Genomic DNA, 57,671 nt, shown 5'->3' with positions numbered 1-57,671 from the left:
TTGGTTTTCCAGTAACTGCAATTTGAAGCATAATAATCATTTTTATTATTTGTATTTAAAATTATAAATAGTTTCAGAAATCATATTATATTTAATGAAAGATGATGAAATTGAAAAACCTCAAGCAATGAAAATCAGGCAGGGAATTCAAGATGCAATGACCTTTTCACTTCCGGACAAAAAATTCAGTGAAGAAAATATTGAACTTGTTGAAATTGACATTGAATTAGATAATTTAGGAGAGAATTTTCAAAATTACAGAATTTTAAATCTGTGTGATATCCATTTAGGCCAATGGATTAATCCTGAATATTTAGATGATCTTGTAGACTATGTCAATACTTTAAACTTTGATTTGATTACACTAACAGGAGATTATGTCTCATATGTTATTGAGGATTACGATGTTTCACTAAAAGAATCTTTTAGTAAATTAAATAAAAAAGATGGAAAATTTGGTGTTTTAGGAAATCATGACCATTGGATGGGTTCAGATAAAATCAGAAAAATATTTAAAGAATCAGACATTGTTGATTTAAGTAATGATGTGGTTAAATTGGTAAAAGGCAATGATAAAGTTAATTTGGCAGGTGTCGATTCATGTACTGTTTGTGCTGATAGACTGGATGAAGTTTTAGCAAAATTAGATGACAATTATCCAACAATTTTACTTGTCCATGAACCTGATTTTGCAAAAGAATCGTCTCAAACTGGAAAAATCGATTTACAACTTTCAGGCCATTCACATGGAGGGCAATTTATCATTCCCAAGTTTGAAACAACACCATTTAGAGGCCCGAATTCAACTAAATATCCTGTTGGCCTTTATAAAGTAAGGAATATGATTCAATACACCAGTAAAGGATTAGGCACAAATTCATTTAGAATTAGGATTAATTGTAAACCGGAAATTACAATTATAACTCTTAAAAGAAAAAATAAAAAAAGAATTGATATAGGATGAGTTTTAAAAACCAGATAATCTCCTCGCTAAATACAATAATTACCACAATATTGATTATTATATCCAATATTGTAGCCGTATTTTTTGTCGAGTGCATTTGTACTGATTTTATAATTGGACCTAGTTATAATGCTTTAATTATTGTAATTGCCTTTTACATAGCCAATTCACTTTTATGGCCAGTTTTTAGACATTTTTTAATGAAATTTATTATTGTTACATTAGGTATTGGAGGATTATTAATAAATTCATTGATATTTTATATAACAACATACTTCATTCCAGGAGTTTCTGTTGGTTTTTATGGGTTTTTAGAAGCTCCCCTTGTTATTGCAATAGTTACAACATTTATCATGAATATAACAAACACAAATTATCATGACAGCTATATAAAAAATATCTTAAAAAATGCATTAAAACAAAAAACTCCTTATAAAAAACAATATCCTGGAGTTATAATGCTTGAAATTGATGGTTTATCAATTAATACTTTAAAAAAAGCAATTGATAAAGGAGTTATGCCGACCCTTAAAAGTTGGATAGACATCAACTCCCATGATTTAAAAGAATGGGAAACTGATTTATCCTCACAAACTGGAGCCAGCCAGGCAGGAATCCTTCACGGAAATAACAAAGACATTATTGCCTACAGATGGGTTGAAAAAGAAGACGATAATAGAATTGTCGTATCGGGAAAATTAAGTCACGCACCTGAAATTGAAAAAAGAATAAGCAATGGAGAAGGTTTGCTTGTAAATGGAATTAGTATCTCCAACATGTTTTCAGGAGACAGTAAACTTTTCACATTAACCTCTTCAAAATTAAAATCAATGAAAAGAATCTACAACAAAACACTACATACCATCTTTTTAGACCCTTATAATTTCCAAAGAATCTTTGTTTTATTCTTATGGGACATTTTGGTTGAATTAAAATCACAAATAACCCATAAAATAAAAAATATACAACCCCGACTTAGAAGAACTATTGTTTATGCCGCAGTTAGATCTGGAGCCAATGTTATTTTAAGAGAGGCTTCAACAGACGTGTTGTCAAGTGAAATATTAATTGGTGAGATTGACACAGCATACACTACATTTATGGGATATGATGAAGTAGCACATCACTCTGGAGTGGAAGATAATGATGTATGGGGTGTTTTAAAGCAAATAGATAACCAATTTCAAAGATTACTGACCACCATTGAAATGGCCGATAGAGATTATAAAATAGTTGTTCTATCAGACCATGGACAAAGCAAGGGAGCCACATTTAAACAAAGATATGGAATTACACTTGGAAATTACGTGAGAAGACTTCTGCCAGATGATCTAAAAATGTATAGGGCCGAATATGGCATTGACCACTTTAGAGATGCAATGATACCTGAAAATAAGAAATTAAAAAACATTAAAAAACATGTGGAAAGCATTCGTGACGATTTATTTGATGAAGAGGGATCACTTCAAAACATCCTTGAAGAAATTCAAAACAGAAAACCTGAAATTATTTTTGAAAATGAACAATACTTAAATCTGAGAAAAAAGTATTCCAACAGTCTGGAATATATTGCCGGATATGAAAGTGTAGAACACAGCACTAAAAAAGCTGAAAAGTCAGAATTGATAGTTTTAGGTTCCGGAAATATGGGTTTGATTTATCTAACCCAATGGAGACAGCGCCTTAATTATGAAGAAATCGTAATGTTATTCCCTGATTTAATTCCGGGACTTGTAAATCATCCAGGAATCGGATTTGTTCTTGTAGATTCAATAAGTAACGGCGGAATGGTTATTGGTCAAAATGGTATTTATTACTTAGAAAATGACAAAATAGTTGGGGAAAATCCACTTGAAAACTTTGGACCGAATGCCCCCCGTCACTTAAAAAGACAAAATTCTTTTAAAAACATGCCCGACATAATGGTTAATAGCTTCTACGATAGTGAAAATGATGAAGTTTGTGCATTTGAAGAGTTAATTGGAAGTCATGGAGGTCTTGGTGGAAATCAGACAAAACCATTTATTTTATATCCTTCCGATTGGAAAGATCCTGGAGACTTAATCGGTGCTGAATCAATTTATAAATTCTTAAAAAAAGAAATAGAAAATTTAAACTCTTGAAAGCCAATAATCTAAGATTTCTTCAATATTCTCATCAAAACTTATAGTTTTATCTTCATTTTCATGTGTAGCTTGAGGATAATCTAGATTTAATCTAATAAGTATTGCATTGGAGTTTGACAATGCCATTCTCTCAAATGGGAAGCGAATAATAGATGGAGTATTAAAACCAACACCGCATTCTAAAAATACTACTTTTTCATTGTCGATTTTTTCTAAAAATCCCGCATAGTTATTATACATCCCCCTCCATTTTTCATCTTCAACAAAGAAATTATCTTTTCTTAGATTAACATCCATTTCTTCTCCACAAACTGGACAATATGGAACCAAATCTGAAGGAACCCTGCAATCATCTGTTTTTTCTAAAAGTTCTGTTACTAATTTCTCATTAGGATATAATTTATCATGACATGCTTTACTACATTGTAATAAACCGTAATCTCCCTGTGTTGCAAATATCCTTTTATTTTCAAAGCCATTTATCCAAAATTGATGTTCAACATTGGTTGTTATTACAAAATACTCTTTATTTTCAACTAATTTTAACAACTTCTGATAAACATTGGTTTTGCCCATATCATAGCGATTTGCAAAAATATGTCTTGCCCAATAAGCCCAACGCTCTTCGGGAGTGTCGAAATTATAAAATGATGAAGAATACATGTCTTTAAACCCGTATTTATCTATGAAATCTTTAAAGTATCTTTCATGCCTTTTTCCACCATAATCAACTCCAGCAGCCGTTGAAAGGCCAGCACCAGCACCAATTAATATATAATCCGCTTCATCAATAACTTTACTAGCTTCATCTAGTCTTAAAATAAATTTATCCATTTAATAATTCCTTATAAATTAAATAATTCTTATCTGTAAAAACATTAAAAATAATATGTTTTAAAGTTGTTTCATTTGATTTTAAATAATCACTAACCGTTTCGATTGCAATTTTTGCTGCAAGATCTTGTGGAAAATTAAAAACCCCTGTTGAAACACAACAAAATGCAATGGATTCAAGTTGATTATACTTAGCAATATCTAAACAAGACACATAACAACTTTTTAAATCTTCATACTTGTCCATAGAAGGCTCTTGACCTTCTAGAATTTTAGGACCAACTGTGTGAATCACATATTTTGAAGGCAAGTTATAAGCACTTGTAATTTTTGCTTTACCCACTTCCTCATCATGATTTTGAATTTCCATAATTTTATTGCATTCCTCCCTTAGCTGAACTCCGGCAGCAGAATGGATTACATTATCAATGCAATTATGTTGAGGTATAAAACAACCAAGTAATTTAGAGTTAGCCGCATTGACAATTCCATCAACTTTTAGAGTTGTAATATCCCCCTGCCACAACATGAGCTTTCCTTTAACTTCTTTAATATCATCTGGAGAGATTAGAGTCTTATTTAATGTTTCAGCGCTTAAAAATTCATCTTGAACCTCTAAAAATTCCCCCGATATTTCTGAAGGTGGCCTTATATTCATTAGTAAGCGAAGCAATCTTCTCTTTAATTGATAATCTTTTGGAATAGGAATATATTCTCCTTTTTCATTAAGTAAATAATTAATTAAAAAATCTAATTGTTCTTCTGAGTTAATTTTAATCCTTCCATAAATGGTCAATTATAAATTTAATGAAAGTATTTAAATAATTTTTGTAACTTTTAAGAAACTGAGTTACGAAAAAGTAACTACAAATTAATAATAAAAAAAATAACCTTTTATATAATAATTTAATATATTTTTAAATATGCAAAAAACAATTTGCCCAGTTGATAGAACTTTAAGCTTAATTAGTAAAAAATGGAGCATACAAATTATTCGTGACATGTTTTTTGGTAAAAAACATTTTAAAGAATTTAAAGAGGACAAACCTAACTTAAGCAATAAAGTTTTATCAAATTGTCTAAAAGAGTTAGAAGAAAATGGATTAATTGAGAAAAAAGTATTGAACACAAGCCCTGTTACTACAGAGTATTATTTAACTGATTACGGTCAATCCATGAATAAAATTATCTATGAATTAGCCATGTTTACATTAAATAGTGAAAAAGATAAAAACTATTCAAATGAAACTCTTAACGGATTAAAAGAAACTTTTAGAGAAACTTTGAAAATTGATGATTAAAATGACTGGTAAAATTTATATTGTTGGCATTGGTCCTGGATCTAGCGAATATTTAACAAAAAAGGCCATAGATACTGTTAAAATGAGTGATTATACTGTTGGAAGCACACGTGCTATTGATTTATTTGATGATGCACCGGGAAAACTTGCATTTAATGTTAAAGAATTATTAGATACATTAGAAAAAGGTGTTGAACTTGCAGTTGAAGGAAATATCGTATCCATATTATCAACTGGAGATCCTGGTTTTTCAGGAGTTTTAAATACCGTTTTAAGAATTTCGGGTGAAAAAAATTTCCCAAAAAACAGTATTGAAGTAATTCCCGGAATTAGTTCTCTTCAGCTTGCAGCTGCAAAATGCCACATTCAATGGGACGACGCTAATGTAATGACTTTCCATGGCAGGGAAAATATAGAAGACATCTTGCCTGTGATTAATAATGGTAAAAAAACTATTGCACTGCCTTCCCGTAAAGTTAAAGACATGGCACAATTCTTACTTGACAATGGTGTTGAAAAAGACCGTGAAGTTGTAGTTTGTGAACGTTTAAGTTATCCTGATGAAAAAATTGTTTCAGCAACATTAGAAGATATTGCTCAAAGTGAATTTACCTATATGTGCATTATGCTAATTAATGAATAAAATTAACCTTAAAAATTCATTTTAAAAGTTCTTTCCTATTTGATTTTAAAATCAAAGCTTATATGTTCGATTATATCATACATTAATTGTCAGTCGGGTTAAAAAAAAGACAAAAGGTAGATATGATGAACATTAAACTAAACACCATATGTTTCATTTTATTACTGTTTTTACTAATCGGAGTTGCTTCGGCAGCAAATATTGATAATGAAACATTGCACAAAACAATTGAAGATGAAGAACTTAACCAAATTAGTTCTCAAGAAAAACAACTTGAACCAAGCAATAAGATGTTAACCTCAAAAAGTAAACAAAAAGTAAACATTAAAGCTCCTGATGTGAAAATGCATTACAAAGATGGGAGTGCATTTACTGTAACACTTAAAGATGCTAAAAAAAAGGTAATTAAAAAGGTCAAAGTAAAGATTACAATAGATGGTAAAACTTATACTAAAAAAACTAATTCAAAAGGCAAAGCATCTATAAATCTTAATTTGAAAAGTGGAAAATATAGCGCCATAACTAAATTTGACGAAACGCCATTATATAAAAAAGCAAACGCTAAAAGTACTATAACCATCAAAAGCACAGTAAAATGTAGTGATTTGTCAAAATACTATAAAAACAAGTCAAAATACTGCTCAAAGTTTTATGACAAAAAAGGAAAAGTTCTTAAACAGACATCTGTGAAATTCAAATTAAATAACAATGATTACACCGTTAAAACTGATAACAAAGGTGTTGGAAAACTAGATATTGATTTGAAACCTGGAAAATATAGCATTTCTGCCATTAATTCCAAAACATCAGAAACAATTAAAAAAGCCATCACGATTAAAACAATTCTAGAAACATCAGACTTGACAATGAATGAAAGTGATGGAAGCAAATTTTGTGTTAAAGTCTTAAATTCTAACGGGAAAGGCTCTCCAAATAAAAAAGTAACATTAAAAATAAATGGCAAAACTTACACTCCAAGAAGCAATTCCAAAGGCATTGCAACACAGATAATTGACTTGAAAGAAGGAAAATACTCAATAACTACAGAATATGAAGGATTGAAAAACACTAACCAAATTACTGTTAATAAAGGAATTAAACATGATTTATTTAGCCATATCACATCAATTCCAAATTATGTTAATGTTACCAATCCCTATGTCTTTCACAATTCTGTTTATGCAATAAAAACAGGCCTAGATGGAATTATAAGAATGCCTAAAAATGAACTTTTCACGATACGGGTTAATGAAACAAAGGAATATCTATTCTCAAAATCAGCAATTCCTGGTGTTGATTCTGTAGTGATAGGTTATAAAGCTCATTTAGTTCCTTTTGATGGAAGTGCCACTAAAAGCGATTTTAATAAAAATAATTTAAAGGGCAACGGCATTTTAATTTATTCAACAGCTAACCACACCAATATCGAATATAGGAACAATGCAGAAACCAATGATGATTTATTTGGAATTTATATTGATAAAGGACTGGGCTATAGTGAAACCATAACATATCTCCAGAATAACCATATAAAAGCCAAAGTTAACTTTTATACTGTTCAATATGATGAATTAGGTCTAAAATACAATTTAGCTAAATTTTATGGAAAAAGCATATATGACTTCAACTATAAAAGTTATGATGAAATAACCAACCACAATACTGATTTAATTAAATTTGCAAACACTAATGAAAATGCAACCTTCAGCTATTTTGGAAAGTCAATTGTTGGTTATCCTTCAAAAGAAGAGATCATAACCAAATTCATAATTAACGGCGAAGAAAATCTTGAAAAAATAGAAGCAATTAGTTATGGACTCAATCAAAAGTATAGACAAAGCTTAGGTTTTGAAGTACTTCAAAGTTATGCGATAATTAATGAAAAGATTACAAAAAATATTTTAAAAAAATGGACAGACAGAAATTCAGAATATTTATCAAAATTCGGAGCTATGAATATTTATGGAATGTTTTTAGCATCCCTTGAAACCGTGTGGCTTGCAGATGAAATAGCTGACAACTATGCAAAGGAATTTAATGTAAACTGGAAACGGGACAATGCAGTTACAATTCTTGGAGGCATTAACTTAGATAATACCTATTTACATATTTTGAATGCCAATATGGGCATGACTGTTAATGGAGATGGTCAAAATACAAAAATGTTTAGGTTAATGAATTCTGTTTACTTGCCAAATATTGAAAATTATGTTTTAGCACCAGTTGGTGAGAGATACATTGACAATATTACAAATTCAATAGACAACATTTTAGAATCCATTGAAGCTAATAATTTCAGCATTGTTCAAATGAGAGAGATCTTTCATATTATATGTGAAGATGGTAAAAATTCAACCATGATAATTAATTCAACAAGCGGAGTAGCTAATGTTATTTTAAGCGATGGCGATTTCGCATATAAAGGAGCGGCAGTTCCAACAACAAACGATTGTTGTAGTGTTGGAATAATACCTAAAGACATTGTTAAAGGAATTAGAAATACTATGGACAAAGTAAATAGTGGAGGCAATAATATTATTAAGAATATTTTAAATAAAATCCATCCCTTAATTGTTACCGCATCTATGATTGGTACTGTAACTGCAAGTATCGCTTCAACACTTGTAACTACTAGTGCCGTTTTAACTCTATCCACTACCGTTGGATTGATGATGGGAATACATAGTGCAGGAAATTATGTTAAAAATAATTTTGTTGATAAAAAAGATTGGCATTATGCATATGAGCATATTACATTCACCAGAGATGGATATATGCAAAATAAAAAGTTTTATAATATTCCAAAAAACGATGGTACTTATGAGTATGTAGAAGTTGGAATCAATTCTGACGGCAGCTTAAACAGAAATGATGCATTATATATAAGTAAAGGAAATGTTAAAAAATTAACCAAGGAAGAAACTTATCAATATTTTAGTGAAGAATATTGGACACCATTCAATGTTCCAACAAAATATTGGGATAAAAGTTGGAAACAATAATAATAAAGTTAATTGAAGCGTTTAAACCTGACACATTTATAATATTGGATGTTGCATAAGCAATCCCTTTATTTATAAAGTTAGTGTTGATAATAGTTTGAATATTAATAACTATTACGATACTTGCAAAATTTTGTAAATGGATATTAAAAAAGAAATGAAACAATAGGATAAAATAAAATGGATTTGAAACCTGAAACATTGATTACCGGACTTTTCATAGTATTTGTAATATTAATATTTGGACAGGGAGTCATTGGTGATGAAAAGATATTCACATGGTTATTTCTGATAATTGCAGCAATATTGATAATCTATACAATTATTCAGCTTATAAAAACTCCTAACCGTGAATTAATTGAGAATTTCAAAAAAAATCATATAATCACACAAATACTGATTGTGATAACCATAGTCGCAGTAATATGTGATTTAATTCTCAATCCTATGAAATGGACTTTCTCATCAATACCTATTTTATTATTAATACTTGCAATATTTTGTGAATGGTTTTTTAAAAAAGAAGATTGAATTAAAGTTAAAATAATTTAATTATTTTAACTTATTTTTATTTTTACAATTGAATAGGTTCTTGAACTACTTCATCATTGTCCTGATCATCGTATAGAATATGAGCAAGATTTAGTAATTTCTCCTGACCTTTAACTTCATCTTTAAATAATGGAATTTCAGCAATGTATTGGTCTGGGAATTTTTGGTCAATTAGAGCTAATCTTTTTTGTTGTAATTTATGTCTAGAGTGACAGAAATCACAGTCACAAATATCAGGCATTACTTGATTTACAATAACGCTATCAACAGTGATATCATGTTTGTTAAGCGCTTCCAAAGCTCTTTCAGACTCATAAATTGACATTTCTTCTGGAATTACAACCATTTTGAATGTTGTCCTATCAGGGTCAGATAATATTCCTTTTGCTTTGTCAATTTGTTCTTTAGTTCTTTTTAAATCTTCAGAAGTTTGAGGATCATCTACTGCATCCATGAATGGCATGATTTTTTTAAGTGAATTAGTTGCAGTGCCCAATTTTGCTTTAAGTAACATCATTTTTCCTACCCATGAGTCCATAACTTCAGGGAAGGACAATAATCTTAATGTATGTCCTGTTGGTGCCGTATCAAATACAACAACATCATATTCATCTGAATTCATTACACTCATAAACATTTCAAATGCAGCGGCTTCATCTGCACCTGGAGATGAAGACACCATATCTAATTGATCAGTTAAGAAATCCATACCTAACAAACCGCCAGCATCATCAGGATTTGCTTGCTTTTGAGCATCTAATTGTGCTTGCTTTTGAGCCATTGCCACGTCAGGGTCAATTTCAACAGCAAACAAATTGGTTTTGATTTCACGTGGATAATTTCCAATTGGAACTTCAAGGGAATCGGATAATGAATGGGCAGGGTCTGTTGATACAATCAATGTTTTTTTGCCTTGTTCTGCTAACCATAATGCAGTAGCAGATGATACTGAAGTTTTTCCAACTCCTCCTTTTCCACCTACGAAAATAAAAGTTGTTTTATCTTTATTGAATTTGAAATAATCTTTAAAAGCCAATTAAATTACCTCCTTAAATAAACTTACTTTTGGTATGTACACGGATTTTCGTGTACTTACCACTCTTTTTTCATGAAATTTTTTTCATAAAATTGTTCCGCTTATGAGTATGAAAAGCATATGATTTAAATTAATCTAACTTTTGGTAACTATATTTATTTTCATAAGGTAACATATACTTTTCGGTCAAAAATCCGAATAGATACGAAATTATGACTCTTTCAAAAACTTTGTTAATTTGAAATTTTTTGATGAAAATTAGTTTTGAATTTATAATTCTGTTTAAAAATCATTCCTAGAAACTTAAGGTTTTTCCTGATGAAATTTTTTAATTATTATCATTATTAATACGCGTGTTATATCACGTTTAGATGGAATTTGAATTTTCAATCTCTTTCAAAAACTAGTGAAAATTCAAATCACACAAGTTTTTGAAAGAAGCACAGCCCATTATATACTAACCATTATTAATTAAAAAGTACATATTATTTAGTGTATAAATGATTGGAAGGTGGGTGATAATATTAGTAAAATTCCAGAATTAAATGTAGAACAAACAAAAACCGACATTATCAAATTCATTAAAGGCAAAGTCGATGAATCTAAAACTGATGGAATAGTAATAGGTTTAAGTGGTGGAATTGATTCAACACTTGTTGCATACCTTGCTTGTGAAGCATTAGGAAAAGATAAAGTATTTGGAATTTTAATGCCATCTACAACAACCCCAACAGAAGATAAGCTTCATGGTGTAGAAATAACACAAATTTTAGGTATAGAACATGAAGAAATAGATATTGATAGCATTTTAAATGAATATCTATCCATGACACAGCTTGAAGAAAATAAACTAGCAATCGGAAACCTTAAGGCTAGAATCAGAATGTCAATCATTTATTATTATGCAAATGCTAAAAATTATCTTGTAAGTGGAACAGGCAATAAAAGCGAAATTCTTATTGGTTACTTTACAAAACATGGAGATGGTGCATGTGACATTGAGCCAATTGGAGAGCTATATAAAAGCGATGTCTACAAATTAAGTGAATATCTGGATGTTCCACAAGACATTATTAATAAGCCTCCACGTGCAGGATTGTTGAATAATCAAACTGATGAAGAGGAAATTGGAATGAGTTATGAGTTACTTGATCAAATTCTTCATTTATACACCGAAAAATTTGTTATAAATACCAAAATAGCTCAATATTTAGATATTCCGGTTGATGACGTTGATATGATAATTGATAAAGTTATAAGGAACCAGCACAAAAGCAAAGTTCCTGAAAGCCCTAAAAAAACAATAAATTAATGGTGATTTAGTGAGTGAAAATATAGAAAAGAAATGGCAGAAAAAATGGGCCGATGCAAAACTATTTGAATCAAACCCAGATGAAAGAAAAAAGTTATTCTTAACTGTTGCTTTCCCATACCCAAGTGGAGCAATGCATATTGGACACGGCCGTACATATACTGTACCTGATGTTTATGCCAGATTTAAAAGAATGGAAGATTATAATGTATTATTCCCAATGGCATGGCATGTGACTGGTGCACCAGTTATCGGAATTGCAGACAGGATTAAAAGAAAAGACCCTTGGACACTCGATTTATACGAAAGAGTACATGGTGTGCCAAAAGATACCTTGCCCCAATTAGAAGACCCAGAATTCATTGTAAAATACTTCTCTACAGAATATCATGAAGTAATGGAAGAAATGGGATATTCAATTGATTGGAGAAGAGAATTTAGAACAATTGATCCAACATATAGAAAATTCATAGAATGGCAAATCACCACATTGCATGAAAAAGGATTGGTTGCAAAAGGAGAACACCCTGTCAAATACTGTCCAAATTGTGATAACCCTGTAGGAGACCACGATTTGCTTGAAGGAGAAGGAGTAGGTGTTAATGAATTAACCCTTTTAAAATTCCAAATTGACGATAGAGTTCTTGTAACAGCAACTTTAAGACCTGAAACAATCGTTGGAGCAACAAATATCTGGTTAAATCCTGATGTTGAATATGTTTTAGTAAATGCTGAAGGAGAAAATTGGATAATTACAAAAGAAGCTCACTATAACCTATCTAATCAAATTAAAGATTTAGACATCGTGTCTGAAATTAACCCTAATGACTTAATTGGTAAAATGGCAACTAACCCATTTACTGGAGATGAAATACCTATTTTCCCAGCTAGTTTTGTCAGTGCATCTTACGGAAGCGGAGTGGTATTTTCAGAACCTGCCGATGCACCTGCAGACTACATTGCACTTCAAGATTTAAAAAACAATGATGAATTAATCTCCAAATATAAGTTATCAGGAATTATTGAAAATGTGGAACCAATTCCAGTCTGTACCCTTAAAGGATATGGTGAGATTCCAGCAGCAGACATTATTGAACGCTTGGAAATTACAGACCAAAACGATGAAAAATTGCATGAAGCTACTAATGAATTATACAAAGCACAGCACAGCAAAGGTAAAATCATTGATTCCATACCTGATTTTGGCGACATGAAAGTCCGTTTTGCTCGTGAAGAGTTAAAAGAAAAATTAATCAATGAGAATATGGCTACAATCATGTATGATTTTGCTGAAAGACCCGTTGTTTGCAGATGCGGCAATAATTGTGTGGTTAAAATCATGGATGACCAATGGTTCATGAAATATGGTAGCGAAGAATGGAGTGAAAAAACCTTAGAAGTTCTTGAAGGCGAAACCATTATTCCAAAAGAAATTAAAAACAATTTCGAATATTACATTAACTGGTTAGATGACTGGGCATGTTCTAGAAAAGTAGGGCTTGGAACAAGACTTCCTTGGGACAATCAATGGTTAATTGAACCACTAACTGACTCTACAATTTATATGTCTTACTATTCAATAGCCAAATATTTAAAAGACATGAATCCTGATGATTTAAACTTGGCATTCTTTGACAAAGTCCTTTTAAATAAGGATTCAGGCGAAATTACCGTGCCTGATGAAAAAATCAAAGAAATTCAAGATGAGTTTAACTATTGGTATCCTCTTGATTGGAGATTGTCTGCAAAAGACCTTGTAGGAAACCATTTAAGCTTTTTAATGTTCCACCACAGTGCAATTTATCCTAAAGACAAATGGCCAAGAGGAACCGTTGTATTTGGAATGGGACTTTTAGAAGGAAATAAAATGTCTTCATCAAAGGGCAATGTTATTTTACTTAAAGATGCCATTGGCGATTACACAGCTGATGTTGTAAGATTATTCCTGATGGCTTCTGCTGAACCATGGCAAGACTTCGATTGGAGAGAAAAAGAAGTGCTCGGAACTAAAAGAAGACTGGAATGGTTTAGAGAATTTTCAGCAAGAGTTGAAGAAATTAAAGGTTCCCCTTTAGATTTAAGCAACATTGAAAAGGTTGAATTGACACGTACAATTGATTTATGGATGTTAAACCAGCTCAATCAACATATTAAAAATGCAACTGAAGCTCTAGAAGTTTTCCAAACAAGACAAGCACTTCAGGATTCCCTATTCCTACTCAAAAAAGATGTTGATCATTACCTCTATCGTGTAAAACATTTGCTTGACTCACAAGATCCGGCTATAACCTATGTTTTATCCACAGTTTTGGAAGCTTGGATTAGGCTTTTGGCACCATTTACCCCTCATACTTCTGAAGAGCTATGGGCAAAATATGGTGGAAAGGGATTTGTAAGCGAATCCAACTGGCCTAAAGCTGATGAATCCCTAATAAATCCTGTAATTGAAAAATCAGAACAGCTAGTGGAAAATATCATCAAAGATATTGCACACATCAAACAAATGGTTGGAGATGGGGTTGAAAATATCCACATTTATCTTGCTCCTGATTGGAAATGGGATTTATACAAAATAGCCGATGAAGTTGGAAAACCAGATATTGGTCAAATAATGGGCAGAGCCGTTGGCGCTGATATCTATGATGACAAAAAAGAAATAGCTATGGTAGCTAAAAAAATCGGTAAAGAAATTACAAAAACCAGATACATTGGCAAAATTAACGAAGATGAAATTTTAACCGATGCTCTTGACTACATCAAAGAAGAATGTGGAAATGAAGTAACAATCCACAGAGATGATTCATACGATCCGCAAAATAAGGCTAAAAATGCAATGCCTTACAAGCCAGCTATTTTTATGGAATAATTAACTTATTCCAATTATTTTATTTTTATATCCATCGCATCATATGCATTAAAGTCATCGCTAAAATTAAAAAAAAATAGTAAAAATGATTATAGCTAAAATCAATTAAAGTATAATCTATAATTTTCTTGCAAATACAATGTACCCGCTATGACCAACCATGCGGGTCTTTGGCCTTACACCTTGAGGTCTAACTTCCAAACCACGCTCTAATGTTTCAATAATGTCAATATCATAGAAACCTAATTTTTTAGCAACACGATATGCGGTTTCGGCTTGATCGATATAAGGTGCATAAACCGCCAGCCATCCTCCGACATTTAAAGACTCCATTACATCCTCAAATATTTCAAACGGTTTTGGAAGGTCTAAAAAGATCAAATCTATATTGTCTTCGTCAATTCCATCTTTAATGTTTTGATTTTTAACATGAATGTTGGCAATTCCAAATTTCTCAATATTCTTGCCTGCAACTTCAGCAAAATCCTCTCTGATTTCATAAGTAAATACTTCCCCATCCGGCCCTACAACATTGCCAAAGTTAAGTGCAATGGCTCCTGCACCGGTTCCTGCATCGACAACACGTGCCCCAGCACCTAAACCAGTATGGGCGAGGACCTGACCAATATCTTTTTTAATAAGAATTGAACATCTCCTATCCATCAAATCTATAAAATCATTAATAGTTGGTTTTACAATCTTAAATGTGTGGTCCAAATGACTTTTAACTTCATCACCAATTTCGGCTTTATCCAATACATCGGCTTTGACGATTCCCAAATCGCTTTGAAATTCCTCCCCATGTTTTAAAATATGCTTTTTACCACGTTCATCTAAAATCATCTTCATTATTCTAACTCCGCTAACCTTTTAACCCGTTTAAGTGAATCCGGATGTGTAGAGAACAGTTCCATGACTCCATTAGTTTTTGAAATTTTAATATCTGAGTTTGCAAGTCTCCTTAACTCTTCATCAGATACTGTTCCATCATTATCAAAGTCAATTTGTTGGAAATCAGTAATATCATGTTGTGCATTATTTACATCAGTTACAAAGAAAGCACGATTAGTATTTACTTCAGCTATGGTGTCCTTATCACATCCTGCCGCGCCATAGGATAATTTATATAATGCTGATACCAATGCTGCCGGTCTGTTTCCAAACTCAACGCTTGCTTCATCAGCATAGTATTCACGAGTTCTGGAGATGAACAATACTAGCAATTGGCCAATTAAATAGAAAACATAACCTAAAACTCCAATAATAACTCCTCCATTGTTATTGTTATCTCCTGAAAACAAAAAGGAAAGTGCAATATAATAGCAAATCATTGGAATAACACTTACTGCTGCAGTTATTGCCATGTCATTATGTTTGATATGGCCCATTTCATGGCCAAGTACGGCTTTTAGCTCATCACGGTCAAGCAATCCTAAAATTGGACGTGTGATTGCAATATGGCCGCTTCTACTTGTTCTACCATAAGCAAATGCATTAGGGATGTTGATTTCTGATAACCCAATTTCGGGTTTTGGAATGCCTGCTGCATCAGCTAACTCCTGAACCATTTGGTGAATATGAGGTGCTTCAGCTTCAGATAATGGTCTCACATTCATAGAACGTTTAACAAGAGATGGTCCAAACCAATACTGTAAAAATACAATTATTAAGCTCGCACCCATATATAATTTCCAACTACTTATTCCCAAATACCAACCTACAAGAGATATTAGAATATATACAATTGTAAACATGAATACTGAGGTCAATAACATTCTTAATTTAAGTTTCCATGTACCTTTCATTTTTAACACCATATTGAGATTGAAAAATACTTTTCAAATACTCACTTTAATTATATATTAATTAGATTTTATATAATAAAAAAGTTAAGCAAAAAATAATTTAACTACATAATACATAAATGTTACTATAGTAAAAGGTGATTAAATGAGCGGACCATGGGTAGAAAAATATAGACCACAAAAATTACAAGACATAGTAGGACAAAAACAAATCGTAGCAAGACTTGAAAAATATGTAGGTGAAGAAAGTATGCCCAACCTAATGTTTACAGGTCCTGCAGGCGTTGGTAAAACAACCACCGCTTTAGCCTTAGTCAAATCAATTCTTGGAGAATACTGGAGGCAAAACTTTTTGGAATTAAATGCATCTGATGCAAGAGGAATCGAAACAGTCAGAAACCATATTAAAAATTTCTGTAGATTGAAACCTGTTGGTGCTCCATTCAGAATAATCTTTCTAGACGAAGTCGACAACATGACTAAAGATGCGCAACACGCACTTAGACGTGAAATGGAAATGTATACAAAAACCGCCTCATTTATACTATCATGTAACTACTCATCAAAAATCATAGATCCAATTCAATCAAGATGTGCAATATTCAGATTCGCTCCAATTAAAGGAGAAGAAATCAAGAAACGTTTAAAATTCATTTGCGAAAGTGAAGGATTTAAAGCAGATGATAAAGGACTTGAATCCATTGTTTACTTTGCTGAAGGAGATATGAGGAAAGCCGTTAACGTTTTGCAAGCTGCAGCATCTGATGAAGGGATTATAGATGAAGATGCAGTTTATGAAGTTGTATCCAAAGCAAAACCACAAGATATTGGAAATATGATTAATAAAGCATTAATGGGCGACTTTATGAGTGCCCGCAATATACTAAGAGAGACCATGGTTTTACAGGGAACCAGTGGCGAGGATATGGTTACTCAAATTTATCAAGACGTTTCCAAAAGAGTTGTTGAGGGCAAAATGGATGCCAGTATTTACATGGATTTAATTGAAGCAATAGCCGAGTGTGACTTTAGAATAAGAGAAGGAGCAAATCCAAGAATACAACTTGAAGCGTTATTAACTCAATTCTTATAAGGTATAGAAATGTTATGGACGGACAAATACCGGCCACAAGAATTAGGCCAAGTGGTTGGTAATAAAAAAGAGATTAAAATAATCACTGATTGGGTTAGCAGTTGGAAAAATAACGACCCTCAAATACCCTTGCTTTTAGTTGGACCACCAGGCATTGGAAAAACAACACTATCCCAGATTATTGCAAAAGAATTTTCAGAATATATTGAGTTAAATGCTAGTGACAAACGTTCACAAGACGTTATTAAAAACACGATCGGCGAATCATCAGCAGCAAGATCATTATTCGGCGACGATTATAAATTAATTATTCTTGATGAGGTGGATGGAATTCATGGAAGTAATGACCGTGGAGGAGTAAGAGCCATTGGTGAGATAATTAAAACTTCACACCATCCGATGATTTTAATAGCTAATGATTTTTATTCTAAACGTTTGCAATCCATTAAACCTAAATGTCAAGTTATTAAAATGAAAAAGGCCAGATGGAATTCTATATCTGCACTTTTAAGAAAAATAGCTATAGCAGAAGGGGTTGATGTTGAACCTGGTGCATTAAAAGAAATAGCCACCAAATCACAAGGAGATGTAAGGTCAGCCATTAATACATTACAAGCGCTTTCAGATAAAGACAATACTCTGAAATCAAGTGACATTGACAATATAATTACAAAAGATACACGTTCAGATATATTCAATGCAATAACCGGTGTTTTAAAAAGTAAAACTCCCGCTCATGTAAAAGAAGCAATGTGGATTGAAGAAGACCCTACACTAGTAATGGAATATATTGCTGAAAATATCCCAAGAGAATACCAGAAAAAAGATGAAATTAAAAAAGCATACGATTATATCTCAAAAGCTGATGTTTTCTTTGGAAGAACACTTGCAAGCAGGAACTACGGTTATTGGAAATATGCAAGCGATTTTATGGGAATTGGCGTAAGTAACTCCAAACATGAAACCTATAAAAAATTCACAAAAATCCAAACCCCAACTATCTTTGGATTAATGGGACGCAACCGTGGGAAAAGAAACTTAAGAGATGGAATTGCTGAGAAAATGTCAGTTAAACTCCATGTGTCACATTCCATTGCCATTTCAATGTTTCCCTATCTTGAAATAATGTTTAAAAATAATGAGCTTGCCTGGGAAATCAGCGACTTTTTAGAACTTGATGATGCGGAAATCAAGAGATTTAGATCAAGAAAGATACCTAAAAAGACTGTTGAGAAAATGGAGAAAAGAAAAGCTCAAATGCGTGTTGAAGAACGTGACAGGCATGCAGAAGAGCTTAAAAATCAAATGATAGATGCTGTTGAAGAAACTCCTGAAGATACATTGCCATTTGAAATTTCAGACAGCACTACAGCAGAAGATACTGTTCGCGAAGTTGAAGAAGAAAAAGCTGAAGAGAAGAAAGACAAAAAGAAAACCGATAAGCAAGTTTCACTTTTCAGCTTTTAATTTTTTATTTTTTAAATCTACAAACTCGGCAGCGGTTAATACATTTTCCCTATACTGCGGAGCAACATCCTGTAAAAATTCACTGAATGAAATAGCTAATTCATCCTTATTTTCACAATCCAATAATTCTTGATTATCCATTTCTAAAAAGGAATTTATCCAATCTATTGAAACATTAATTAATGGATAAATTTCATTATCCCCTTTAGTTAAATTCAAACCTTCACCTTTAAAAATGCCCTCGAAAATATTGTTAACCTCATCATCCAAAATCAAAGGATTGACTTTTAAATCATGAACCCCGCCATATACCAGTTTAACGCCATATTTTCTGGTGTACGGTTCTAGCAATAGCTCAACCATGAAATTATCTTTAGGCATTAAAATTACAGATTCGGGCTTTATTTCATCAGACAGCACTTTTGACGATTTATAACATATTTTTTGGAATAGTTTATTTCTAACCACATCAATTTCAGGGTATTTTTTTTTAAATGTTTTTTCACGTGTTCTTGAGAACTTTGAAAATCTCAAATTATTGATGTAGATTTTCTGAGGAGTATAAGATATGAAACGAGTATCTACCCCTATCATCTTTAAATATTTTAGTACATCTTTTTTAGATGATGAAAATTCCTCTTCATCACTTGTCAAACCTGAAATATCAAACATCAAATCCATATTATCATTCTAAATTAATTTTTTTTCTTAAAGCTTCCTCCATCACGTCAACTGGAGCATCACATCCTGTCCAAATTTTGAAACTTTCCGCTCCCTGATAAAGCAACATTTTAATTCCACATACCGGTTTTGCACCGGCCCTAATAGCTTCTTTAATCAATACCGTTTCATTTGGATTATAAACCGCATCAAATACAACCAAATCCTCATGCATATCCTCTGCAGTGACAATCGGATTATCCCCAACATGAGGATGCATCCCAATTGGAGTTGTGTCTATTAAGATATCTGCATGTTTTATATAATAATTAATTCGATTTATTGAATCTGCACAAACATTATCCGTCAATTTTGAATTTAAAACATCCCTAGCTAACCTTTGAGCGTATTCAACATTTCTATTTACTATGGTTAACTTGCTAGCCCCATATTTTGCAATGTAAAATGATATGGCTCTTGAAGCGCCTCCTGCACCTGCAACAACAACATTTTTATCTTTAATTGATGTTACTTCTCCAATTGCTTTAATAGCTCCAATTCCATCAGTATTATATCCCTTCATCTCTTCAAAATCAATTGTATTAACCGCGCCGATTAAACTAGCTATTTCATCAATTTCCTCCAAATACCTGACAACATCGATTTTATGAGGAATTGTAACATTTAATCCTTTAATATTTAATGACCTTGCTCCCACAATAGCTGATTTCAAATCATTAGGATTGACATCAAATGCAACATATGCATAATCCATATTCAAATCACTAAAAGCAGCATTGTGCATAGGTGGAGAGAAACTATGTTCCACAGGATGACCTATCAAACCTACAATATTTGTACTACCTTTAATATTCATATAATTATAGTTTAGATTGAAAATATAAATAATTTCTCAAAAATTATATTAAAAACAAAGAATAGCTCCTAAAGGTTCAATTAGCCCATTCTTCACCTAACCATATATGTTGATAATGAAAAGCGGCAAAGAAAATATTTTTGAGATAAAAATAACTATTAATTCAAAATATTTAAGCTTACCCATCATGGACATAAGAGCTATTTCCTAGATAACCCTATACTTACACATTGTTTAAAGCTTTTTAAATCAATATGATAAATTTACAGATGCAAATCACCACGTGAAAAGTTTTTCACCCATCCAGAAAAATAAATCCAAACAAAGATTATATAACTTTGTATACACAAACTTTAATTATAATTTATTATTCACAAGGAGAGCGAACATGGAATTTACAAGACCAAGAGGTACAAGAGATTTTTTATTTGATGAAATGAGACAAAGAAAACAAGCTGAAAGTACCTTAAGAACAATATTCGAAAATTATGGTTATCAAGAAATTAAAACACCATTATTTGAAGAATTAAAGTTATTTACCACCAAATCTGGAGAAGAAATTGTAGACCAGTTATATAATTTTAAAGACAAATCCGACAGGGAACTGACATTAAGACCAGAAATTACAGCTCCTGTTGCAAGATTATACCTTAATGAACTTGAAAAAGCTTCCACCAAACCTATAAAACTTTATTACTATGGAAGTTGTTTTAGATACGAAAGACCGCAAAAAGGAAGATTCAGACAATTCTGGCAATTTGGTTGTGAATTAATCGGTGCTAAAACACCACAAGGCGAAGCTGAAGTTATTGCATTATGTTCGGATGCAATCAAATCCCTTAGAATCACCACCGCTGATGTTAACATTAACCACCTTGGAATCATTAGAGGATTATTTAAACACTTTGAAATTTCAACTGAAACCCAAAGGGAAATCATGGTCATTATTGATAAAGGAGACAAGGATCTCCTAATTGCATCTTTAAGTGGAGACAAAAGAGTCATTGATAATGATGAATTAAATCAAATATTGTTAAAACTCATTGACCTTGTTGGGGACAGATACATTATTGACTATGTTGAAGAGTTAATAGCGCCATATGAAGAGTCACAAGATGCATTGAATGAGTTAAAAGAATTAATTGACCTTTTAGAAGCTTTCCAAGTTGAAAATTATACTTTGAACCTGGGGGTTGCAAGAGGACTTGATTACTATACCGGAATTGTATTTGAGATTTATGTTCCAGAACTTGGTGCACAAAAGCAAATCTGTGGCGGAGGATCATACAGCCTTGTAAAGGTCTTTGGAGGTCAGGAAGTAGAATCAACCGGTTTTGCACTTGGTTTTGATAGGCTGATGAATGCCATTGAAGAGTTGGCTGAAGTTGAAGAACTTCCTTCACACTTGGATGTTTTCGTTGCCCCCATTGCCAAAGACGTTAGCGTTAAAGCGTTTGAAATCACACAACTCCTGAGGAAAAATGGCCTCAAAACAGATGTTGATTTGAATGCCAAGAAATTTAAGAAGTTAATGAATTATGCAGATAAAATTAAAGTTCCGAAAATAATTATTGTTGGTGCAAATGACCTTTCAAAAGGCAAGGTAACCGTTAAGGATATGGTTACTGGCCAACAGGAATTGGTCGATATTGAAAATATTGTAACTTACTTGAAAGAGGATTAAAATGAATATAAACTTCAGACATGAAATTAATGGCGTTAAAGTCATTACTGCAATTGCACAGGATGTCAAAACCAATCAGATATTGATGGTTGCCAATATGAATAAAGAAGCTTTAGCAAAAACCATTGAAACCGGCCGTGCACACTACTGGAGTGGCTCAAGGAATCAATTGTGGATTAAAGGAGAAAGATCTGGACACTTCCAAAAGGTACATGAAATCCTTGTTGACTGCGATATGGACGCAGTTGTTTTAAAGATAACACAAACCGGTGCAGCATGCCATGAAGGTTATAGATCCTGCTTTTTTAGAAAATTAAATACAGAAAATACAATCAATACCGATGACATGCAGGAAGAGGATGTTGAAATAATTTTAGAAAGACTTGTTAACCCAGAAGACGTGTATTAAAATGAAATGCATAATACCAGACACCAGTGCGGTCATTATAGGTGCAATAAGTAAAATAATAGAAGAAAATGACTTAGATTATCCTGAAATTATTGTACCTGAAGCAGTAGTTTGTGAACTTGAACATCAGGCAAATAACAATAGATCTGAAGGCAGAAAAGGATTGGCAGAACTTCAGAAATTGCAATCCTTGCAGGATGAAGGGGAAATAGCCATTAGCTTTAAAGGAAAAAGGCCAAGCAATTACGATATTAGATATGCTAAAAGTGGTGAAATTGATAGCATTATCCGGGATATTGCAAGAAGTGAAATGGGAACACTTGTCACTAACGACAAAGTACAGGCTGAAGTTGCAAAATCTCAAGGAATTCCAGTTTATTTCTATGAACAAAAATACATTGAAAGACCGCTTTCAATTGAAAAATACTTTGATGAAAATACAATGTCCATTCACCTGAAGGAAAATGTAGTTCCAATGGCTAAAAAGGGAACCCCCGGACATGTTGACTTTGAAATACTTAATGAAAAACGCTACAGTTACAGGGAACTTAAAGAAATTGCTGATGAAATTCTGGATAAAGCAAAAATGGATCCTAAAACCTATCTTGAAAGTGATAAAGAAGGTTCCTATGTTGTCCAGTCACGTGAATATAGAATTTCAATAGCTTATCCTTCCTTTTCTGAAGCATTGGAAATTACAATTGTAAGGCCTGTAGCAAATATTGATTTAAATGAATATCATCTATCCGATAAACTTTTAGAGAGAATTAGAACAAATGCTGAGGGAATACTTATTTCAGGTTCTCCCGGAGCAGGCAAATCAACATTTGTACAGGCCATTGGTAAATATTACTCATCAAAATTAAATAAAGTTGTAAAAACAATGGAATCACCAAGAGATTTGCAATTACCTGATGAAATAACCCAATATGCTCCTCTAGAAGGAAATATGGAAAATACTGCTGATGTATTATTACTTGTAAGGCCAGATTATACTATTTATGACGAGCTGAGGAAAAATAGTGATTTTAACATTTTTGCAGATATGAGGCTTGCAGGTGTTGGAATGATTGGAGTTGTACATGCAACTCGCCCAATAGACGCGATACAGCGAATAGCTTCAAGAGTTGAGCTTGGCGTAATCCCATCAATTGTAGATACAAGCATTTATATTGAAGATGGGGAGATTAGGAGTGTTTATGAAACCAAAATGACCGTTAAAGTTCCAACAGGTATGAAAGAAGCTGATCTTGCAAGACCGGTTATTGAAGTGAGAGATTTTGAAACAGGCAAGCTTAAAAATGAAATTTATACCTATGGTGAGCAAACCATTGTTATGGACATGGATTTAGTAAATGGCAGTTCCCCGGAAGAGAATCACAAATCCTCTGTTGATAAAATAGCAGAACAGGAAATCTTAAGAAAAGTTAAAAAACTCATACCTAAAAGAGCCAAAGTAGATGTTGAAGTAATATCTCCCGAAAGGGCGAACATTTACATTCCAGAAGAGTTCATTCCAAAAATCATTGGCAAAAGTGGTAAAAGGATTGCCGAAATCGAAGAAAATATTGGAATAAGTTTAGGAGTTGAAGTTATTGAATCCAAACCAATCAATAAAGCTCCATTCGAAGTGGACATTATCCATACCAAAAAACAATTAATTTTAGAACTTGGACGAGATAATGGAAGAAAAAATTTTGATATCCAAGTTAACGGAGAGTACCTATTAACTGCAACCACATCTAAAAAGGGAGAAATTAAAATTAAAAGAGGAATAGAATTGTCTGATTTCATCATCAATGCAATTGAAATGGGATTGGAAATTACAGCTATTCAAAAGGGATAATATGAAAATCGGAGCGTCAACATTAGCAGGAATAAAATATAGTTTAGAAGATACTTTGGAATTTATCGAAAATCTAGGACTCGATTATGCTGAATTAGTTCATCAATTCCCAGAAGAAACAATAGATAGGGAAGTGCTTGAAAGTTTTAATCTTAAATATACAATTCATGCACCATTTATGGATGTTAATATTGCTAGCTTGCAAAATCAAAGTAGATTAAATTCGGTCAGACAAATCAAAGACTCTATAGATTTGGCAAATAGAATTAATGCAGAAGCGGTTGTTGTCCACCCTGGAGTTACATCATATTTACCAAATAAATACTTTAAAAATAAAGTGGACAGTTATGCTAAAGAGTCAATGGTTGAACTTGGAGCATATGGTGAGGATTTAGGAATTTTAACAACATTTGAGAACATGCCGGCATTTGAAAGTATGCTTTTTGAAAATGTTAATGAATTGGCCGATTTTCTTGAAAGCAATGACCTGTATATGACATTAGACATTGGTCATGCAGTCCATGCAGGACATTCCCCAGACGAGATGATTTTTGATTCGATTAAACACATACATATCCATGATAATTTTGGTGATGATGACTCTCACCTTGCATTAGGTGAAGGCTCAATTGATTTAAATCATATTGTCAGTGCATTGGAGGATAAAAATTATAATGGCATCTACATCATTGAAGTAAATGATTACGATTCCATTGAAAATAGTTATGAATATATGAAAGAGAACTTCTAGAGAAGTTTCTTTTCTTTAATTTCATTTTCAAAATAGAGATATTTTGAATCAATGACTTTTCTAATATCCCTAGCTGTTTTTTTACCTATACCTTCCACTTCCTGCAGGTCACTTTCAGAAGCATTCATAATATTTGATACAGTTCCAAAATGTTTTAATAAGTTTTTAGCATTAACCGGACCAATATTAGGCAGGGATTCAATAATAAACAATTGTTGCTCCATTAAACTAACTGGTTTTCTATCTGTCCTAATTTGAATTGGAGTTCTCTCCCCATTTTGTTCACGAACAGCTATTCTTTTTATCATGGCTGCAGTATCCTGAGAGTTTCTTGTAGGAATAATGCTAATTCCAAAATCAATTGCAATTGATGCCATTGATCCCCTAATAGCATTTGGATTGATCATACCATTATACAAATCATCACCTTCAAGGATTAATATTGGATGTTTAAACTCTTCAGCCAATTCTTTAGCTTGTTTAAACAATCTTTTATCAATAATTGAGTCGACAAAATCCTTTGCAGTTTTTCTCTCAATAGCTACCTCATCACTTACCTGATAATCAGCAACAGACATAGAACGAACCTTAACATTAAGTTCCATTTCAGTCAAATGCCTAATCACTTTGGAATTCCCTTCACGAGAATCAGCATAAACAACGGGAAAATCATTTTCTTTTTTAGGCCTGTCAATTACCTTTATACTAGTTTGGTTTTCCATTCTCTCAATTGCTGATGCATTTAATTCCTCCAATACCTCAGGATCAATTAATTGGTTTTTCATGTTGTCTTCTTTTCTAATGCTTGACCAATAATAAGCTTCATCACGAGTTCCTTCTGTAATCAAGATTTTTACACGACCGGTTCTTTTACGGCCGGTTCTGCCACGACGTTGTATCATACGCACTTCAGAAGGTACTGGTTCATACAGCACTACTAAATCAACGGCAGGAATATCAATACCCTCTTCAGCTACACTTGTTGAAAGCAATACATCATATTCCCCCATTCTAAATGATTTAATAATTGCTTTTTGTTGTTTTTGAGTAAGACCTTTTTCACCGTCCTTTGATGCTTGACCAAAGAATTTAACCGATTTAATCCCTTCTTTTTCAAGTTTCTGATGTATCATCTCAAGTGTATCGCGGTACTGTGTAAATACAATAATTTTAGAAGCGTGTTCATCATTTTTATCTTCAAAACGAGAGGTTTTGAGTTTAGTTTGGCCATCATCACCTAATTCCTGTTTAAGGATTTTAGTTATTTCACGTAGTTTTGGATGTTCCCAACCATGTTTTTCAGCTTCCCTTGCAAGTTTGACAGCATGTGAAAAGTTATCATCCCACATTAAAGATTTAGCCGCTTTTGTTTTTTTCTTACGCAAACGGTCAACATATTTATTAAATGTTTGAATTCCCTGAGTTTCTATTAGTTCCTGAGCATGCTGAACATTGATTACAGCACTTAAAATAGATATTGCCCTAAATAATTCCTTATCAGGATTTGTTGAGCGAGCTATTTCACTTTGAACTTTCCCTCTTGTCTTTAAGATATCAACTTTACCAACAGAAACCGTTTTAATAATGCCCATATTTTTTAGAGCCTTGAGTCTTACTTTTAATGATTTATCAACATTTTCTTTAATTTTTAATAGCTCAGAGCTCATCTTAATTTTAACCCAATCAATATCCACTGGATTAAAGTAAGGTTTTACATCAGGGTCATCTTCAGTTTTAACAACAATATTCTGAATATACAGATTTTCACATACCTCTTTGATTTTGTATTTATCCGAACCTGGAGAAGCAGTCAATCCCAAAATGAGGTTAAATTTAGATTCTTGAATATATCTTGATGCCAAGTATACGTAAGAATAAGATCCAATTCCATGATGGCATTCATCAAATACAATTAATGAAACATTACTTAAATCATACCTGCCGTTTAATAAATCTGATTCAACGGTTTGTGGAGTTGCACAGATGATTCTTGACTCTTCCCATTTTTTAACACGCTCATCTGTTGTAACAGCTCCGGTTATTGAGCTACATGGAAGAGCTATGAAATCTTTAAAACTTTCCTCATGCTGAATTGCCAAAGGTTTTGAAGGGGCTAGAACTAGTACTTTTGAATTTTTGACCTTGTTTAGTCTGTCAGCGGCGACCAAAATAGCCACAATTGTTTTACCTAATGCTGTAGGTGCAACAACCATAGTATTTCCTTTTTTTAATACATCCCCTGCCAAAATTTGTTGATACAGACGTGATTCAATTGCATCTTTTCTCAATAATGGATGATTAATATAACTAGCCATAATAAAACCTAAACCCTTTTCTATTAACATATTGTTTTAAGTATTATTAATATATTAACAGAGAGCATTTGAACAGTATTGATGCTTACTAAAAATTGCTGGTAAAGTAGAATTAACAGACCCAATTGATTTGAAACAAAAATTAATATATGCAAATGAATTAGATAATATATCAAACAGCCGATAACTCCACTTTTGAAGTGTTCACCATTCCAGAAAAGCTGCAATAGTGATCAGATTTCCTCCTAAAACTTGTGAATCATAATTCAAAAACAATAGATTTGAATTTGGTGGCAGCCTCACCAATAGCTATTACCATTTCACAATCCAAATTCAATGCTTTTCTTAAACCATCCTTAACCTCCTGTTTGGAAGCTCCCAATGTTCCTGTTTTTTCAAACTCATCAACATGATTTAAAAAGATTCTGTCATTTAATTTTGGATTATCCTTTAATTTTTCAAGCGCAATTTTTTGTGAAGCTACAGAAGCCGGAACAATGAATTTTGAGAATTTTAAAACACTATTGAATATATCCAAATCTCCAGCATAACCTGACTCAGAAGATACGGTAATGACAGTGGTAAAGTCACCGAATAACTTTTTAAATTCTTTTAAAACTGTTTCTACCCCTGCAGGATTATGTGCATAGTCAACGAAAATATCTTTTCCTTTAACTTTACCGACCTCTTCCATTCTTCCACTTACACCATTGAAACCAGCAATACTCGGTAATATTTTATCATATGGAAGATTTAAAAATTCATGGGCAGCAATTATGACTCCAGTTAAGTTATAAACATTATGAAGACCGTCAACACCCATTTTAACTGTTAACTTTTCAGTTGGAGTATGCAAATCGAATGTCCTGTTAGTTAAATCAACATTGGTCGCAATGTAGTCCACCTGAGGAGTTGTTATGCCACATTGACAGAAGTAATATCCACAACCGGAAATGATTTCCTTAACAGCGATCTCCCGTCCGCAAACGCATTCCTTCATACCAATTGAATCTGGAAGTTCATCAACTCCAAAGGTTATAATCTCCCCTTTAAAATCAAGTTTTTTCAAAAGGCCGACAATGGTTGGATCCTGACCATTGACAATTAACTTGCCAATTCCAAGCTCCTTAATGAATTCCCCTTTAACGTTAGCATAATCCATGAAGCTTCCAAGGTCATTTAAATGGTCTGGAGTAATGTTTGTAATAATGCCTCCAGACATTTGAGTATTATTAACTATTCTTCCAACAGTTCCAGGAACCCCAAATGTTCCAACTTCAATAATAGCCACATCTCCATTTAATCTTGACTGTAGAATTGGGATATATTCTGCATTACCCTGCATCCCTTCAAGATCATGTTCACATGGCTTTATCCCATTATCATAAGCAATTTTTTTAAGCAGTGATGTTGAGGTTGTTTTCCCATTAGTTCCGGTAACTCCGAATACTGGCTTTTCAGGTTGTATCATCTCAATGACATCAGTTAATTCCAAAATTGGTTTTTCACAATTTTTAATTATTTCAGAATCCTTTGATAAGCTTGCAGGAGGAATAATGACATCTGCCTTTTTAAAAAATGATTCAGGAGCTTTACCATAAAAGACTTCAATATCATAACCTTCCAGGGATTTTGCAAACAGGCAATCCTTTTTGAATGATAAATCAGTTCCTATAACATCATATCCTCTTTGTTTTAGGATTCTTGCAATCAGATTACCGTTTGCACCGCAAACACCTATTATTCCGAAGGTTTTATTTTTATTCATATTTTTTACTTCCCATTTCAAGTCCTTTCATGATTTTATCAACAGTAGTTAGTCTATCATATGCTATAAGTGGTCCCATATGCAGAATAATATCTCCAGATTCGGAATATTTTAATGTTTCCTGAGCAGCAACTTGAATATCGTCAACAGCTATCTTTTTAATATTAGGATTTGTTATTGCATCTAAAATCTCATGAGCCGCTTGTATTTCAACCTTCTGAGTTACTTCATTAAATCCACTAGCTATTACAACCTTAATGTTATAATTACTTATTAATTGACCAACTTCCGCCTTGTCCCTTACAGATAATGTATCAAAATGATCCAAGAACAACACTACATTTTCATCTTCAAAGTAATCAAGAGTGATTTTCATCCCATCATATAAAAATGCGGAATCCAAAATTACTTTTCTCCCATTGTAGATGCCAACATCTTCCATATGTGCCGGCAGACCTTTAAACACAGTTAAAGCATCAATTATGTCTTCTTTTTTAATGCCATATGTTAGTGCTACAGCACTTGCTCCGACAGAATTTTCAAAAAAGTAGCTCATCATGTGGAATGGCGTAGTAAAAGAACCATCTTTATAATGCACAGTTAAGGATTCATCCCCAACACTACCTTTAAAATCAACATCTTCATCCAATGCATAATATAATGCATCCTTTCTTTGAGGACTAATGATATCAAAACATGAGTTGTTTGCTATAAATGTTTCGCTCATGGACTCCAAAACTAATTTGCGTTGCCTGTATAATTCAAGTGAACCTCCAAACTCGGACAAGTGATCCTCAGCGATATTTGTTAAAAGACCTATCTTAATATCCAAAGAATTTAAAAGACCGATGGTTCCATGAGGAAGTTCAAAAATTGCAACATCACATTCCTGAGCTTTACCTTTGACAATGCCATCAACAATGGCTTCTGAAACTAAATTATTAACAAGTGATGAGCAAGCCCATACTTTATATCCCGCTTGTTTAAATAGGCTTGTTGTGATAAATGTAGTGGTGGTTTTACCCATTGTTCCTGTTATTCCAACAATGTCTGCTGGAATTAAATCATTGACAATTCTAGAGAATTTTTCATTGGTTAAAACTTTTAAATCTGAACTCTTAATTTTTTGAGCTATTGGAGCAGAATCCGGCAAAGTGGGAGGCATATAAACAGCTTCAAAACCTTCAATGGACGGGCCTTTATTGGCCATGTCTAACTTAACACCTTCTTTTTCCATTTCAAGTAAGCTTCTTTGAAATTCAATTTTAAATTCTGAAATATCCTTTAAATCAGTTACTGTAACATCATAGCCTAAAAAATTAAGTAATCTTGCAACAGGCCGACTAGCATTTCCAGCGCCAACAACTAAATAATTCATAAATAGTATCCTCACAATTTCTAGTTATAATGTATAGATTTCATTAAATTTAAAGTTTAAATTTTTAAAAAAATAGAATTGGGAAAACCTATTCGAATTGAATAAGGTTTTCTACATCATTATAAACAACATCAAGTCCGCACATTGATGGAACATAGTTTGCTGCTTTTGCCGAATTTACACCGATTACTTCAAAGCCCATTTCTTCGATAGGAGCTACAACCATACAAGTGTCACATACAACATTTCCACCTGCATCTTCAATTATTTTAGTGTAACCCATCCTATCAGCAGTTGCTTTTACACTAACCGAGGTGCAAATCCACAATTTATTTTTAATGGTTTTGCCTTGGACAATAGTTGCTACTTGTTTAATTTCTTCAAGTGATGCATGAGGACAACCAAGACAAATTAAATCAGGCTGGCGATCAGTTGTTGTTAATTTCTGACGAGTTTCAGCAATTTCCTTATCAGAAATAAACATTATATCCTCAACATCTTCTTCGCCTGCAAGATTATATTCCGGAGTCACATCATCCACATGATAAAGTGCAACTGAACCTGAAGATGCAAGTGCTGCACCTAAAGTTTTTAAGTCATTGTTGTTTGGAGTGTTTTGTAGTTTAAAATAAGGAACACCCCCTCCGACAAATTTACCAATAACATATCCCAATGCACCAAAATCAGCGCCACTTAATTCAGCGGACACATTAACAACCAAGTTTGCTTTCCGATTTTGTTCCAAATGGAATCCGTAAAGTGGAGTTTTACCCACAATAGCTGCTGCAAGAGCCGCTGGACCACCTTCACGATTAGTACGAGCTCCAATAACTGAATTTACATATGCAACAGCTGAAGATTCGGACCATGAAACATGGTCTCTGAATCTTGGAACATTGCCAACCAAATATGGAGTACAAGTACAAGTTTTAGAAATTCCCAATTCAGCATAAGCATCTACAATTTCATTTTGTTTAACTGCAAAGTACTCTGGAAAACCTAATTCTTTCCAATTATCTAAATCAGTTCCAGGAGGATTTAAAGAAGCATTTATAACTGCTTTTCCAGATCCATCACTAGCCAAATCCTGCAAATACTCTAAACCTGCATCTCCGATTGTTTTATAAGAAACGCCTGATACTTGAGCAGAAGTAATGTCAACTAACTTAGAAGCACCATAAATATCCCCCAATGCAACAAGAATATCCATACTTTTTCTAATAGTTTCTCCATACTCCCCATCACACATTTCTTGCTCTTTTTTTGTTAAAAACATATTAATCATTACTTAATTGATATTCAACCATCTCATCAACTAAGTGTAGGAAATTATCTTTAGCCTCATATGGTATCATGGCACCAGCCGCAATATCATGTCCTCCGCCAGTTCCATTGAAATTAGCAGAAGAATCTCTTAATGCCTGACCTAAATCAACACCCCTTGCAACCATGTCACGAGTTGTTCTGCCGGATATTTTAATATCATTATGAAGGTGTGACAATCCTATAACTGGTTTTGAATTATCCAATAGTTGAACAGAAAGACCAATACTTGCAATAGTACCCATTACAGATTTTAATACTTTATCTTCCGAGTACAAGTATTGAATAGATTCCAATTGTTGAGCCCCTTCACGTTTAACCCATTCAAGGCCTTTAACAACTTGATCACGATATTGACATTGGAGTTTTAAAGCTGCATCAAGAGCTTGTTCACGTTCCCCAAGTGCAATACTTAAACCAAGACCTTGTTTTTTATTCTTGCCACATGCATCAAGAATATAAGAGTATTCTTCTAAATCCTTAAGCATTGGTGTTTCTTTTGGAAGAGTGTAACAATCTCCAAAAATTTCAGGATTAACACTGATTAAAGCTTCTTTCAATAAATCTTTTTCCTCATCTTCCAAGTCTGTGAATTTGATACCATAAGACAAATTCATTTTTTCTAAAAATTCCTGAGAACCTTCCAAATCACCACTTATTCCTGGAAGAGGTGGTGAGAAGGTGTAAGCTAAAGATTTATAAATAGGTTCTGTTGCTTTTGATACGATTTTCAAACCTTCATGAATTTCGACATTTCCACTTGCAATAGCATCATCCAGTATTAATCTGTTAATACCTGTAAAACCGTTTTGACCTTGCATATCACCAAATGCTCCAACAAGAGCAAAATATGCCAAGTGTTTTTTGTCCAAATCACGAACCACAAGATAAGCAGAACCCGCACCACACAAATCTCTACTGCCATCAATTTCAAATAAATGAGGGTTGATGTGGACAACATTACTGTCAGATTCAGTATCATCCACTTGATGGTGGTCAGCAACTATAACATCATGTTTATAAGTGTTGAATTCCTTAATAAATGAACTTCCCATGTCAGAGAAAATAAATAAATCATATTTTTCACTTCTAAGTTGATTTACAATATCCTCTTTTAAACGTGAAACAAGAGTAGTGTGGAATTGAACATCCTCCTCCTTTAAAGCATTAGCTATAATTGCCGCAGCTGATATGCCATCAGCATCGTTGTGAGAAATTAATCTAACAACACTATCATTGTCAATATGCTCCTTAAGCATATTGGTTGCTTCACTAGATTTATTTAACAAGGAGTGCTGCTTCTTTTGGATTATATCTCCAACCTTCTGGTAAAGCACCTTCATTTACATAATAAGATGCTAATTTTCTAATCCTAGCTTCAATAATGGTCAATCCTCTTTTAGAATGTAAATCTTTAGGATTTTCTTCCAAGTGGTCTCTGATGTTAACCGCCCTTCTGATTAAGTTTAATAAATCTTCCGGGTATTCGCCAGCTTGACCATTTCTTTTTAAAATTTGAGTGATTCTCTCACCAGTTACATCACTAACTGATGGAATTCCATATTGATCTCTTAAGATAATACCTATTTCAGAAGTGCTTTTACCTTCTCTGTTAAACTTTAAAATCATTTCTTCAATTTCTTCATCACTATAAGTTACCCATTCTGGTCTTGACATAATATAACCTCTATATATTCTTTTAGATAAGCCCAATAAATATAAAATTCACTCTTTAGTAGAATACCATTTGATAAATTTCTCTAAAGAATTTTTTCTATGTGAAAATTGGTTTTTTTCATCAGTTGTAAGTTCTCCAAATGTTTTACCCTCACCAGGGACATAAAAAATTGGATCAAAAGCAAATCCTAAATCTCCTTTTTCTTCAACTGCGATTTCTCCTTTGACTTTGCCTAAAAAGATCTTGGGCTCAGAATTGGGGGCACAGTACCCAATAACTGACCTGAATTCGGCATACCGGTCAGAGGAATCTGCTAATAACTTTAAAATTCCTTGATTGCCTAGAGTATCCTGAACATAATGGGAATAAGTTCCAGGAAATCCATTTAAAGCTTTAATGAATAAACCAGCATCTTCAACAATCACAGGTTTTCTTAATTTATGACAAGCATATTTTGCACCTGATATAGCCACTTCCTCAAGACTTCCCTGAGGTTCCGTGTAACCTAAATCAATATGCTCTAAAGTAATGTCATAATCTTTGAAAATATTCTCTGCTTCTTTTACTTTATGTTCGTTACCAGTTATAAATGTTATCATATTTTTAATTATTAATAGTAATTTTTATTATATCTTTGCTTAATTAATGTGTATATCTTCCACGAAACTCGATGTCATTAATTGTTTTAAAGATAAATTCATCCCCATAACCTTTTAAAACACAATTAAAGAATTTGACCGCCAATTTATAGTCAATACTTTGCAAAGATTTTTTTAAGACAAGCAAATCAACAGCCTTATCTTCCTTTAGTTGGGAGTATCTTCCAAGGCCAAAATCAATGAAAACCAGTTTATCATCCTGCAGCATAATATTTGAAGTGGTAATGTCCCCATGAATAATATCGAATGCATGAAGTTTAGCTATCTCACCACCTATCTTAAATGCCAAATCCTCATCAATTACATCTTTAACCATTACTCCCTCAATCTCTTCCATGACAATGGCCTTTCTTGCTAAATCAACATCGTACAACACAGGAGTTTTAACACCTGCACGTTTAGCATCAGACAATAACTTAGCTTCTTCCCTGCATCTTGCTTTTCTAATTTTGCCATCAATTTCAGAAATCCTATAACCTTTTACAATACGGTCTTTAATAACAGCTTTTTGGCCTAAATATTGACTTTTGACAATATTTGATTCTGCACCTTTAGCTATTAAGTCATCAGACAATTTTAAATAACTTTTGCTATTATCGATCCATGGAATATCCACTTCATCAGTTCTAAATTTCTGAATAATTCCAGTTTGGGATAAATCCATCGGTCCAAACTCATTACACATTAAAAGACCTAGCCATGCAATCATTACACCATTATCCCCACAAAGTTTCATTTCAGGCATGTAAAATTTAGCACCATGCTCTTCCGACATTGTTTTAAGCATTTCACGTAATCTTGAGTTAGCTGACACTCCACCGCACAACATCACTTCATCTTTTTGAGTGTGAGACAGTGCACGCTCTGTTACCTCAACAAGCATTGAAAAAGCAGTTTCCTGAAGTGAAAAACAAACATCCTCCATAGGAGTTCCTTTTTGAGCTTCCCTAAGTGCTGCAGACAGCAATCCTGAAAATGAAAAGTCCATACCTTTTACAATATAAGGCAAATCAATATATGAACCTTTTTTAGCCAGTTTTTCAATAACAGGCCCTCCGGGATGTCCAAGACCGATTTCACGACCAAAGTGATCAAGGCAATTTCCAACGGCAATATCTAAGGTTTCACCAAATATCCTATATCTTCCACTTTCATGAGCAATTACCTGACTGTTTCCACCACTTACATATAATGAAACAGGATTAATTGCACCAGTGTCAAGTTTTCCAACTTCAACATGACCAATGCAATGGTTAACTCCAATGATTGGTTTTTTAAGTGATAATGATAAGCTACGGGCAGAAGTTGCAACGATTCTTAAAGCCGGGCCAAGACCAGGCCCCTGTGAAAATGAAATTAAATCAATATCAGAATAGTCTAAGTCCGCTTCTTCAATAGCCTGCGGTATTAATTTAGGAATCCATTCTGCATGATGTTCAGCAGCAACTCTTGGATGGATGCCTCCTTCTTCTGGGAATAGCTGCTTTCCAGCCATAGCTAAAATATTACCATCACTATCAACGATGCCTATACCAGTTTTTTCTGCAGTTCCTTCAATGCCTAAACTTATCAAAACAATCAACTAAAAAATTTAATTAATTAATTATTATAATTCCAAAATATAAAAATATTTTTTAAATTCAAAATACAAAAGTTAAAATATGGGATTTTATAGTGCTAATACATTAGAACAGAAAAGAGTCAAACAATTGACTGGTGATATTAACATAAATGACATGTTTAAAAACGAATGTGCAACAAGAGGAATACCTATTTACAATGCATACAATATTCAAAAAAGGTTAATACACGAAATAGAACAGGAAGAGTTGATTGGCATTGATAAAGTTGATGAAAGATTGATGGAACTTTTAGAGGAGAGAGGGAAGAATAAAGTAACTCACAGATATGTGGATTATGTATCAAAAGAAGATAGTGCTTCAAGAGGATCAATACCTTTAAAACAATCCCCAAGTAGTTCGTTTCCTCCAAAAGATAAAATAAAAATCCCTCCAAGAGCAAGAGATGGGCAAACATTTAAAACTGATGATGAATTATCACAAGAAGAGATGTTAAAGAAAATCATGCTCCAAAACAAAAAAATTATTAATCAAAATAAGATAATTATTGATTTGTTGAAAAAACAAGGTGAAAACAATGATTGATGGAATAACCACATATGGTTCAACTGAATTGATCGAAAAATTACAAGAAGTAGAAGAGGATACCGTATTTTTACTCAACATAGGGACAACAGAAACCTCTAAAATTGAAGGAATTTCTGGAGCTGGAGCTAGTGCGGAATTAACTGAATATACACCGGCGGCTGATGTTGAATTTATGGTATTAGGTGAAGTAAGATGTACAGAAACTGCTGCTGAAACCGTTGTTGACGGAGCATCTGCACCAACCCCTGCAAGACTTACAAAAGCAGCACTTCAACTTGCAAATATCCCATTTGTTATTATTGATGCAGGATCCAAAATCAAACCAGATGTTGAATATGTAAGTTTTGGAAAAGAATACGGAAGAGACATTAGAACTGGAAAAGGTATTTTAAATCCCCTAGAAATTTTTGAAAATGGTAAGGATTTAGGTGGGGAATTATCCCAGAGACATGAAATGTTAATCATCGGCGAAAGTATTCCTGCCGGAACAACAACCGCATTAGGAGTCCTAAAAGCCTTAGGTTATGAAGCTAATGAAAAAGTAAGCGGCAGTATGCCATACAACCCCCATGATTTAAAATCAGAAACTGTTGATGAAGGATTGAAAAATGCCGGAATAACCCCCGGTGAAGCAGATGCGATGCAAGCTATTGGTGCTGTAGGTGACCCGACACTTCCAGCTATTGCAGGATTAGTTTTAGGTTCTGATGTTCCAATCATATTAGCAGGAGGAACGCAAATGGCTGCCGTTTGTGCTATTATAAAATCCATCCAACCTACTTTTGACTTTTCAAGAATCAACCTAGTAACTACGGTGTTTGTTGCAAATGATGAAACTGCAGATTTATTCGGCATATTAAAGCAAATTGATGACAATATTACTGTAAATGTAGTTGACCCGAGATTTGAAGAATCACAGCACGAGGGATTGAAAAATTATTTAACCGGATTTGTTAAAGAAGGTGCCGGAGCAGGGGGGGCAATGTTTGCAGCATTAGTGTTAGGAAATTCAGTTGAAAGATTAAGAAAAAAAATAGAAAAAGTATGTAAATAGAGATTAATTCAAATCTCTATAATTTTTTAATTTTAAAAAATATGGGCAATTGAACCCATAAATACTATTAAACCCATCAACCAGCAATAATAAGCAAAAATATCCAGACTCCTATTTTGTATTAAATCAAGCATCCATTTAATTGCGAGATATCCTGCGATAATTGATGCAATAAAACCTAAAAATACAGGTAAGAAGTTTGCATCCATTGTAGAACCAATATCCTTAGCCTGTAACAGAAAAGCACCTAAAATAGCCGGTATTGATAATATAAAACTGAATTTTGCTGCAAATTCTTTATCAAGATCTATTGTTAAACCTGCAGCTATGGTTGTTCCTGAACGTGAAAGACCGGGCAATATTGCACATGCTTGACCTAATCCCATGAATAATGCTTCTTTTTTTGTAATTGTATCATAATTAACATTGCCACTAGTCATTCTTTGAGACAAGAATAATATAGTACCAGTTACAAATAAAAAGAATGCCGGAACATACAATGCACCTGCAAATAATGCATCGACAGAATTTTCAAATAACACCCCTACAACACCTACAGGAATTGTTGCAAGAATTACATACCATGCAAGTCTTTTATAAGGATCCTCCATAAAACCCTGCTTGAATCTTCCTTGAAGGATATCTCCAATACTTAACCACCAAGATTTAAGCATTTTATAAATATCCCCTCTAAAGAACCATAATACTGCAATTAAAGTTCCCAAATGAAGAAAAATATCAAAAGCAAGAGAGCTTTCAACACCCAATAACTTTTGAGCAAATACCAAGTGTGCCGAACTACTAACTGGTAAAAATTCAGTTAATCCCTGAACAATACCGATTATTATTCCTTGAATTATATCCATAATTTACACCACTTAGATATATGATAACCAACCATATTTATCTTCAGACTTGCCTTCAACTAAATCAAAGAAAGCAGTTTGTAATTTTTCAGAAATCGGACCTCTCTTACCAAATCCAATAGTCCTGCGGTCGATTGAACGAATAGGAGTGATTTCAGCTGCAGTCCCTGTGAAGAATACTTCATCTGCAAAGTATAATCTTTCCCTGGAAATTGTTTCTTCAACAACTTCATAACCTAAATCAGCTGCAATAGTCATGATTGAATCCCTTGTGATTCCTTTAAGGTTAGATGATGACATGGACGGAGTGTATAATCTTTCCCCTTCAACTAAAAATATGTTTTCCCCACTACCTTCTGAAACATGTCCCTGATAGTCAAGCATGATTGCTTCATCAAATCCATTATCTATAGCTTCCAATTTTGCAAGTTGGGAGTTCATGTAATTAGCTCCACATTTTGCAAGTGTTGGGAAAGTATCCGGAGCCGGTTTTCTCCAAGAGGACACACCAATATCTACACCATTAGCCATACCTTCTTCTCCAAGGTATGATCCCCATTCCCATGCAGCTATTGCAACATTTACCGGACATCCTAATGGGTTTACACCAAGTTCTCCATAACCCCTAAATACAATTGGACGTATGTAACATCCATCGAGGTCATTTACACGGACAGTTTCTAAGATTGCTTCTGCGATTTCATCTTGTGTGAATGGAATATCCATCTTATATACTTTTGCTGAGTCGAATAGACGTTGAACATGTTCCTCTAAACGGAAAACTGCTACTCCATTGTCATTTTTATATGCACGAATTCCTTCAAAAACGCTAGTTCCATAATGAACTACATGTGAAAGTACTGAAATATTTGCATCCTTCCAGTCAACTAATTCACCATCAAACCATACTTTTGTTTGCTTGTCATCCCATGCCATTTTATCACCAGTTTATTTATTTATTTTTAGTAAGTAATAAAATTTTCTTAGAGGCAATTTGAAAAATAGAAAAGTATATATATTAGTAAATTCATAACATTGCTTGTTGGTTCCGTGGTCTAGTGGTATGATACCTCCCTTACAAGGAGGGGATCACGAGTTCGAGTCTCGTCGGAACCACTTGATTTCTATTTTTAAATGATATTTTCACTTTTAGAGCATTTTTTACCTTCCATATCATTTATAATGATTTAACATGAAGAATAAGGTTATTTAAGTTAAATAAATTTGTTTTAATAATAACTGATTGTTTAATAAAAATATAACAAAATAAGCAGTTAAAAAACAAATAATAAAATTTAAATACATTCTAGATTAAAATTTTAATTATCAAATAAGGAGATTAATATTATGGTAGTAAAAATTGCTATTATTAAAAGTGGGAATATTGGTACATCCCCAGTAATTGACCTATTGTTAGACGAAAGAGCAGACAGACCAAATATCGATGTAAGAACATTTGGATCTGGTGCGAAAATGAATCCTGAACAAGTAGAAGACGTCGTGCCTAAAATAGACGATTTCAAACCAGATTTCGCAATTTTCATAAGCCCTAACCCAGGAGCACCTGGACCAGCTAAAGCAAGAGAGCTCTTATCTGCAAAAGATATTCCAGCAATTATCGTTGGTGATGCACCAGGTAAAGGTAAAAAAGATGAAATGGACGAACAAGGTTTAGGTTACATCATTGTAATGTCTGACCCAATGATTGGTGCTAAAAGAGAATGGCTAGACCCAACCGAAATGGCTATTTTCAATGCTGACATTTTAAAAGTTCTCGCAGAAACCGGTGCTTTAAGATTAGTACAACAAACCATTGATACTGTAATCGAACAAGCAGAATCTGGAGAAATCGAATTGCCAAAACTTATTGTTACTGCTGAAAAGGCTGCAGAAGCTGGCGGATTTGAAAACCCATATGCAAAAGCTAAGGCTATTGCTGCATATGAAATGGCTGGATCTGTTGCAAACTTAGACATGAAAGGTTGTTTCATGACCAAAGGTTTCGAAAACTTCATTCCATTAGTGGCTGCTGCTCATGAAATCGCTGCATGTGCTGCTAACTTAGCACAAGAAGCAAGAGATATCGAAAAAGCAAATGATACTGTTTTAAGAACCCCACATATGAAAGAAGGAAATCCTGGTTGTAAAACAAATTTAATTTCAAAACCAGAATAAGTAGCAAACTTTGCTACTTTCATTTTATTTTTTTAGTTTAAAGTGTCTAATTTTATAAAATAAGTTAAAAAGATAGCAAACCCACTATCCATTAATCACAATATGCCTTTTGTAGAAGGTATTTGATCATGCTCAATTTTAATAGCTTCTTTTAGAGATTTAGCGAATGCTTTAAAAACAGCTTCCGCCTTGTGATGATCGTTAACCCCTTCGACGGCACCATAAATATTTAATTTTGCTGATGAAGCAAAGGATTCGAAAAAATGTATTACAATATCAGAGGTCATGTCTCCGATTTTTTCGTTTTTAAAGTTTAAAAACATGTTGCAATAACTACGTCCACTAATATCGATTGCGACAGTCGATACTGACTCATCCATCGGAACAATTGCATGAGCCATTCTTTTAATACCTTTCTTATCACCAATAGCTTCAAGAAAAGCTTCGCCTAATAAAATTCCAACATCTTCTATAGTGTGGTGATCATCTATTTCAAGATCCCCTAGTGCTTTAACATCCAAATCAATCATTGAATGTTTGGAAAACGATTCTAGCATGTGATTGAAAAAGTGTATACCAGTTGAAATATTGTAAACTCCAGTTCCATCTAGATTCATTTTAATTTGAATATCTGTTTCTGATGTTTTTCTTGAAACATTTGCAATTCTAGTCATAATCTAACCCATTAAAATATTAATTTTAGCTTCAATAATTTAGTCTTCTTCACCTGGACGTATGATTTTAATACAGTCTGTAGGGCATTCCATAGCACATAGTGTGCAAACGTGACAATATCTTAAATCCAATATACGTGCAACTCGCCCCACTTTCCAAATTTTAGCTCCTTTAGGACAAATCTCCTCACATTTTCCACAACCGATACATTTATCTTCATCAACTAAAATTTGTAACATTAACTACTCCCTCTTAAATGTTATAATTTCAAAGTTGCAACAGACATAGCTTTAAATCCCAGGTAAACTGATTTACCGATGTTTAGATTTAATTCTTTTTCGGCTGATACAGTAATATCACAACATAATATAACCCCACCAACATTGACTTTAACACGAATAATCTCGCTTTCAAGTCTCATTTCAATTATCTGACCTTCTAAAATATTACGGATACTGGAAGTTTGTGGCTCTAACATTAAAAAAATATTGTCATAACTAATTAAAGCTAATATCCTGTCGCCGATTTCGTAATTTCTATTTAATGGAGCATTAATCTGAAATTCTTCATTTTTAATTGTCATTATGCCCTTAGCATCCTTAATATCGACAACTTCAGCTTCAATTTCATTAACATCTTTATGGAGTTCCATAATAGCATTAATCTTTTTACATTCTTTTAAGATAGAATAACCCTCTTCAGTTAATGAGGTTCCTCCACCTCCGCCTTTTCCACCTTTTGTAGTAGTTACAACTTTAACATCGAGTGTTGATTCAATTTTATCAATATAATTTAATGCAGTCCTATAAGAAACATCGATTTTCTTAGCCGATGCAGTTAAAGAACCGGTTTCCAATATAGATACAAGTAAATTGTATTTTTTATTATCTAATAAAAAAGAATTGCCATCGACATTAATTTTATATTCAACACCTGCACTCACATCAGTCATTATAAATCCCCCGAAATATAATATTATTATTTATATTAATAACATTTAAATAAGTTTTCGTTTATCTAAATTCTAATTTTTCAATTAAGTTCAGTAATCTATTAACAATCTTAGCAATCGGACCTAATTTAGATGACAATTGCCTTAAACTATCAATATCTTCTTTTTGGAAGAATTTAACTAAAATTAATGCAAAGAAATACAGAATAATACAAGCAAAAATGCTTGGGAACAAGTATAAAGTAGTTTTAGGAATAATTAATGCAAAAATACCCATTATTAATGATGCAATCAATATTTTAACAATGGATTTTGTCGGAGCCTTTGTTTTAGTTAATTTGAATACGAAATAAATACATGGAACCATCATTAAAAAGCAAGCAATACTGGTGGCCAATGCACCGCCAGCAATACCTAAACTAGGAACCATAATCCAATTTAAAACTCCAGTTACAATAGTTCCACCAACTAAAATATACATAGGAATCCTCGGATTGCCAATACCCTGAATAATACTAGTTGATATAGCAAATATTGAATAAAATGTCATTCCAATGGAAAGAATGGCCAAAGCAGATGCACCTGCAACATAAGCCGGATTTTTAAAATATAAAATTCTTAAAGTAGGAGAAGCGAACAATGCAAGGCCTACACACATAGGAACAACAAATAATAATGAATATTTATAAGCTTCAGAAACATATTTCTGCAAAGTTAGATTATCCTTAAGTTTAAAAGCTTCCGAAGAAGCAGGCAAAATTGTTGTTGCAATAGATATAGAAATAATTAACGGCAAACGTGCGATAGGATCTGCTGCTGCAAAAAATCCAATATCCTCAAAAGTTAAAAATCTGCCCATGACAATAGTACAAATATTATAAATAAGCATTTCTGCAATAGCTGTGATAATAACCGGAATTGAAAATTTAACTAAAGTTCCGACAAGCGTTAATTCATCTTTTCTTGTAAAAACAAAGTTTTCACTGAGTTTTGGAATATATTTAGGCATATGAACTTTAAAAATATAAATTGCAACCACGACAGATAAGGAATAACCTAAAACTGTACCCCATAGAGCCCCAACAGTAGACAAACCGATTAAAACAAAAGCAGTAGCAAATAGAATCATCCCCAATTGTTCAACAGCACGAGTATAGACAATATACTCCATTTTATAAACGCCCTGAAATGCTCCTCTAAAAGCACCGACAATAACACTAAACGGAGTAATAAGACCAACAATCTGTAAAGGTATTAATGCTGCCGGTTTTTCAAGATACCCATAAGCCAACCATGGAGAAACAACGAAAATCATTAAAATTCCAAAGAAGAGACCTAAAAATATCATTATTTTTAAAGCCGTATATATCGTGTGACGAGCCATGTCATGCTCATTAATAGCTTCATACTCAGCAACATACTTAGCTATTGCAGGAGGAAGCCCACCAGCTGATAAAGTCTGAAAAATTCCCTGAAACGGAAGAGTAATCCCTAAAATACCATAGGCAGTGGGGCCTAAAAGTATAGCCATTAAAAAACGATAAACATAACCACCTAAACGAAAAATTATGTTACCTATGAGAATTATCAAACTACCTCTTATCAACTTATTAGCCATATTATAACCTAAAAAAAAGTTTTTAATGTATTTTAACTTGATTATAGTATTTAAATATATTTATTTAAGAAATTTTCAAACTCATGTAAAGTCCTGTTTAATGACTCCATACCATATTCATCTTTCTTAATTCCATCTAAAGAATCTTGAGACCAAAAAGATGCACCTAAATTAGAACCGAATGGTCCGCCACTAACAGGAATAATGCCATGTATCATAAAATAAGTTATATTGGCTAAATGAGCAAAATCCTGACCACCAGTACGATCGCCACCAATAGCAATACTCATACCGATTTTACCTCTCAATAAATTATAATCAATAGCTTCCAGAGCTCGAGTCCTATCCATAATTATTGATAAATTTGCTGAAATAGAACCAGATTGAATTGGAGTGGCCAGAATAATTCCATCGGAATTCTGGAGGTTTTCATAAACTTCCCCCATATCATCTTGTATAATGCATTTTTTATGCTCTAAACAATAATCACAATGAAGACATGGTTTAAGATCTTTAGCCTGACAATTAAACAATTCTGTTTCAAAACCATGCCCACTTAATTTATCTAATGCCTCAGTTAAAACATGATTTGTTGTATTAATTCTGGGACTTGCACAAATTCCAAAAACTTTCATGAAGATAGTTTATAAAACTTAATTAAAATAATTTTGTAAAAAAAGAAAGAATAGGGAAGGAGAGCCATCCCTATTTTTTAATATAGATTTTGACTTTTTTACTTACTGCGTTAAAACATTTGCTACCATTAAATATAACTTTAGCTGTGTATTTTCCTTTTTTAGTTAACTTTTTAATCTTAAAGACTGCTTTACCTTTAGAATTAGTTTTTGCATTATAGATTTTGCCTTTAATTCTGAGTTTAACCTTTACTTTCTTCATAGCCTTATATCCATTGTCTTTTAAAACAATTTTATATTTTTTGATTTTTTCTTTAGCTTTGAAAGTTTTCTTTTTGGCGATTAGTTTAGGAGTTGCTTTTTTAACTATAACTTTTGTAATAGCGGTGGATTTAATATGTGTTTCATCACCATCATATGAAATGCTTACAGTATAGTCTTTTGGAGATAATTTACTTGGAATAGATAAACTAGTTTGACCGTTCTCCTTTGTAATTATTTCACTAGATTGACCATTTAAAACTATGGTAATCTTAGCATTGGCAATTAAATTTCCATTACTGTCTTTTAAAGTTACAATTAATTTTTTATTGGAGTTATAAACTGTTTTTACACTAGGAGCAATAATTTTGGTTGGAAGTTTTTCAGGAACCTTCTTGGTTAAAACAATGATTTGTTGCAATACTGTAAAGCTGCCAGAAGTTCCGCTGAATATTACGGAAATATTGTTTTTATCATTAATTGTAGAGGTCATATCTTTTACATATAAATCTGTTGATAAAGATGAACCCTTCCACGGATGACTTTCACTTTCCCCATTTATTACAACAGTACCTCTACCATCTACAGCACCATTAGCGAAAATATAAGCAGTAGCATTAATCATGCCTGATGAATCAACATTGATGAGTGAATTAACTTGAATAGGGTTGTTTAATCCCCCATAAGTACCTAATAAATCAGCTCCGTTAGAAATATAAACTTCTTTTATAAGTTTACTGCCAGTAGTATTATACATATAAACTAAAGTTGCTGGATAAACTCCTGCAGAACCTGTTTTATTTAAATCCAATACATTAGTACCATTTATGATATAATTACTTACATCATAAACAACAACACCTGATCCAGTATTGGATTTTAAATTACTTTGATCACGGGCAAAAAAGACAGGATTCAATTTATTGTCATTTAAAGTGACAATGAACATGTCAATATTGTCATTAGCTCCACCATAAGTATATGTAACATATAAAAATGCTTTAACAATTAAATCTTTTTCTGTTAAATTAACAGTGAAGTTTGTTAAATCATATTTATTGATACCAGAGGCATAAGTTCCATTTGTTAAGAAAACAATATTGCCTGTAATAGTGGCATTATAAAATGGCTCTAAACCAGTTTCATTATAAATATCTTTACCAAGATAACCATTATATAACACAATAGCCTGACAAGAAGTTTCACCTACTTTTTCTTCATTGAATAAAACTTGAAGTTGATAATCTACATTATTATAACTACCAGATGATCCAATGTATTTAGCAGATTCATTCAATGGCCTAATTGTAGGATCAACCAAACTTAAAGTATTATTACCATTATTTAAATCAATTTCAGTTGTATTGACAATTAATCCATTAGCTAATAAATTAAATGTATATCTACCTGCCTTATTTGTATTAACAGTGATAGATAATGTATTATTAAACTCGGGATAAATAATGTTTTTAGTGTTTTGTAATACTTTCATCGAAGCGGTAACCTGAGCAAAATCTTTAGATGTTACAATAAATTGAGCTAAAGAAGAAATAGTCTCACCGGTGCATACAAAAGATACATTATTCGAATCCTTAACAATACTAGTTACATCAGTTTGGAATAAATCAGTAGTTTTAGAACCGCCATTCCAACAATTTTCAAATATCTCCCCATTTACAACAACATGTCCGTCTGTTTTATCAGCACCAGCTGCAAAAATATAAATAGTTGCATTAGTTATTTTATTAGATTCTACATTTATTATAGATTTAGCTTGATTGGTTCTATTTGCTTTATTAAACCTATTATTAAATAAATCATATCCCTTTACAATGTACATGTTTTTAAGTGTTGTGCTTCCAGTAGTGTTATAATAGTAAACAAAAATACTTGGATTTAAAGCAGGATCGCCGATTATCCTATTTAAAACTAAAGAATTTTCACCGGAAGAATTAATTAAACCACTTACATCATAAATTAAAGATCCATACCCATAGTTCCATCCTAAATTTGGATTATCATGATTAAATGCGATAGCAGTTAAAGAGTGTCCGTTAAATGTGGCATTAATCATGTTACTATTTTCAACATTTGCACCATTTGCATAATTAAACCAATTATATGGAACAATAATAAATCCGCCAGCAATATTTGAATTGTTGTCTAAATTAACATCCCAAACATCGGTTCTTGCACTATTACCAGAAGACATATAAGTTGAATCTCCTTTTATATCAACAACAACATCTCCGGTGAAGGAAATATTCATTAATGAATCATAACCATCAATACCATAAGCATATTCACTGCCCAAATACCCATTATATAATATTTTAACAGTTAAATTTTTAGTAGCGATTGTGTTTTCACCGTAACCCACCTCAACTGTCCAATTAACATTTTTATTATTGTTATTTAAAACAGTTGTTTCATCAATGGCCCTAATTGTTGGGTCAATGATTGTTAATGTATTTTGACCACCAATCAAATCAAATTCTGTAGTATTTACAACTACATCATCAGCCAATAGCCGGATAATATATTTACCTGTCCTACTTGGTGTAACTTTTATATTCAATGCATTAACAGTTCCAGGATAAGCAATTCCGGAATATTCCGGAGATATGCTATTGATTTCAGCAGTTGGATCTTCGTGGGTTTTTACAGTTAAAACCGCAAGAACTGATTTTGCTGAAAACCCATTATTTGAATAAGTTAATGTTGTTTTAGTAGCCGGAGTAAGACTTTCAGTTACATTCCATTTATTGAATTGATAATACTGACCAGATACATGTACCAATGCATCATCAACCGGTTGTGAATTAATTTTATAGCTTGCCTCTGCACTTGATAAAAGAATATTCTTCCACATTGATTCATCAACGTATTTTATAGAAGAAGTATCAAATTCTAAATTCATGCTTTCAGTTGTGTACCTCTGATTAGCATCAACCCAATAATTAATTATATCTTCATCTCCATCATCATAAGCTAATAATAAAGCGATTAATTTAATTCTACCATCAAACTGATAACCCTCCTTTTGAATAGAATCAACATTAACAGATACTGAAGTTCCGTTTAAACCATTGACTATTTCAGTAACATTATAAAGAAGTTGATAATCTGAATAAACTCTTGTAACATGACCGTTAAGTGTATAAACAGTAGCATCCGGACTGCATTCTAAAGTCAATAGTTCCTCATATCCAAGATTCACATTGCCGTTGATAGTTGTAATACTGGCATTAGAATCCAAAGCATAATTCGGATTACTACCACTACCAGAATAAATATTTATGTATATTATTGCATTTTTAATTTCTTTTGCATTATTTGGAATTGTATAATTAAGTACCCCACTAATTGTCCAAGGATTTGTACTATTTACCTCTACATCACCAGAAACAACCCCCTCATATGTTAATGAAGGTTCAATTACTCTTGATTTTACAGTCGATTTCACCCAAGATTTGTCCAGATCAGATGAACCTTGTTCTAAATATCCCGATCCGTATTCAGATTCATCAGGAGCAAATTCTATACTATATGGATTATCGCTTGCAATAAAATTCAAAGAATCATCGAAATTACAACTAATTTTATGATTTGATAATTCCCGAGATGCTGTTTTTTCATTTGAAGATATTGTTATTGGAAAATCTTCACCATCATGATTATTTCCATCAATATCTACAAGAGAGCCAGAACCATTGGGCGTGTCTCCTTTGGTGATTGTAATATCTTCCTGATCAGAATTAATGTATGCGCCTGAAGTGCTTTGAGAATAAGCTAATTTTGAATCAGATCCCCTATCTGAACTTTCAATACTTCCATCATCACTACAAATTAAATTATCCGTTGGATTATCCAAATCATGTGCACAAACCGATGAAATAACCATGATTAAAACAAATAATAAAGTTAATGACAATGCCAATTTTTTAACTTTTGTTTTCAATTTCATTCTACCCTAACCTTTTTAATAAAATTCGAAGCATTTATTTAAAAAAAATAATTAATATAATTAAATTTAATAATAATATGCTTATTTTTATTATATTAAATAATAAATATTTAAATTTTATTATTACTTATTTCATATATAAAATAATGAATTTATAAAACTTAAAAATATAAAAAAAGAATATTTTAACCTTCAACCATGATTAATTTGCCCGTTGAAGGATCTTTATAAACTTTGCCCATTTCCATATATCCAGAACCAGAATCATCAGAAGTATCAGGAGTTTCATTCAAAACTTTTCCTTCATTGACCTCAGTTACATCAGAGGATGATTCTTCAATAGCCTTCTGTTGGTTTTGAGAATCCTGAAATATTACACTTTGCATATTCCAACTTATAACAACAAAAATTAACAATCCAACAGCTATTACAAGCATTGCGTCAACTAGATTTGATGTTCCAGCCATTGGATCTTCTTCCCCTTCAGCAAAGCGTTTTTTAGACTTATCGCGAACCATAACTAAAACCTCCTATTGATTCAATTTATCCAATAATGCATCTGCCAAAGCATCTAAATTGGACAAATACTCCTCATACCACCGACGCCTTACTTTAGATACAAAATAAGCAACTGCACCTGCTCCAATACCAACGACAGTTGTATCAAATGCGATAATAATAGCATTGGCCAATGTATTTACATCCCCTGCACCAAGAGCAGCGAGACCCGGACCCATTGGTATTAAAGTACCCATCAATCCTAATGTTGGTCCGATACGGGTTACAACATCAGTTTTTTCAATTTTTTTAGTGAAGTTATTCTCTTCAAACTCAATTAGCTTTTTAGCAAGAGCATGCCTTGAATCACGAGTTAGAGAGTTTGAACGCAATATTTTAATCAAAACAACCTTTTGGGATTCATAAATTTTTGCATTTTTAATTATGTTTTTAATATCTTCAATTGAATTAGCATTTGAAATCAAATAAATTAACTCTTCAATAATATCAGGCGTTACCTTTTTTCTTGATGTATACTCAGAAATCAAACCTCCAATAGCCAATATTGCAAATATGGCAAAGATTACTAAAAATATGATTACAGGAATTTGTAAACTTTGTGAAATCATATTTAATGCTGATGTTAATATTTCACTTCCCGGAATTGTCGATACCATTAAATCACCTTAATTGAAATTACTATTTCTCCTTGAAATTAATCCCCCAATCACTACAATTACAATCATCAACATTAATGCCCCGATCAATGAGTAAGGTGAGGATATCGTAATTGCATCCATTGGATTTTGTATCATTGCTGTAATGTTTGGTAAAAATAATGCTGACAATAGGAAATATATTCCTAAAAAGAACATAAAATTGCCAAGCACAATTGGATATGGTTTATTGATGAATTTAACTAGATAATTAGATGCAAAATAGGTTAAAACAATAGTTAGAACTAATGCTCCAGCTACAATAAAACTCAAATCAATCAAACCTAAACTAACACTTGGCGCAACAAGCATTATACTTACAATAATTGATCCAAAACAACATGGGCATGGTGCTACAACAGCCATGCATGTAGCTTTAGTTGTATTTTTTTCAAATACCTTATATTCTCTAATTGTAAAAATTCCTGCTAAAATCATGATTACTGCCATGATCAAGAAGAATTCAAAGTTATAGGTATAAATTAAATCTGTAATCTGGTTTGTGAAATGTGAAGAAATTTCAGTTAAGATTAACACTCCCCCACCATAACCAATTGAAACCAATGCCAAATATTTCTTTGACATATTCGCAAGACCTGTTGCAAGACCCAATTTTATTCCAAAAATTAAAACAGCGGATAAAATACCTACCTGCCATAAAATATTGACTGCATCCAAATTAATCACCTAATTTTTCATTGAAGAGATTATCTAAATCTTGATTTCTATTAGATTTATCGCTATCTCTAAAGTATCCAACTGCAACGACCATGATTAAGCACAAAATTGCTAATACTGCTAAAACAGACAAACCAACTTCACTAGCTGATTGTGAAGTAATTGGATTGATTTCAACTGATTTTTTAACATCAGCACCTTCCAAAGAGGATTGTCCTGCCTGAGGAGATTGTGAATTTTCACCAACATTTGAAAATGCTTCACCATATCCATTTTCACCATTTTGAGCATTAGTTTGAGTTGTAGTTGTAGTTGAATTAGTTTTTATTGTTGAAGAGGAATTTGAACCCTCCACTGGATTTTGAGTTGAAGCTTCTTTTTGATTTTCATTTGTATCACTTTCTGGAGGTTGTGTTGATTGAGTATTGTTTTTAAATTTTGGATTTTTAGTTGCGTCATATAGTTTTGGAAGCAATTGAGCCAGAATATCAGGATTTACATATTGTACAGCCCATTGCATCATTGCAATATTACCACAACTACAATCGCAACATGCCACACCATTTTGAACTGTTGCTTGAGCCCAGGTATTTGCTATATCCCTAATAATTTCATCATCTGCATTCCAATAACCTTTATGTATTGTTGTAAGCATTGTTCCGCTCATTGAAATAAGTGAATAAGCATTATTACCCTTCATTAACCAATCTTTAACACCAATTCCATATTTATCCTTGTAATAAGTATTATAAATCCTATTCCATAAGTCATCAGAAACTGCAGATGGTCTTGTTACTTGCCAGCCCTGTAAATTACTTATAAATTTATTTGACATATAACGAGCTCCACTATAACCTTCTTTCATCATTCCACTGATCCATTCAGGATTATCATATCTTGCAGCAATTTCTTTATACATTACTTCCTCCAATGATGAAATATATGCATTATTTTTATCAGCATACATCAATACATTGAATTTTGGAGCTTTACCTAAAATTTTTTCTACAGTCATTGACAAACCTCCCCAATAATCAAAGAAGTCATCATTATCCAAAACTCCATACTGGTTTGTATTACGACTAGCTACAATTGTGTCTGAGTTTGATAGTGCTCTTAAGAAAACTAATGGATTTGTATCTCCCCAATACTTCTTAGAGTACATATTGCCCATTCTTCCAAGATAAAAATCAGCCAATTCGCTTGTATCATTCCATGTCCATGACATCGATACTAATTTTGATATTCCTGCACCATAATCCCCATTTGGCGGTGCAAATATCCTTGTTATAGCACATTCACCTGCGTAAGTAGAATTATATCCTACACTTTTATAGTATAAAGTATCTTCTATCCAATGTTGAGCTACATAATTATTTTTCAATGCCTCTGAAGAAACCCCATAATAATTAATACTTTCCATTACTCCTTCAAGAGCTTCTCTTAAATATATACCATTTTCTGAGTTCATTAATGTGGAATTTCTAATTATTGCGAAGTATGATCTTGCAAGTGATACACGAAATGCATTATCCATTAAAATAGCTTGTGAAGAATACAAATCTCTAAATAATCCACTAGTGATTACAGTTACATCAATTCTTTTTTTACTCCAACCATTAGGACGAATTAAATTATTCAGTTTAATTACTTCAGGCATTGAACTTACCTTTTTACCTGTTGGGTTTCCTTCATCATCAAAACCCGCACTTGACGAATTTGTCCAAACTGGTTTCATGCCCAATAAATATAAAACTGTTGAAACAAGAGCTCCGTCATCTCTTGCTGTTTCTACACACCAAATTCCCATTATAATCTTTTCAGTCGTATCATTTAATCCAGCGAGAGTTAATAAAGCTAAAGTTTTAGCATAATCCCAAGCCTCCATTGTTGGAAGTTCGCTTGATTGGTCTTGGAACATGTTATTGCCTGTTGGAAGAATAGCCGGTTTTATAACCAACTCTCCTCCTTCACCAACTGGAATGTATCTCCCATTTAATCCATCAAGCATTGCATTTAATTCATTGCCGACGGAAAACTTAATTAACTCAATATATTTTTTACCTAACTCCAAACATGCTAAAAATATAGGATTGTCGAATTTAGAGTCTTGTGATACTAATAACTCATAAACTTTTTGAGTATCCCAATAAATTAATGCATTGACAATGTCATAGGATTTATTTAAGATTGCTTCTCTTTGCAATACATTTAAATCATTATACCCGCGGGAATAATAATAATCTGATAGCTCATCAAATAAATTCAACACTCCTTGATTATTTTCGAGTACATAATTATAAGATAACATGGCTGATACTGTACTTGCAATATCATCATCACTCCAAGCTTGACCTAGTGCATGAAGTCCTAATGGATATAATGTTGATTGCATTGTTTTTAAGAAGTTATTTACCTTATCCATAATCAAATTATCATCTATTGTTTGAACCTCTTCTTTTGTTAACCCCAAATTAGTAGAATAATCATTGCTGATGATTAACTGGCGAAGCAATTCAGGATTATTTAAATTATTGGCCATGACAGATAAATTACCATATACATGAGTATAAGACATTGGAGAAGTTAAGTGTGAAATAATTACCGCAAAACCTCTTCTTTTAGCTTGAATGGCTTCGGCAAGACCATCGGCAATATAGAAATATAACTGTGGAACATCCCCGACAACAACAGAACCATAATCAGTGACTGAAAGTAAAATCTCTTTGCCGGGCAGCCACTCATGAGTGGCATGCCTTCCAACAAATATCATTGCATTATCGTATTTATTTTGCATATAATAGTAAGCGGCCAAATATTGATGAGTTGGAGCAACAGCAGTACAATGATATAAGTTTTCAATATCGGATTCCCATCCTCTTTGAGGTTCAGGAGCAATGAAAATATTACCATAAGTTAAACCAGGGATAACGAAATAATCACTGCCATTTCTATTAACAACCATTACATTACCTGGCGCATCACCCCAGCCATTTAAACCTGAAATATTTAAACTTTTAAATTTTTCAAAGTATTTTTTAAATAAAATAAAATAACTATCATCACGTGTTGAGGTATATCTCTTTAAAGCATTGACAATATTGGTTAAAATACTTTTAGATCCATCTAGATTCTTTTCAGGAAGAAGCGCAACAACCTGATTATACCAATCATCAATCGTATCTCCAATAGTTACAGTATAATTTAACTCAACGGCCCTTCTTGAAAGTTCCCCAATATAAGCAACCGGACCTTGAGTAACTTGTATTTTAACAATCTCATCTAGAGAATTAAACCAAGCAGTATACTCATCAACTGATAAAAGGGTAATTCCTGATTGGTTGGCTAATTTTTCAAGCTCTCCCGGTGCCCAAGTAGCTACATTGATACCACACTTAAGCATTAAATTTTCAAGTTCATCAACACTTGAAGGCAATTGTCCAACATTATAACCTGCATTTTTTAAAACATGAAGAATATTGTAAATACTTGTTATTGAATTCAGGTAACTAGAACCAATATTTTGTTTTCCTGGAGGATAGTTATAATAAATAATAGATAATAATTTATCAGCATTTGGAGTGTATTTTAAATCAACCCATGAATCAATTCTATCAGTTAACAAATCAACATTCCGTTCATAAGGAATATAAGTAACGATTCTAGCACCGGTTAAATTTGAAATGTAGTAATCTTGACCTCCAACAAAAGTTGCATCTATAATACCCTGAGTCTCAGCAATAGTAATATGCCACCATTTATCACTACGTTCTGTTGTAAGACCTGTGGATCCTAACTCCCACATCTCATTTGATACATAATCTGAATGAACTGACCTAAAAACAGGCACTCCAACTTTTTCAAAAAAATCTGTTGCTTTTGTGAAATTTTCACCGCCAACACCATATGCAACCATAGACACGATTGCATCAACATATGTATCATAATTTGAAGAATTTAATAAAAACCCACCTATATCACTACCTGCACTAGTCCATGATTCAACCATCACTCGTAATTGTTCTGCTGATCCTCCAGCTGCATAAACTGGAATAACATTATATCCCTTTGATTCTAATGATTCAATGATTGAAATTGTTGGATGTAACTGTTGAGATGCAATATACATTGTACTTTCTAAAATTCCTACAGTCCGTATCCTCGAAGCATCGAAAAATACACTCATATACTCTTCTAAAGAGTACCACCTATCACGATAAATCCCATAATTTTTACTGCCTGTGAAATCAGGAACATTATAAGAAAAATTATAACCAATAAGATTCAAAGTGTATAAAATTTGATTTTTAAGATTATTTTTATCGTTTAGGTCTTTATAGAGAACTAACTGATTTAAAATACTGTTAAATTTATATCCTTCATTTGTAATATAATTGTTAACATTAACATAAGACGTTCCTCTTTTGGTATGATTGAAATAATCTATTAATTCATCATTAGTATTTGAGGCAAATATTTTATTATAGTTTATAGTATTGTTTCTAATCAAGTTTAATGAAGTTGAACCAGAATTTAAATTACCAGAAGGAAGTTCCAGTATTAAAAATAGTTCTTTATGAGATAATTCCGGATATTTGCCCAATAAATTTGTTAAAACAGAATCGACATCTGTACTTATCCATTCACCAATGAATGCATCAGAGTTAACAAATAATGAATGCAACTCTTCCTCCTTCATGCCTTTTACTTGTTCACCACTTCTCAAAACAATATTAAACCCGGACAAATTATCTTTATTATAGAGTTCCTCACAAGCATAATCAACAATGTTTGTCCCAGGAGTATCTGAAATAATAAATATCGTTTTGTCTGGCGGGTTAATATCTTCTAAATCCTCTTGAGTATTTTCATCTAAAGTTATATTATCATTAGATGTTTCAGCAAAATTTACTTGCAAACATAAAAACAATAATAACAACATTATAAAAATATATTTTTTATTCATACAATACCCCAATAATTTTTTTAATATATATTTTATAATTTATAATAATTAAATTAATAAGTATTTAGATATAATTATTACTAATCTGGACAAAAAAGTAATACTCATGATGAAAAGGTTCTACAAAATATTTATTACATCTAAAAATCAAAACATAGAATATTGATAAACTGGAGATAATATGAAAGTCGGAAAAGGCATTGTAAAAAAATATTCAAGAGAATATAATAGAACACTCAAAAGTGGTGAGAAAAAGAAATATATCACAGAACAAATCCAAATTACAGTACCGAAAAACGAAGACATCTACGAAAACAAAGAAAATGTTTTGATTATCCCAAATTCTGAAATTAAAGAATTTGAAAATAGAGAAAAAGAAAACGAGTTTTTAAAGATAGCTAATTACTTACATGTTGAGGATGTGAAGGAATTGGAAAAACAATTAAAAGAGGGTAGAGACTCAACCAATTTAGAATACGAAAAAGAAATCGAAACCCTTAAAGCAAAATTATTAAAGCAAACTAATGCTTTAAGTGAAATGGAAAGTAAATATGAAAATTTACATCAAGATAATTTAAAAAAAGAAAATGAAACTATTAAAGACAAGCATTCTAAGTTAATCGTTGAAAATGAAAACTTAAAAAATAAATTTGTCAATATTAAAACTGAAAATGAAAACTTGAAAGCAAAGTATACTAACATAAAAGAAGAAAATAAAAACCTTAAAAACAAGTGTTCTAATCTCAAAGAAGAACGTGAATCAATTCATGACAGTTACAATAAAGTTTCAAATAAATATGACATTTTAAAACAAGAAAATTTAAATACAAAAACTAGCTATGCTGAAATCTTTGAAATGAATGAAAATTTAGAAAAAGATTATGATTCTCTACTTCTAGAATATAATGATTTGGTTGACAAATTCAATGATTTGCAAGAAGAATTATACAATATTAAATCTAATCAAACTCGTGATGATTATATAGCCAGTAGAGTTAAAGAATTTATACTAAACAGATCCTAAAGAGTTTTGTAATCATCTTGAAACTCTGGATTCCATCTTTTTAATCCTGGAATAAACATTGCAGTTATACCGGTTGCTTGGGTTTCAGCAAGTCTAGGATTTTTTTCCATCATTTCTTTTGTTTTTCTAACAATCATCTCTTCTAATGTTATATCTGGTTCTGTGTATTCACCATTATGATAACAATCCTTACAGAACTCATTATTTAGACTACCATCTTTATTGGTTCCATAATCTTCTTTTACGATTGGTCTTCCGCATGAATTACAAAATCCCATGAAAAATACACCTTAAAAAAAAATAGAATGTAAATTAGAAATTTGCCTAATTTACTCTTTTACTTCAATGTTTTCGTCTTCATCCATTGCAAGTCTCATGTTGTCTGGATCTGGGTCAAAATGTTCTAAGAAGTCTTGTGCAGCTCTTCTTACATCTCTTGAACCAATAATGTACCTACCAGCAATAATAATGTTTGCACCTTTATCAATGGCTTCTTTAACATTATTAGGTTTGATTCCACCAGCAACAGCGATTAAACCTTTTTCACCAAGTGATGCTTTGATATCTTTAATATTACCCCATTCGGTCATATCACTAGTGTCTTCACCGTGTTCTGCTCTGTAGGTTTCCATATCAACATTTCTGTGTAATAATACAATGTCTGGTTTTAAGTCTTCAGGTAATTTAGCTAATTTTTGCTCAAATTCTGCTACATTCATCATATCAAGAATTGAGTAAATACCTTGTTTTTGAGTTTCATGAATAGCTTTAGCAATTGATTCAACAGTACCCAGACCAGAAATTGCCACAGCATCTGCAGTTTCATCAGCTGCCATTTTAACTTCAACACGACCTACATCTAAAGTTTTTAAATCGGCAATAATGAATGCATCTGGACGTAAAGCTCTGATCTTTCCAATAATTCCAACACCGAACTTCTTAACAAGGGGCGTACCTGCTTCAAGGAGTATTCTGTCATTATCAGGCAAATCGTTGATAATTTTTTCCATTACTTGTTCGTTATCAAGATCAAGTGCAACTTGTAAGTATGGTGGACTCCAGAGTTTTT

General features: G+C 32.6%; 48 protein-coding genes and 1 tRNA gene (2 of these 49 only partly in view). 19 read left to right on the top strand and 30 right to left on the bottom strand.

Features of this window, described 5'->3' with window-relative positions; all coding sequences use genetic code 11:
• Nucleotides 1–31, bottom strand: partial view of a redox-regulated ATPase YchF gene (locus tag Q9969_RS04835; protein WP_305554999.1) — the beginning only. 1,160 nt of this gene lie to the left of the window's left edge; only the first 31 of its 1,191 coding nucleotides appear in the window; the start codon lies at nt 29–31; the stop codon falls past the left edge of the window.
• A gap of 63 nt (nt 32–94) precedes the next feature.
• Between Q9969_RS04835 and Q9969_RS04830 the strand changes: the two genes are divergently transcribed.
• Both Q9969_RS04830 and Q9969_RS04825 read left to right on the top strand, forming a co-directional pair.
• Nucleotides 95–964, top strand: coding sequence for a metallophosphoesterase (locus tag Q9969_RS04830; RefSeq protein ID WP_305554996.1), 870 nt, complete (start codon nt 95–97; stop codon nt 962–964).
• Nucleotides 961–3,087 carry a phage holin family protein gene (locus Q9969_RS04825; RefSeq protein WP_305554993.1) on the top strand — a complete coding sequence of 709 codons (2,127 nt, stop codon included), beginning with the start codon at nt 961–963 and terminating at the stop codon, nt 3,085–3,087. The genes Q9969_RS04830 and Q9969_RS04825 overlap by 4 nt, the downstream gene beginning before the upstream one ends.
• Here the strand turns inward: Q9969_RS04825 and Q9969_RS04820 are convergent.
• Together Q9969_RS04820 and Q9969_RS04815 are read right to left on the bottom strand one after the other, a co-directional pair.
• Nucleotides 3,076–3,924 carry a hypothetical protein gene (locus tag Q9969_RS04820; protein ID WP_305514090.1) on the bottom strand — a complete coding sequence of 283 codons (849 nt, stop codon included), beginning with the start codon at nt 3,922–3,924 and terminating at the stop codon, nt 3,076–3,078. The two genes, Q9969_RS04825 and Q9969_RS04820, sit on opposite strands and share 12 nt — an antisense overlap.
• Entirely contained in the window at nt 3,917–4,720 is an 804-nt protein-coding gene (locus tag Q9969_RS04815) for a protein-ADP-ribose hydrolase (RefSeq protein WP_305554990.1), read from the bottom strand. Before Q9969_RS04815 ends, Q9969_RS04820 begins: the two co-directional genes overlap by 8 nt.
• Nucleotides 4,721–4,847: 127 nt before the next feature.
• Here Q9969_RS04815 and Q9969_RS04810 point away from each other — a divergent pair, with 127 nt between their 5' ends.
• The 4 genes from Q9969_RS04810 to Q9969_RS04795 all read left to right on the top strand — a co-directional run bounded on the left by Q9969_RS04810 (nt 4,848) and on the right by Q9969_RS04795 (nt 9,401).
• Nucleotides 4,848–5,225: a helix-turn-helix domain-containing protein gene (locus Q9969_RS04810; RefSeq protein WP_305514086.1), complete on the top strand. Its 378-nt coding sequence runs from the start codon at nt 4,848–4,850 to the stop codon at nt 5,223–5,225.
• A 1-nt stretch (nt 5,226) separates the two neighbouring features.
• Nucleotides 5,227–5,868, top strand: a complete 642-nt coding sequence (locus Q9969_RS04805) for a cobalt-precorrin-7 (C(5))-methyltransferase (RefSeq protein WP_305514084.1) — start codon at nt 5,227–5,229, stop codon at nt 5,866–5,868.
• 125 nt (nt 5,869–5,993) lie between these two features.
• Nucleotides 5,994–8,870, top strand: coding sequence for a hypothetical protein (locus Q9969_RS04800; RefSeq protein WP_305554987.1), 2,877 nt, complete (start codon nt 5,994–5,996; stop codon nt 8,868–8,870).
• 180 nt (nt 8,871–9,050) lie between these two features.
• Complete coding sequence (locus Q9969_RS04795) at nt 9,051–9,401, top strand: hypothetical protein (protein WP_305554984.1); 351 nt, start codon at nt 9,051–9,053, stop codon at nt 9,399–9,401.
• Nucleotides 9,402–9,444: 43 nt separating this feature from the next.
• Here Q9969_RS04795 and Q9969_RS04790 read toward each other — a convergent pair whose 3' ends face one another.
• Nucleotides 9,445–10,458 (bottom strand): TRC40/GET3/ArsA family transport-energizing ATPase, encoded by a 1,014-nt coding sequence (locus Q9969_RS04790; RefSeq protein ID WP_305514078.1) that lies wholly within the window; start codon nt 10,456–10,458, stop codon nt 9,445–9,447.
• Between the two features lie 523 nt (nt 10,459–10,981).
• Between Q9969_RS04790 and Q9969_RS04785 the strand changes: the two genes are divergently transcribed.
• Both Q9969_RS04785 and leuS read left to right on the top strand, forming a co-directional pair.
• Complete coding sequence (locus tag Q9969_RS04785) at nt 10,982–11,770, top strand: NAD+ synthase (RefSeq protein ID WP_342765946.1); 789 nt, start codon at nt 10,982–10,984, stop codon at nt 11,768–11,770.
• Between the two features lie 10 nt (nt 11,771–11,780).
• Nucleotides 11,781–14,636 carry a leucine--tRNA ligase gene (gene leuS / locus Q9969_RS04780; RefSeq protein WP_305514074.1) on the top strand — a complete coding sequence of 952 codons (2,856 nt, stop codon included), beginning with the start codon at nt 11,781–11,783 and terminating at the stop codon, nt 14,634–14,636.
• Between the two features lie 117 nt (nt 14,637–14,753).
• Here leuS and Q9969_RS04775 read toward each other — a convergent pair whose 3' ends face one another.
• Together Q9969_RS04775 and Q9969_RS04770 are read right to left on the bottom strand one after the other, a co-directional pair.
• Nucleotides 14,754–15,485, bottom strand: a complete 732-nt coding sequence (locus tag Q9969_RS04775; RefSeq protein WP_305514073.1) for a tRNA (adenine-N1)-methyltransferase — start codon at nt 15,483–15,485, stop codon at nt 14,754–14,756.
• Nucleotides 15,485–16,441 carry a zinc metalloprotease HtpX gene (locus Q9969_RS04770; RefSeq protein WP_305514071.1) on the bottom strand — a complete coding sequence of 319 codons (957 nt, stop codon included), beginning with the start codon at nt 16,439–16,441 and terminating at the stop codon, nt 15,485–15,487. The genes Q9969_RS04775 and Q9969_RS04770 overlap by 1 nt, the downstream gene beginning before the upstream one ends.
• 145 nt (nt 16,442–16,586) lie before the next feature.
• On the opposite strand from Q9969_RS04770, the gene Q9969_RS04765 reads away from it, so the two are divergent.
• Nucleotides 16,587–17,534 carry a replication factor C small subunit gene (locus tag Q9969_RS04765; RefSeq protein WP_305554981.1) on the top strand — a complete coding sequence of 316 codons (948 nt, stop codon included), beginning with the start codon at nt 16,587–16,589 and terminating at the stop codon, nt 17,532–17,534.
• Between the two features lie 9 nt (nt 17,535–17,543).
• Nucleotides 17,544–19,001, top strand: coding sequence for a replication factor C large subunit (locus Q9969_RS04760; protein WP_305554978.1), 1,458 nt, complete (start codon nt 17,544–17,546; stop codon nt 18,999–19,001).
• Here Q9969_RS04760 and Q9969_RS04755 read toward each other — a convergent pair.
• Together Q9969_RS04755 and Q9969_RS04750 are read right to left on the bottom strand one after the other, a co-directional pair.
• On the bottom strand, nt 18,984–19,682 hold the full coding sequence (locus Q9969_RS04755; RefSeq protein WP_305554975.1) for an ATPase: 699 nt from the start codon (nt 19,680–19,682) through the stop codon (nt 18,984–18,986). The genes Q9969_RS04760 and Q9969_RS04755 overlap by 18 nt on opposite strands.
• A gap of 4 nt (nt 19,683–19,686) precedes the next feature.
• A complete protein-coding gene (locus tag Q9969_RS04750; protein WP_305514064.1) occupies nt 19,687–20,538 on the bottom strand; it encodes a shikimate dehydrogenase in 852 nt (283 codons plus the stop codon).
• Nucleotides 20,539–20,926: 388 nt separating this feature from the next.
• Here Q9969_RS04750 and hisS point away from each other — a divergent pair, with 388 nt between their 5' ends.
• The 4 genes from hisS to Q9969_RS04730 are packed head-to-tail and all read left to right on the top strand — an operon-like array spanning nt 20,927 to nt 25,228.
• Nucleotides 20,927–22,222 carry a histidine--tRNA ligase gene (gene hisS / locus Q9969_RS04745; protein WP_305554972.1) on the top strand — a complete coding sequence of 432 codons (1,296 nt, stop codon included), beginning with the start codon at nt 20,927–20,929 and terminating at the stop codon, nt 22,220–22,222.
• 1 nt (nt 22,223) lies between these two features.
• Nucleotides 22,224–22,631: a phosphoribosyl-AMP cyclohydrolase gene (gene hisI / locus Q9969_RS04740; protein WP_305514061.1), complete on the top strand. Its 408-nt coding sequence runs from the start codon at nt 22,224–22,226 to the stop codon at nt 22,629–22,631.
• 1 nt (nt 22,632) lies between these two features.
• Nucleotides 22,633–24,477: a PINc/VapC family ATPase gene (locus tag Q9969_RS04735; protein ID WP_305554969.1), complete on the top strand. Its 1,845-nt coding sequence runs from the start codon at nt 22,633–22,635 to the stop codon at nt 24,475–24,477.
• A 1-nt stretch (nt 24,478) separates the two neighbouring features.
• Entirely contained in the window at nt 24,479–25,228 is a 750-nt protein-coding gene (locus Q9969_RS04730; protein ID WP_305514057.1) for a sugar phosphate isomerase/epimerase, read from the top strand.
• Here Q9969_RS04730 and Q9969_RS04725 read toward each other — a convergent pair.
• The 8 genes from Q9969_RS04725 to Q9969_RS04690 form a co-directional block, all read right to left on the bottom strand.
• On the bottom strand, nt 25,225–27,543 hold the full coding sequence (locus tag Q9969_RS04725) for a DEAD/DEAH box helicase (protein ID WP_305514365.1): 2,319 nt from the start codon (nt 27,541–27,543) through the stop codon (nt 25,225–25,227). The two genes, Q9969_RS04730 and Q9969_RS04725, sit on opposite strands and share 4 nt — an antisense overlap.
• Nucleotides 27,544–27,802: 259 nt before the next feature.
• A complete protein-coding gene (locus tag Q9969_RS04720) occupies nt 27,803–29,311 on the bottom strand; it encodes a Mur ligase family protein (RefSeq protein WP_305514055.1) in 1,509 nt (502 codons plus the stop codon).
• Nucleotides 29,304–30,689 (bottom strand): Mur ligase family protein, encoded by a 1,386-nt coding sequence (locus Q9969_RS04715; protein WP_305554966.1) that lies wholly within the window; start codon nt 30,687–30,689, stop codon nt 29,304–29,306. Before Q9969_RS04715 ends, Q9969_RS04720 begins: the two co-directional genes overlap by 8 nt.
• Nucleotides 30,690–30,777: 88 nt before the next feature.
• The gene (locus Q9969_RS04710; protein ID WP_305514051.1) at nt 30,778–31,965 is read right to left on the bottom strand and encodes an aconitase X catalytic domain-containing protein; all 1,188 of its coding nucleotides are present in this window, start codon (nt 31,963–31,965) and stop codon (nt 30,778–30,780) included.
• A gap of 1 nt (nt 31,966) precedes the next feature.
• Nucleotides 31,967–33,301, bottom strand: a complete 1,335-nt coding sequence (locus tag Q9969_RS04705; protein WP_305554963.1) for a DHH family phosphoesterase — start codon at nt 33,299–33,301, stop codon at nt 31,967–31,969.
• Nucleotides 33,291–33,689: a 30S ribosomal protein S15 gene (locus Q9969_RS04700; protein ID WP_305554960.1), complete on the bottom strand. Its 399-nt coding sequence runs from the start codon at nt 33,687–33,689 to the stop codon at nt 33,291–33,293. The genes Q9969_RS04705 and Q9969_RS04700 overlap by 11 nt, the downstream gene beginning before the upstream one ends.
• A 48-nt stretch (nt 33,690–33,737) precedes the next feature.
• Nucleotides 33,738–34,289 carry an XTP/dITP diphosphatase gene (locus Q9969_RS04695; protein ID WP_305554957.1) on the bottom strand — a complete coding sequence of 184 codons (552 nt, stop codon included), beginning with the start codon at nt 34,287–34,289 and terminating at the stop codon, nt 33,738–33,740.
• A gap of 43 nt (nt 34,290–34,332) precedes the next feature.
• On the bottom strand, nt 34,333–35,931 hold the full coding sequence (locus Q9969_RS04690; RefSeq protein ID WP_305554954.1) for a bifunctional N(6)-L-threonylcarbamoyladenine synthase/serine/threonine protein kinase: 1,599 nt from the start codon (nt 35,929–35,931) through the stop codon (nt 34,333–34,335).
• Nucleotides 35,932–36,010: 79 nt separating this feature from the next.
• Between Q9969_RS04690 and Q9969_RS04685 the strand changes: the two genes are divergently transcribed.
• Both Q9969_RS04685 and cobT read left to right on the top strand, forming a co-directional pair.
• The gene (locus Q9969_RS04685) at nt 36,011–36,514 is read left to right on the top strand and encodes a hypothetical protein (RefSeq protein ID WP_305514042.1); all 504 of its coding nucleotides are present in this window, start codon (nt 36,011–36,013) and stop codon (nt 36,512–36,514) included.
• Nucleotides 36,507–37,571, top strand: a complete 1,065-nt coding sequence (gene cobT, locus Q9969_RS04680) for a nicotinate mononucleotide-dependent phosphoribosyltransferase CobT (protein ID WP_305514040.1) — start codon at nt 36,507–36,509, stop codon at nt 37,569–37,571. The genes Q9969_RS04685 and cobT overlap by 8 nt, the downstream gene beginning before the upstream one ends.
• Nucleotides 37,572–37,603: 32 nt before the next feature.
• Here the strand turns inward: cobT and Q9969_RS04675 are convergent, their stop codons facing one another.
• Both Q9969_RS04675 and Q9969_RS04670 read right to left on the bottom strand, forming a co-directional pair.
• The gene (locus Q9969_RS04675) at nt 37,604–38,437 is read right to left on the bottom strand and encodes an undecaprenyl-diphosphate phosphatase (protein WP_305554951.1); all 834 of its coding nucleotides are present in this window, start codon (nt 38,435–38,437) and stop codon (nt 37,604–37,606) included.
• 12 nt (nt 38,438–38,449) lie between these two features.
• Entirely contained in the window at nt 38,450–39,373 is a 924-nt protein-coding gene (locus Q9969_RS04670; protein ID WP_305514036.1) for a branched-chain amino acid transaminase, read from the bottom strand.
• A gap of 108 nt (nt 39,374–39,481) precedes the next feature.
• Between Q9969_RS04670 and Q9969_RS04665 the strand changes: the two genes are divergently transcribed.
• A tRNA-Val gene (locus Q9969_RS04665) sits at nt 39,482–39,553 on the top strand.
• 231 nt (nt 39,554–39,784) lie between these two features.
• Nucleotides 39,785–40,612, top strand: a complete 828-nt coding sequence (locus Q9969_RS04660; RefSeq protein WP_305514033.1) for a F420-dependent methylenetetrahydromethanopterin dehydrogenase — start codon at nt 39,785–39,787, stop codon at nt 40,610–40,612.
• A gap of 95 nt (nt 40,613–40,707) precedes the next feature.
• On the opposite strand, the gene hisB is transcribed toward Q9969_RS04660, so the two are convergent.
• From hisB to Q9969_RS04610, 10 genes are all read right to left on the bottom strand, one after another.
• The gene (hisB, locus tag Q9969_RS04655) at nt 40,708–41,286 is read right to left on the bottom strand and encodes an imidazoleglycerol-phosphate dehydratase HisB (RefSeq protein ID WP_305514032.1); all 579 of its coding nucleotides are present in this window, start codon (nt 41,284–41,286) and stop codon (nt 40,708–40,710) included.
• Between the two features lie 39 nt (nt 41,287–41,325).
• On the bottom strand, nt 41,326–41,526 hold the full coding sequence (locus Q9969_RS04650; protein WP_305514030.1) for a 4Fe-4S binding protein: 201 nt from the start codon (nt 41,524–41,526) through the stop codon (nt 41,326–41,328).
• A 20-nt stretch (nt 41,527–41,546) separates the two neighbouring features.
• Entirely contained in the window at nt 41,547–42,239 is a 693-nt protein-coding gene (locus tag Q9969_RS04645) for a TOBE domain-containing protein (protein ID WP_305514027.1), read from the bottom strand.
• 61 nt (nt 42,240–42,300) lie between these two features.
• Nucleotides 42,301–43,857 carry a flippase gene (locus Q9969_RS04640; protein ID WP_305554948.1) on the bottom strand — a complete coding sequence of 519 codons (1,557 nt, stop codon included), beginning with the start codon at nt 43,855–43,857 and terminating at the stop codon, nt 42,301–42,303.
• Nucleotides 43,858–43,907: 50 nt separating this feature from the next.
• Nucleotides 43,908–44,492 (bottom strand): flavodoxin family protein, encoded by a 585-nt coding sequence (locus tag Q9969_RS04635; protein ID WP_305514023.1) that lies wholly within the window; start codon nt 44,490–44,492, stop codon nt 43,908–43,910.
• A 70-nt stretch (nt 44,493–44,562) separates the two neighbouring features.
• Complete coding sequence (locus Q9969_RS04630; protein WP_305554945.1) at nt 44,563–48,720, bottom strand: DUF3344 domain-containing protein; 4,158 nt, start codon at nt 48,718–48,720, stop codon at nt 44,563–44,565.
• 185 nt (nt 48,721–48,905) lie between these two features.
• Nucleotides 48,906–49,238, bottom strand: a complete 333-nt coding sequence (locus Q9969_RS04625) for a DUF2149 domain-containing protein (protein ID WP_305554942.1) — start codon at nt 49,236–49,238, stop codon at nt 48,906–48,908.
• Nucleotides 49,239–49,250: 12 nt separating this feature from the next.
• Nucleotides 49,251–49,895 (bottom strand): MotA/TolQ/ExbB proton channel family protein, encoded by a 645-nt coding sequence (locus tag Q9969_RS04620; RefSeq protein WP_305514019.1) that lies wholly within the window; start codon nt 49,893–49,895, stop codon nt 49,251–49,253.
• Nucleotides 49,896–49,904: 9 nt separating this feature from the next.
• Nucleotides 49,905–50,621 carry a DUF2162 domain-containing protein gene (locus Q9969_RS04615; protein ID WP_305554939.1) on the bottom strand — a complete coding sequence of 239 codons (717 nt, stop codon included), beginning with the start codon at nt 50,619–50,621 and terminating at the stop codon, nt 49,905–49,907.
• Entirely contained in the window at nt 50,614–55,578 is a 4,965-nt protein-coding gene (locus Q9969_RS04610; RefSeq protein WP_305554936.1) for a cobaltochelatase subunit CobN, read from the bottom strand. The genes Q9969_RS04615 and Q9969_RS04610 overlap by 8 nt, the downstream gene beginning before the upstream one ends.
• Nucleotides 55,579–55,759: 181 nt before the next feature.
• On the opposite strand from Q9969_RS04610, the gene Q9969_RS04605 reads away from it, so the two are divergent.
• Complete coding sequence (locus Q9969_RS04605) at nt 55,760–56,602, top strand: phosphoserine phosphatase (RefSeq protein ID WP_305554934.1); 843 nt, start codon at nt 55,760–55,762, stop codon at nt 56,600–56,602.
• On the opposite strand, the gene Q9969_RS04600 is transcribed toward Q9969_RS04605, so the two are convergent.
• Together Q9969_RS04600 and Q9969_RS04595 are read right to left on the bottom strand one after the other, a co-directional pair.
• Nucleotides 56,599–56,880 carry a zinc ribbon domain-containing protein gene (locus Q9969_RS04600; RefSeq protein ID WP_305514011.1) on the bottom strand — a complete coding sequence of 94 codons (282 nt, stop codon included), beginning with the start codon at nt 56,878–56,880 and terminating at the stop codon, nt 56,599–56,601. The genes Q9969_RS04605 and Q9969_RS04600 overlap by 4 nt on opposite strands.
• A 51-nt stretch (nt 56,881–56,931) precedes the next feature.
• Nucleotides 56,932–57,671: the 3' portion of a bifunctional 5,6,7,8-tetrahydromethanopterin hydro-lyase/3-hexulose-6-phosphate synthase gene (locus Q9969_RS04595; protein ID WP_305514363.1), read on the bottom strand. Its footprint extends 499 nt past the window's final position; the window shows 740 of its 1,239 coding nt (coding positions 500–1,239); the start codon falls outside the window, past its right edge; its stop codon occupies nt 56,932–56,934.

This window comes from Methanobrevibacter sp. V74 (assembly GCF_963082495.1).
Classification (GTDB): domain Archaea; phylum Methanobacteriota; class Methanobacteria; order Methanobacteriales; family Methanobacteriaceae; genus Methanocatella.
The sequence above is the reverse complement of the archived record's forward strand: the minus strand, read 5'-3'. Positions and strand labels throughout refer to the sequence as shown.

What these genes read in the sequence shown, in the direction of transcription:
- Q9969_RS04830 (WP_305554996.1), top strand. Translation starts at nt 95, where the DNA reads ATGAAAGATGATGAAATTGAAAAACCTCAAGCAATGAAAATCAGGCAG.
- Q9969_RS04825 (WP_305554993.1), top strand. Translation starts at nt 961, where the DNA reads ATGAGTTTTAAAAACCAGATAATCTCCTCGCTAAATACAATAATTACC.
- Q9969_RS04820 (WP_305514090.1), bottom strand. Translation starts at nt 3,924, where the DNA reads ATGGATAAATTTATTTTAAGACTAGATGAAGCTAGTAAAGTTATTGAT.
- Q9969_RS04810 (WP_305514086.1), top strand. Translation starts at nt 4,848, where the DNA reads ATGCAAAAAACAATTTGCCCAGTTGATAGAACTTTAAGCTTAATTAGT.
- Q9969_RS04805 (WP_305514084.1), top strand. Translation starts at nt 5,227, where the DNA reads ATGACTGGTAAAATTTATATTGTTGGCATTGGTCCTGGATCTAGCGAA.
- Q9969_RS04800 (WP_305554987.1), top strand. Translation starts at nt 5,994, where the DNA reads ATGAACATTAAACTAAACACCATATGTTTCATTTTATTACTGTTTTTA.
- Q9969_RS04795 (WP_305554984.1), top strand. Translation starts at nt 9,051, where the DNA reads ATGGATTTGAAACCTGAAACATTGATTACCGGACTTTTCATAGTATTT.
- Q9969_RS04775 (WP_305514073.1), bottom strand. Translation starts at nt 15,485, where the DNA reads ATGAAGATGATTTTAGATGAACGTGGTAAAAAGCATATTTTAAAACAT.
- Q9969_RS04770 (WP_305514071.1), bottom strand. Translation starts at nt 16,441, where the DNA reads ATGAAAGGTACATGGAAACTTAAATTAAGAATGTTATTGACCTCAGTA.
- Q9969_RS04765 (WP_305554981.1), top strand. Translation starts at nt 16,587, where the DNA reads ATGAGCGGACCATGGGTAGAAAAATATAGACCACAAAAATTACAAGAC.
- Q9969_RS04760 (WP_305554978.1), top strand. Translation starts at nt 17,544, where the DNA reads ATGTTATGGACGGACAAATACCGGCCACAAGAATTAGGCCAAGTGGTT.
- Q9969_RS04755 (WP_305554975.1), bottom strand. Translation starts at nt 19,682, where the DNA reads ATGGATTTGATGTTTGATATTTCAGGTTTGACAAGTGATGAAGAGGAA.
- Q9969_RS04750 (WP_305514064.1), bottom strand. Translation starts at nt 20,538, where the DNA reads ATGAATATTAAAGGTAGTACAAATATTGTAGGTTTGATAGGTCATCCT.
- hisS (WP_305554972.1), top strand. Translation starts at nt 20,927, where the DNA reads ATGGAATTTACAAGACCAAGAGGTACAAGAGATTTTTTATTTGATGAA.
- hisI (WP_305514061.1), top strand. Translation starts at nt 22,224, where the DNA reads ATGAATATAAACTTCAGACATGAAATTAATGGCGTTAAAGTCATTACT.
- Q9969_RS04735 (WP_305554969.1), top strand. Translation starts at nt 22,633, where the DNA reads ATGAAATGCATAATACCAGACACCAGTGCGGTCATTATAGGTGCAATA.
- Q9969_RS04730 (WP_305514057.1), top strand. Translation starts at nt 24,479, where the DNA reads ATGAAAATCGGAGCGTCAACATTAGCAGGAATAAAATATAGTTTAGAA.
- Q9969_RS04725 (WP_305514365.1), bottom strand. Translation starts at nt 27,543, where the DNA reads ATGGCTAGTTATATTAATCATCCATTATTGAGAAAAGATGCAATTGAA.
- Q9969_RS04720 (WP_305514055.1), bottom strand. Translation starts at nt 29,311, where the DNA reads ATGAATAAAAATAAAACCTTCGGAATAATAGGTGTTTGCGGTGCAAAC.
- Q9969_RS04715 (WP_305554966.1), bottom strand. Translation starts at nt 30,689, where the DNA reads ATGAATTATTTAGTTGTTGGCGCTGGAAATGCTAGTCGGCCTGTTGCA.
- Q9969_RS04710 (WP_305514051.1), bottom strand. Translation starts at nt 31,965, where the DNA reads ATGTTTTTAACAAAAAAAGAGCAAGAAATGTGTGATGGGGAGTATGGA.
- Q9969_RS04700 (WP_305554960.1), bottom strand. Translation starts at nt 33,689, where the DNA reads ATGTCAAGACCAGAATGGGTAACTTATAGTGATGAAGAAATTGAAGAA.
- Q9969_RS04695 (WP_305554957.1), bottom strand. Translation starts at nt 34,289, where the DNA reads ATGATAACATTTATAACTGGTAACGAACATAAAGTAAAAGAAGCAGAG.
- Q9969_RS04685 (WP_305514042.1), top strand. Translation starts at nt 36,011, where the DNA reads ATGGGATTTTATAGTGCTAATACATTAGAACAGAAAAGAGTCAAACAA.
- cobT (WP_305514040.1), top strand. Translation starts at nt 36,507, where the DNA reads ATGATTGATGGAATAACCACATATGGTTCAACTGAATTGATCGAAAAA.
- Q9969_RS04675 (WP_305554951.1), bottom strand. Translation starts at nt 38,437, where the DNA reads ATGGATATAATTCAAGGAATAATAATCGGTATTGTTCAGGGATTAACT.
- Q9969_RS04670 (WP_305514036.1), bottom strand. Translation starts at nt 39,373, where the DNA reads ATGGCATGGGATGACAAGCAAACAAAAGTATGGTTTGATGGTGAATTA.
- Q9969_RS04660 (WP_305514033.1), top strand. Translation starts at nt 39,785, where the DNA reads ATGGTAGTAAAAATTGCTATTATTAAAAGTGGGAATATTGGTACATCC.
- hisB (WP_305514032.1), bottom strand. Translation starts at nt 41,286, where the DNA reads ATGACTAGAATTGCAAATGTTTCAAGAAAAACATCAGAAACAGATATT.
- Q9969_RS04650 (WP_305514030.1), bottom strand. Translation starts at nt 41,526, where the DNA reads ATGTTACAAATTTTAGTTGATGAAGATAAATGTATCGGTTGTGGAAAA.
- Q9969_RS04645 (WP_305514027.1), bottom strand. Translation starts at nt 42,239, where the DNA reads ATGACTGATGTGAGTGCAGGTGTTGAATATAAAATTAATGTCGATGGC.
- Q9969_RS04640 (WP_305554948.1), bottom strand. Translation starts at nt 43,857, where the DNA reads ATGGCTAATAAGTTGATAAGAGGTAGTTTGATAATTCTCATAGGTAAC.
- Q9969_RS04635 (WP_305514023.1), bottom strand. Translation starts at nt 44,492, where the DNA reads ATGAAAGTTTTTGGAATTTGTGCAAGTCCCAGAATTAATACAACAAAT.
- Q9969_RS04630 (WP_305554945.1), bottom strand. Translation starts at nt 48,720, where the DNA reads ATGAAATTGAAAACAAAAGTTAAAAAATTGGCATTGTCATTAACTTTA.
- Q9969_RS04625 (WP_305554942.1), bottom strand. Translation starts at nt 49,238, where the DNA reads ATGGTTCGCGATAAGTCTAAAAAACGCTTTGCTGAAGGGGAAGAAGAT.
- Q9969_RS04620 (WP_305514019.1), bottom strand. Translation starts at nt 49,895, where the DNA reads ATGGTATCGACAATTCCGGGAAGTGAAATATTAACATCAGCATTAAAT.
- Q9969_RS04610 (WP_305554936.1), bottom strand. Translation starts at nt 55,578, where the DNA reads ATGAATAAAAAATATATTTTTATAATGTTGTTATTATTGTTTTTATGT.
- Q9969_RS04605 (WP_305554934.1), top strand. Translation starts at nt 55,760, where the DNA reads ATGAAAGTCGGAAAAGGCATTGTAAAAAAATATTCAAGAGAATATAAT.
- Q9969_RS04600 (WP_305514011.1), bottom strand. Translation starts at nt 56,880, where the DNA reads ATGGGATTTTGTAATTCATGCGGAAGACCAATCGTAAAAGAAGATTAT.